Annotated in this window: 60 protein-coding genes (2 of these 60 only partly in view); 34 read left to right on the top strand and 26 right to left on the bottom strand. The window is 49.3% G+C overall.

Annotated elements, in window-relative coordinates:
- Positions 1-3116 carry the 5' portion of an anti-phage protein ProA gene (proA, locus tag FPE01S_RS19260; RefSeq protein ID WP_046370601.1) on the bottom strand. The gene continues 2773 nt to the left of window position 1, outside the view, so only the first 3116 of its 5889 coding nucleotides appear in the window; it begins with the start codon at positions 3114-3116; its stop codon lies off the left edge, out of view.
- 389 nt (positions 3117-3505) lie between these two features.
- On the opposite strand from proA, the gene FPE01S_RS26460 reads away from it, so the two are divergent.
- The 22 genes from FPE01S_RS26460 (at position 3506) to FPE01S_RS19140 (ending at position 20423) form a co-directional block, all read left to right on the top strand.
- Positions 3506-3712, top strand: a complete 207-nt coding sequence (locus FPE01S_RS26460) for an energy transducer TonB (RefSeq protein WP_369403734.1) — start codon at positions 3506-3508, stop codon at positions 3710-3712.
- Positions 3709-4932 (top strand): hypothetical protein, encoded by a 1224-nt coding sequence (locus FPE01S_RS19250; RefSeq protein WP_046370599.1) that lies wholly within the window; start codon positions 3709-3711, stop codon positions 4930-4932. Before FPE01S_RS26460 ends, FPE01S_RS19250 begins: the two co-directional genes overlap by 4 nt.
- Positions 4933-4990: 58 nt before the next feature.
- Positions 4991-5611, top strand: coding sequence for a hypothetical protein (locus FPE01S_RS19245; RefSeq protein WP_157474097.1), 621 nt, complete (start codon positions 4991-4993; stop codon positions 5609-5611).
- A gap of 145 nt (positions 5612-5756) precedes the next feature.
- On the top strand, positions 5757-6464 hold the full coding sequence (locus FPE01S_RS19240; protein ID WP_046370597.1) for a class I SAM-dependent methyltransferase: 708 nt from the start codon (positions 5757-5759) through the stop codon (positions 6462-6464).
- A gap of 20 nt (positions 6465-6484) precedes the next feature.
- Entirely contained in the window at positions 6485-7204 is a 720-nt protein-coding gene (locus FPE01S_RS19235) for a hypothetical protein (protein ID WP_046370596.1), read from the top strand.
- 27 nt (positions 7205-7231) lie between these two features.
- Positions 7232-7759, top strand: a complete 528-nt coding sequence (locus tag FPE01S_RS19230; protein WP_046370595.1) for a hypothetical protein — start codon at positions 7232-7234, stop codon at positions 7757-7759.
- A gap of 462 nt (positions 7760-8221) precedes the next feature.
- A complete protein-coding gene (locus FPE01S_RS19220; protein WP_217998237.1) occupies positions 8222-8728 on the top strand; it encodes a DUF5990 family protein in 507 nt (168 codons plus the stop codon).
- 17 nt (positions 8729-8745) lie between these two features.
- Positions 8746-9696, top strand: a complete 951-nt coding sequence (locus FPE01S_RS19215; protein WP_046370593.1) for an alpha/beta hydrolase — start codon at positions 8746-8748, stop codon at positions 9694-9696.
- Positions 9697-9895: 199 nt separating this feature from the next.
- Complete coding sequence (locus tag FPE01S_RS19210) at positions 9896-10384, top strand: hypothetical protein (RefSeq protein WP_157474096.1); 489 nt, start codon at positions 9896-9898, stop codon at positions 10382-10384.
- A gap of 18 nt (positions 10385-10402) precedes the next feature.
- Positions 10403-10918 (top strand): hypothetical protein, encoded by a 516-nt coding sequence (locus tag FPE01S_RS25955; protein WP_157474095.1) that lies wholly within the window; start codon positions 10403-10405, stop codon positions 10916-10918.
- Positions 10919-11330: 412 nt separating this feature from the next.
- Complete coding sequence (locus tag FPE01S_RS25125; protein WP_052956021.1) at positions 11331-11915, top strand: helix-turn-helix domain-containing protein; 585 nt, start codon at positions 11331-11333, stop codon at positions 11913-11915.
- Positions 11916-12025: 110 nt separating this feature from the next.
- Complete coding sequence (locus tag FPE01S_RS19190; RefSeq protein WP_157474094.1) at positions 12026-12988, top strand: hypothetical protein; 963 nt, start codon at positions 12026-12028, stop codon at positions 12986-12988.
- A gap of 101 nt (positions 12989-13089) precedes the next feature.
- Positions 13090-13749, top strand: coding sequence for a hypothetical protein (locus FPE01S_RS19185; protein ID WP_046370588.1), 660 nt, complete (start codon positions 13090-13092; stop codon positions 13747-13749).
- An 81-nt stretch (positions 13750-13830) separates the two neighbouring features.
- A complete protein-coding gene (locus FPE01S_RS19180) occupies positions 13831-14841 on the top strand; it encodes a hypothetical protein (protein ID WP_157474093.1) in 1011 nt (336 codons plus the stop codon).
- 262 nt (positions 14842-15103) lie between these two features.
- Positions 15104-15466 carry a VOC family protein gene (locus FPE01S_RS19175; protein ID WP_046370586.1) on the top strand — a complete coding sequence of 121 codons (363 nt, stop codon included), beginning with the start codon at positions 15104-15106 and terminating at the stop codon, positions 15464-15466.
- A 25-nt stretch (positions 15467-15491) separates the two neighbouring features.
- On the top strand, positions 15492-16190 hold the full coding sequence (locus tag FPE01S_RS19170; RefSeq protein WP_046370585.1) for a hypothetical protein: 699 nt from the start codon (positions 15492-15494) through the stop codon (positions 16188-16190).
- A gap of 73 nt (positions 16191-16263) precedes the next feature.
- Positions 16264-16542, top strand: coding sequence for a hypothetical protein (locus FPE01S_RS26260; RefSeq protein WP_245624028.1), 279 nt, complete (start codon positions 16264-16266; stop codon positions 16540-16542).
- 236 nt (positions 16543-16778) lie between these two features.
- Complete coding sequence (locus FPE01S_RS19160) at positions 16779-17234, top strand: DUF3192 domain-containing protein (protein WP_083990332.1); 456 nt, start codon at positions 16779-16781, stop codon at positions 17232-17234.
- 53 nt (positions 17235-17287) lie between these two features.
- Positions 17288-18592, top strand: coding sequence for a BamA/TamA family outer membrane protein (locus FPE01S_RS19155; RefSeq protein WP_052956020.1), 1305 nt, complete (start codon positions 17288-17290; stop codon positions 18590-18592).
- 77 nt (positions 18593-18669) lie between these two features.
- Positions 18670-19155, top strand: a complete 486-nt coding sequence (locus FPE01S_RS19150) for a Panacea domain-containing protein (protein ID WP_046370583.1) — start codon at positions 18670-18672, stop codon at positions 19153-19155.
- The gene (locus FPE01S_RS25570; RefSeq protein WP_046370582.1) at positions 19148-19579 is read left to right on the top strand and encodes a hypothetical protein; all 432 of its coding nucleotides are present in this window, start codon (positions 19148-19150) and stop codon (positions 19577-19579) included. The genes FPE01S_RS19150 and FPE01S_RS25570 overlap by 8 nt, the downstream gene beginning before the upstream one ends.
- A 316-nt stretch (positions 19580-19895) precedes the next feature.
- Positions 19896-20423: a GNAT family N-acetyltransferase gene (locus FPE01S_RS19140; protein WP_052956019.1), complete on the top strand. Its 528-nt coding sequence runs from the start codon at positions 19896-19898 to the stop codon at positions 20421-20423.
- Positions 20424-20481: 58 nt separating this feature from the next.
- On the opposite strand, the gene FPE01S_RS19135 is transcribed toward FPE01S_RS19140, so the two are convergent.
- From FPE01S_RS19135 to FPE01S_RS19125, 3 genes are all read right to left on the bottom strand, one after another.
- On the bottom strand, positions 20482-20850 hold the full coding sequence (locus tag FPE01S_RS19135) for a plastocyanin/azurin family copper-binding protein (protein ID WP_083990331.1): 369 nt from the start codon (positions 20848-20850) through the stop codon (positions 20482-20484).
- Positions 20851-20932: 82 nt separating this feature from the next.
- Complete coding sequence (locus FPE01S_RS19130) at positions 20933-22270, bottom strand: MFS transporter (protein ID WP_245624027.1); 1338 nt, start codon at positions 22268-22270, stop codon at positions 20933-20935.
- A 285-nt stretch (positions 22271-22555) separates the two neighbouring features.
- A complete protein-coding gene (locus FPE01S_RS19125; RefSeq protein WP_046370581.1) occupies positions 22556-23479 on the bottom strand; it encodes an NAD-dependent epimerase/dehydratase family protein in 924 nt (307 codons plus the stop codon).
- 115 nt (positions 23480-23594) lie between these two features.
- Here FPE01S_RS19125 and FPE01S_RS19120 point away from each other — a divergent pair, with 115 nt between their 5' ends.
- Positions 23595-24500 (top strand): DMT family transporter, encoded by a 906-nt coding sequence (locus FPE01S_RS19120; RefSeq protein WP_046370580.1) that lies wholly within the window; start codon positions 23595-23597, stop codon positions 24498-24500.
- 2 nt (positions 24501-24502) lie between these two features.
- Here the strand turns inward: FPE01S_RS19120 and FPE01S_RS19115 are convergent, their stop codons facing one another.
- On the bottom strand, positions 24503-25096 hold the full coding sequence (locus FPE01S_RS19115; RefSeq protein ID WP_046370579.1) for a Crp/Fnr family transcriptional regulator: 594 nt from the start codon (positions 25094-25096) through the stop codon (positions 24503-24505).
- A gap of 31 nt (positions 25097-25127) precedes the next feature.
- A complete protein-coding gene (locus FPE01S_RS19110) occupies positions 25128-25589 on the bottom strand; it encodes a hypothetical protein (RefSeq protein ID WP_046370761.1) in 462 nt (153 codons plus the stop codon).
- A gap of 252 nt (positions 25590-25841) precedes the next feature.
- On the opposite strand from FPE01S_RS19110, the gene FPE01S_RS19105 reads away from it, so the two are divergent.
- Positions 25842-26093 carry a type II toxin-antitoxin system ParD family antitoxin gene (locus FPE01S_RS19105; protein WP_046370578.1) on the top strand — a complete coding sequence of 84 codons (252 nt, stop codon included), beginning with the start codon at positions 25842-25844 and terminating at the stop codon, positions 26091-26093.
- Positions 26086-26385, top strand: a complete 300-nt coding sequence (locus tag FPE01S_RS19100; RefSeq protein WP_046370577.1) for a type II toxin-antitoxin system RelE/ParE family toxin — start codon at positions 26086-26088, stop codon at positions 26383-26385. Before FPE01S_RS19105 ends, FPE01S_RS19100 begins: the two co-directional genes overlap by 8 nt.
- 8 nt (positions 26386-26393) lie before the next feature.
- Here FPE01S_RS19100 and FPE01S_RS19095 read toward each other — a convergent pair whose 3' ends face one another.
- From FPE01S_RS19095 to FPE01S_RS19075, 5 genes are all read right to left on the bottom strand, one after another.
- Positions 26394-26777 (bottom strand): DUF2750 domain-containing protein, encoded by a 384-nt coding sequence (locus FPE01S_RS19095; RefSeq protein WP_046370576.1) that lies wholly within the window; start codon positions 26775-26777, stop codon positions 26394-26396.
- Between the two features lie 62 nt (positions 26778-26839).
- Entirely contained in the window at positions 26840-28606 is a 1767-nt protein-coding gene (locus FPE01S_RS19090) for an amidohydrolase (protein ID WP_245624026.1), read from the bottom strand.
- Positions 28607-28616: 10 nt separating this feature from the next.
- Complete coding sequence (locus FPE01S_RS19085) at positions 28617-29315, bottom strand: hydrolase (RefSeq protein ID WP_046370575.1); 699 nt, start codon at positions 29313-29315, stop codon at positions 28617-28619.
- 44 nt (positions 29316-29359) lie between these two features.
- Positions 29360-30451, bottom strand: a complete 1092-nt coding sequence (locus FPE01S_RS19080; protein ID WP_245624025.1) for an alpha/beta hydrolase — start codon at positions 30449-30451, stop codon at positions 29360-29362.
- 12 nt (positions 30452-30463) lie between these two features.
- Complete coding sequence (locus tag FPE01S_RS19075; RefSeq protein WP_046370574.1) at positions 30464-31243, bottom strand: alpha/beta hydrolase; 780 nt, start codon at positions 31241-31243, stop codon at positions 30464-30466.
- Between the two features lie 178 nt (positions 31244-31421).
- On the opposite strand from FPE01S_RS19075, the gene FPE01S_RS19070 reads away from it, so the two are divergent.
- Both FPE01S_RS19070 and FPE01S_RS19065 read left to right on the top strand, forming a co-directional pair.
- Positions 31422-32360, top strand: coding sequence for an alpha/beta fold hydrolase (locus FPE01S_RS19070; RefSeq protein ID WP_217998236.1), 939 nt, complete (start codon positions 31422-31424; stop codon positions 32358-32360).
- A complete protein-coding gene (locus FPE01S_RS19065; RefSeq protein WP_046370757.1) occupies positions 32341-32877 on the top strand; it encodes a hypothetical protein in 537 nt (178 codons plus the stop codon). Before FPE01S_RS19070 ends, FPE01S_RS19065 begins: the two co-directional genes overlap by 20 nt.
- Positions 32878-32884: 7 nt before the next feature.
- Here FPE01S_RS19065 and FPE01S_RS19060 read toward each other — a convergent pair whose 3' ends face one another.
- The 3 genes from FPE01S_RS19060 to FPE01S_RS19050 all read right to left on the bottom strand — a co-directional run bounded on the left by FPE01S_RS19060 (position 32885) and on the right by FPE01S_RS19050 (position 37465).
- Positions 32885-34273: a sigma-54-dependent transcriptional regulator gene (locus FPE01S_RS19060; protein ID WP_046370573.1), complete on the bottom strand. Its 1389-nt coding sequence runs from the start codon at positions 34271-34273 to the stop codon at positions 32885-32887.
- 15 nt (positions 34274-34288) lie between these two features.
- Positions 34289-35113 (bottom strand): helix-turn-helix domain-containing protein, encoded by an 825-nt coding sequence (locus FPE01S_RS19055; protein ID WP_046370572.1) that lies wholly within the window; start codon positions 35111-35113, stop codon positions 34289-34291.
- A gap of 120 nt (positions 35114-35233) precedes the next feature.
- Complete coding sequence (locus FPE01S_RS19050) at positions 35234-37465, bottom strand: tetratricopeptide repeat-containing sensor histidine kinase (RefSeq protein ID WP_046370571.1); 2232 nt, start codon at positions 37463-37465, stop codon at positions 35234-35236.
- 165 nt (positions 37466-37630) lie between these two features.
- Here FPE01S_RS19050 and FPE01S_RS19045 point away from each other — a divergent pair, with 165 nt between their 5' ends.
- On the top strand, positions 37631-38995 hold the full coding sequence (locus FPE01S_RS19045) for an alginate export family protein (protein WP_046370756.1): 1365 nt from the start codon (positions 37631-37633) through the stop codon (positions 38993-38995).
- A 6-nt stretch (positions 38996-39001) separates the two neighbouring features.
- Here FPE01S_RS19045 and FPE01S_RS19040 read toward each other — a convergent pair whose 3' ends face one another.
- Complete coding sequence (locus FPE01S_RS19040; RefSeq protein WP_046370570.1) at positions 39002-39841, bottom strand: alpha/beta hydrolase; 840 nt, start codon at positions 39839-39841, stop codon at positions 39002-39004.
- Positions 39842-39995: 154 nt separating this feature from the next.
- Here FPE01S_RS19040 and FPE01S_RS19035 point away from each other — a divergent pair, with 154 nt between their 5' ends.
- Together FPE01S_RS19035 and FPE01S_RS25115 are read left to right on the top strand one after the other, a co-directional pair.
- A complete protein-coding gene (locus tag FPE01S_RS19035) occupies positions 39996-40646 on the top strand; it encodes a DUF6436 domain-containing protein (protein WP_046370569.1) in 651 nt (216 codons plus the stop codon).
- Complete coding sequence (locus tag FPE01S_RS25115) at positions 40643-42235, top strand: sensor histidine kinase (RefSeq protein WP_052956015.1); 1593 nt, start codon at positions 40643-40645, stop codon at positions 42233-42235. Before FPE01S_RS19035 ends, FPE01S_RS25115 begins: the two co-directional genes overlap by 4 nt.
- Positions 42236-42395: 160 nt before the next feature.
- On the opposite strand, the gene FPE01S_RS19025 is transcribed toward FPE01S_RS25115, so the two are convergent.
- Both FPE01S_RS19025 and FPE01S_RS19020 read right to left on the bottom strand, forming a co-directional pair.
- Entirely contained in the window at positions 42396-43382 is a 987-nt protein-coding gene (locus FPE01S_RS19025) for an aldo/keto reductase (RefSeq protein ID WP_046370568.1), read from the bottom strand.
- 33 nt (positions 43383-43415) lie between these two features.
- Positions 43416-44042, bottom strand: a complete 627-nt coding sequence (locus FPE01S_RS19020; protein ID WP_046370567.1) for a class I SAM-dependent methyltransferase — start codon at positions 44040-44042, stop codon at positions 43416-43418.
- 77 nt (positions 44043-44119) lie between these two features.
- Between FPE01S_RS19020 and FPE01S_RS19015 the strand changes: the two genes are divergently transcribed.
- From FPE01S_RS19015 to FPE01S_RS19000, 4 genes are all read left to right on the top strand, one after another.
- Positions 44120-44875: a hypothetical protein gene (locus tag FPE01S_RS19015; RefSeq protein ID WP_046370566.1), complete on the top strand. Its 756-nt coding sequence runs from the start codon at positions 44120-44122 to the stop codon at positions 44873-44875.
- A 94-nt stretch (positions 44876-44969) separates the two neighbouring features.
- Positions 44970-45368 (top strand): hypothetical protein, encoded by a 399-nt coding sequence (locus FPE01S_RS19010; protein ID WP_046370565.1) that lies wholly within the window; start codon positions 44970-44972, stop codon positions 45366-45368.
- 152 nt (positions 45369-45520) lie between these two features.
- Entirely contained in the window at positions 45521-46915 is a 1395-nt protein-coding gene (locus tag FPE01S_RS19005) for a TolC family protein (protein ID WP_046370564.1), read from the top strand.
- A gap of 4 nt (positions 46916-46919) precedes the next feature.
- A complete protein-coding gene (locus tag FPE01S_RS19000) occupies positions 46920-51254 on the top strand; it encodes an efflux RND transporter permease subunit (RefSeq protein WP_046370563.1) in 4335 nt (1444 codons plus the stop codon).
- Here the strand turns inward: FPE01S_RS19000 and FPE01S_RS18995 are convergent.
- The 9 genes from FPE01S_RS18995 to FPE01S_RS18955 all read right to left on the bottom strand — a co-directional run.
- Positions 51244-51882 carry an NAD(P)H-binding protein gene (locus FPE01S_RS18995; RefSeq protein ID WP_046370562.1) on the bottom strand — a complete coding sequence of 213 codons (639 nt, stop codon included), beginning with the start codon at positions 51880-51882 and terminating at the stop codon, positions 51244-51246. The genes FPE01S_RS19000 and FPE01S_RS18995 overlap by 11 nt on opposite strands.
- A gap of 32 nt (positions 51883-51914) precedes the next feature.
- Positions 51915-52730: a DJ-1/PfpI/YhbO family deglycase/protease gene (locus FPE01S_RS18990; RefSeq protein WP_052956014.1), complete on the bottom strand. Its 816-nt coding sequence runs from the start codon at positions 52728-52730 to the stop codon at positions 51915-51917.
- Between the two features lie 6 nt (positions 52731-52736).
- Positions 52737-53471 carry a putative quinol monooxygenase gene (locus FPE01S_RS18985; protein WP_083990330.1) on the bottom strand — a complete coding sequence of 245 codons (735 nt, stop codon included), beginning with the start codon at positions 53469-53471 and terminating at the stop codon, positions 52737-52739.
- Positions 53472-53487: 16 nt separating this feature from the next.
- Positions 53488-54297, bottom strand: coding sequence for an alpha/beta fold hydrolase (locus FPE01S_RS18980; RefSeq protein WP_046370560.1), 810 nt, complete (start codon positions 54295-54297; stop codon positions 53488-53490).
- Between the two features lie 45 nt (positions 54298-54342).
- On the bottom strand, positions 54343-54780 hold the full coding sequence (locus tag FPE01S_RS18975; protein ID WP_169749193.1) for a cupin domain-containing protein: 438 nt from the start codon (positions 54778-54780) through the stop codon (positions 54343-54345).
- Positions 54781-54802: 22 nt separating this feature from the next.
- Positions 54803-55372 (bottom strand): carboxymuconolactone decarboxylase family protein, encoded by a 570-nt coding sequence (locus FPE01S_RS18970; RefSeq protein WP_046370752.1) that lies wholly within the window; start codon positions 55370-55372, stop codon positions 54803-54805.
- Between the two features lie 13 nt (positions 55373-55385).
- Positions 55386-55961 carry a cupin domain-containing protein gene (locus FPE01S_RS18965; RefSeq protein WP_046370559.1) on the bottom strand — a complete coding sequence of 192 codons (576 nt, stop codon included), beginning with the start codon at positions 55959-55961 and terminating at the stop codon, positions 55386-55388.
- A gap of 9 nt (positions 55962-55970) precedes the next feature.
- On the bottom strand, positions 55971-56195 hold the full coding sequence (locus FPE01S_RS18960; protein WP_046370558.1) for a 2TM domain-containing protein: 225 nt from the start codon (positions 56193-56195) through the stop codon (positions 55971-55973).
- Positions 56196-56401: 206 nt separating this feature from the next.
- Positions 56402-57671, bottom strand: the 3' portion of a protein-coding gene (locus FPE01S_RS18955; RefSeq protein ID WP_046370557.1) for a sigma-54-dependent transcriptional regulator. 650 nt of this gene lie beyond the right edge of the window; only the last 1270 of its 1920 coding nucleotides appear in the window; the start codon falls outside the window, past its right edge — the gene reads right to left on this strand; the stop codon is at positions 56402-56404.

Here is a 57671-nt window from a genome sequence, read left to right as displayed (position 1 = left end):
CCCAGCACACCGTGCAGACCGGTGGCCTGATCCAGGTGTTCCTGCTCCTGCTGGAAATCAATGATGCGTTGTAAGATCGCGGGGCTTTCGGCTTTCTCCACCACCCCTGCTTTGCTGTATGCTTTAAGGTTTTTGGCCAGCGAACGCTGTTTCAGCCAGCGGGGCAGCCACCATTTGCCAACGGCAAGATTCCATTCCCCGAGCCATTGTGCTGCAGGAACGGCCAACACTTCCTTCCGGAAATTGTCCAGCAACTGCGACTGCAGCAAGTCTCTTAACAACCCATGCTGTGCCAGTACAGTCACCTGGGCCATGGTGTGCTCCGGGCTATCCACCCTGAAGATGCTTGCCGGGGCATCGTCCATCATCAGCAACAAACGGGACAACTTCACCAGGCTGTCCTCCTGTGCCCGGTTTACCACGGCACCGGTTAATTTGAGTATGCCCGCAACAGTGTCGGACTGCTCCCTGAACCGGGACAACCCCTGCTGGTAGGCTTCCAGCGCTGTCGCCGCCCGTTGCCGGATATCATTGCTGTAGGCCGGGGGCTTCAATGCCGCCAGGGGATGGTTGTTAGCGTGTTGAATGATCGTCCCCGCAGCCTGCAGGTCAGCAGCCAGGTCATCCCAACGGGAAAGGTCAGCCGAAGTCAGCGATGCGATAGCTGCCGCGTTAAACCAGACTTTATCTTCTCCCCCCGGCAGGTGACTGTATTTTTCAAACAACTCAAACAGCGAGTAACCGAAAGGATACTTTTTGTGCAGGGCTTCCACGTAAACATTCAATTCGTTCCTGAGGTCAGCAAGCCGCTGGGCCTCCTGCTGGTAGTTTTCCGGGGGCCTTCTCGTCGCCACCTGTGCCGCTTCTTTCAATTGTTCGAGCACGGCAGACTTCCTCGATTTATTGGAATGTAGTTCAAGACAGAATGGCCCGATCCCGATCGACTCCAGCCGGCTTTCCACCACATCCAGCGCCGCCTTCTTAGCCGCCACAAACAATACCCGCTTGCCCTCATACAGCGCGTTGGCGATCATATTGGTGATGGTCTGGGATTTCCCCGTGCCCGGCGGACCGTGCAACACAAAACTCCTTCCCTTGCTTGCGCTGACGATGGCCTGCAACTGCGACGAATCGGTGCTGATGGGCAGGGCAACATTCGCAGGATGCAGGTGGTGGTCCATTACCTCGTCCACCGATACGGTTTCTTCGGCGGGCCATTCCAGCTTCCCGGAAAGCAGGCTGGCCACTACCTTGTTCTTTGCCAGCTCTTCGGCATTATTATGGATATCGTTCCAAAGGATAAACTTGCTGAAAGAGAAAGTGCCGAGCAGGGCCTGCTCCTCTACATCCCAGCGTTTCTTCGCCATCACGGCCTGCCGGATGATACTGAACACCGTTCTGACATCCACGCCGTTCCCGTCCCTGGGCAGCGTTTCCAGTCCGCCGATCGTGATCCCAAAATCATGACGGATCATTTCCAGCAGGGTAATGTTCATGATCGTCTCTTCTTCCCTGCCCCGGATAACATATCCCCGCAGGGCAGTCTTCCGGATGATCTCCACCGGGATCAGCAGGATCGGCGCATACCGCGCTTTTTCGCTCAGGTCTGTTTCAAACCATTTCAGCAATCCCAGTCCCACGTACAGCGTATTGGCGCCATTCTCCTCCATGGACAACCGCGAAGACCTGTAAACATTGGTCAACGCGATATTCAGTTCAGCATCGGGCAGGTAACTCCGGATGCGTTGGTGCGAAAGTTCATGTTTGACGAGTTCAGCGACGGGATCGGAAAAATGAACCGCCTGGTAGAGCCCGGAATCCCTTTCGCCTTTTTCCCAGTCCGTTGGCCGGCCCAGCACCTGGAATTCCTCCCCGTTGGCCAGCGCATCTTCCAGCGCGGCCACATTGGTGGTCATGAATTGGATAACGCTTTTGGTCAGCCGGGTATTCAGCAGGCTGTTCCGGAGGGTAAGGTCCAGCAGTTTCCGCTCCCACAGCCGTTGTTTGGTCACATCGATCCGCGATACATTGACCACGCCGGGGCCGGCAACGATTTCTTCCGGCAGCTTGTTTTCGCGGATCGTTACTTCCGGTTCCTGGATCTGCCAGCCCGTTGGCGTGAGCATGCGCAGGGGAATGGGCCGGATGCCACTGAACCGCGCGCGCTTTAGGTCTATAAAGAAGATGAAATTTTCAGTATCGGCCATTTTCGCATCAGCAGACCTTACTGCTTCATCAAAGCTGACCTGGTGGCCCGCAATCATGCAGGTAGCTTCCACCACCACGATCTCATTGATGCCATCGGCCGATCGTTTGGAAATCAGCGATGGATCGTCATTGACGGTATCAGCAAAAGTTTCGTTGATGAGCCAGGCGCCGGCAAATGCGTGTTCTTTGACCATTACGATAAAAGCATGCAGTCCTACCGCTTCAAGACAGGCTGCATACAGCAGGGAGAGATCCAGGCAGTTGGCCAGGCGTTGGGAGAAGATGGCGTCTGCCAGGCGGATCCGCTGGCCGCTTTGCTCGAAGCTGGCGGGCACGGAGCAGTAGACCAGTTGCAGTTCGGCGATCGCTTCGTAGATGGCCGCCATTTGTAGCCGCACCCGGTTAGGGTTGCGGGTCTGGTATTCATCAAAAGACGGGCTGCCCGTCCATTGCTGTAAAATTGCTGAGGCCCTCAGGATTACTTTGGGGATCTCCGGGTGATTGGGCGTGATGAAAGCTGCCAGCATTTCCGGCATCAGTGATATGCCTGACCATTGATCGTAGGCCAGGATCTCAACCGGGTAAGCCTGCCGGAATATGGTTTCCTCACCCCGATTCAGCGAAACGATGAAATTGCCTGCCACTTTCTCGGTCAGGGATGCCAGGTAGTTACCTGAAATATTCAGCGGAATGGTTTTGACCTCATGGGTCTGGCGTTTGGCCAGAAAAGCAACGGATTGCGTCCACGAAGCGGCAAACTCAGCATCAGCAGCAACTTCAACAGTGATGTTGTGCCAGTCCTGTTCAGTATTATTGGTAATACTGATAAGGCGAATAACCGGTACATGATTCTGGTGTAATGCAAAGTTGATCGCCGGGATTGCGGAGAAAATGACGTTATCTGGCATAAGGCTTTTTCAGCGGTATGGAAAGTATCACTAAAATAGCCTGTTTCCCCGGAAATATTCCCTGCTGTCGCGGCAAATTAACTTTCCCTTGCCTTCAGTATACCTTGACTTGTATGGAAGAAAGTCCTATTATTATGGCCGAAAGTCACAACATCACCAACCTTATCACATGACTAAACGCTTCCTGGCTATTTTCATGACATTTTGCTTTTACAACGCCTTTTCCCAGAAACTATTGACTTCCTGGAGTCAACGAAATATTGAAAACTATACCAGGGAAATGTACGACGCTGCACGCTGTCTGTTCTGTACCTGATTCAACCATTGAAAGCCGGCTTAATAACGAAGTAGATTTCATAAAAGATAAACCGAAATATAAGGACAAGGGAATGATCAACATTATTATCAACTGTAAAGGTGAAGCCGTACAATGTAAGGTTGTCAACAAATCAAAAAGCCCCATTCTGGATGAACAAGTTCTAAATGTATTTAAATCCCTTACTTCCTGGAAACCTGGCAGGCTAAACGATAACGATGTTGATAGTATGAAGCTTTGGAGCTACGAAGTTAAGGACGGGAAAATAACCTTGCGATGAAATCAACCCTGCTGACCATCTTGTTATTTTCTTTCTGTTTATGCTGTAAATCCCAGGCAAAATCAGATTTACCACGACTGGTAAAATGGTCAAGCGAATCCTGCGATCCTACTTTTGATCCATATCGCCTGAGAAACAGGATCAGCAGTATTGAACACACTGATTCCACAACCATCTTCACCATTCATTTCTCCGAAAATTGCTGTGTATCTTTTGCACCACTCATCAGTTTTCAGAAAAACAAATTGACCCTGTTGCCATACCCGGAATATCAAGGAGACTATTGCTCCTGCAATTGTTGCTTTTCCATCCGTTATGAAATTTCCGGGTTGGATAACAGGAAATACCAGGTTTATTTCAATGAGGCAGAAGTAGTACTAACGGAGGACTATTACAAAACGGTTCCTCCATCTGCCAGGCTGTATAACGGCAGATCCATTAACAGGTCAAATAAATTTGGCTTCAGGGAAGGTTTATGGATTGAATTCTTTAAAGATGGTCATGAAAAGTCTGTCACGCAATATCCGGATCAGTCATTGTTTTTCGATCCAGACCCCCTTTGGTCAAAAACATACTATCCTTCCGGGCAACTTTCCGGGTATATCAGAACAGACACTTCAGAGTCCTGGTTCGACAACGGGCAACCTGAGTCGCAGTTTATTACCCGCAAAGGAGGAGATACAAGCTTTTATAGCGGATACCGAAAATATAATGCCCAACAGCTGGCGCAGGAATTTTCAGAAAAGTCCTATCCGACAATTTTTACCAGTGAATTCGATCCGCAGTATAAGCAGGAGGGTTCGATTACTGAAATAGTTTTTAAAAAGGAATACTTCCAAAACGGAAATCCCAAATTCGTGTATGGGAAAGATACCAGCGTTTCCTGGTTCGAAACGGGTCAGATTGAATCTAAAAGGTACCGGAACGGGAAAAAGCAGTTTAACCAGAAAGGCAATTTGACCGAACAATCCTTCTCCTGGCTGGAAAAAGGACCTGAGCACTGGCGAAATCTGGAGAACACCTTGTATGTTCAGTTTTATCCAAATGGGAAAATCAGAGAAATTGAATTGGTCAGAGATGAACCTACCGAAGATGGTATCGCCCCGGGCGTTCGCTACACCTGGGCCTGGGATAAAAAAATGCATTTGACAGAATCTCCAGAAAATTGGACAGAACCACTTCCTTGGACCAGGTTTCCAGCGCTACGGGTAAGGCCCTGAAAGCTGACAATAAAACTCTAAATAGCACGATATTCATATTCACCAATCGATTCGAATCATGAAAAAATTTGCAGTCCTATTGATGACCATTATCTCTGCCAGCTGTTGCTTTAGCCAAACTTCAAATTCGTATAACGAATACTTAGGAAAATTATGCCAATGTTACCCAAAAGACACCACCAAATTCAATACCATGGAGGATATGTCAACTGCCCTCGGCAAATGCATGGATCAAATGGATACTGTGTTACGCAACAAGGCAATGAGGGAAAAAGGCATCACCGGGACAGCTGTAGAGCACCTGATACAGTTTGAACGCGTATTTTCTGTGGATCTGATTAAGACATGTCCGGGATTTACAGCCTCAGTTGAAAAAGTTTCTGCTAAACAAAAAAAAGCCGTCCCTCACCTGCCAATTGTTGACACACTATCAGAAAAGGTGTGCAGTTGCCTGCAATCGAAAGGTGTGCCATCCTCAAAAAGTATCGCGACGGAAAATATCACAGCGTGTTATACACAATCCATCCTACAATATTTTGACGAAATTCTCAGGCAGTACAAAATTGATGCAGATACTGAAGTCATGTTGTCAGGTATTGGAGAACTGACCAGCAAGTTGGTTATGGAGAACTGCAAATTCTATAAGGAAAAGCTTAACCCCATTCTGACGAAAGAATAATGCCAATTGGCAAACGTCACCACAATTTTGCCAATAAATCAGGATACATATGCCATTTGACAAATATTTGGAGCTGGTTGGCTAAATCATGCCAGAACTTCCGCAAATGTTTGACCTTAGCATCAAAATGAAATAACTACAGGAAATGAATAAGTCAACAGTAGAAGAAATAAAAGAAAGGTTTGACAATGATGTAGAAAGATTTTCCAACCTTGATACAGGACAGTTATCAACAATAGATGCTAAAATCTCGCTGGAACTTATCACAGAAGCCGCAAAAAGAATTGTTCCGCATGCTGAATACCTGCTGGATGTTGGTTGTGGGGCAGGAAACTATTCACTCATGATGCTCACAAAAATTCCTGATCTGCATTGCACGCTGGTAGATTTGAGCAAACCCATGCTTGACAAAGCATTTGAAAGAGTATCTCTGCACACAAAAAACAATGTGACCACATTACAGGGAGACATCAGGGAAGTTCAGCTGGATGAAAACAAGTATGATATTATCCTGGCAGGCGCTGTTTTGCATCATTTAAGGGATGACCAGGATTGGGTAATGACGTTTACCAAACTTTTCAAATTGCTCAAACGCGGCGGTTGCCTGATGATTTCTGACTTAATCACACAAGACACAGAAATATTGAACGAGTACACCTGGGAGCGATATGGCGATTACCTGGAAGGGTTGAATGGAAAGGAATATCGTCAAAAAGTACTGGACTATGTGGCTAAAGAGGATTCTCCCAGGTCAATGAATTATCAGCTGGACCTTATGAAACAAGTTGGTTTTAGTAAAGTTGAAATCCTGCACAAGAACATGTGCTTCGGAGCATTTGGCGGAATTAAGTAATATCACCCGGGAAAATCAGCATGCTTAAGTTCGTGACCTTATCCATCGTACTGGCAACTTCGCTGTCGGGCTGTAAAGAAAAGCCGGACAAAAACAGTGCCCCCGAACAAGTATTGACTTTGATGACTTACTTTGACAGCAGCAGGTTAGCTGAATTTGACACAGTAAGTTTTACAAAAAATATACCCAGGGGAAGTAACTTCTGGATGGTTACTGATGGAGAAACATACAGCTATACTTACCAGCATAGCTTTCCAGGTTCCTTTTTTGAGGACTATACCTTCCCTGTGGCAGATAGCATGGAAAGGATCTGGATTTCAAACCATGCTCTATTCGTTAAATCGTTTCCGTTGAAAGTAGAATTGCCGGACAAAAACCTTGAAATGATTATGAATGGTAATGGCCTAATTGACATAAGTGTTTCACTGTACAGTATGGATTGCGAAGAGAAGGCTCCCCTGCTATACAGTGCAATGGATCCTAAAGCTCTTTTTGCGGAAACCAATCCTTTCGGGTATTTCAGAAAAAGGTCCAAAACCATGGATAGTCTTGGAGTGGAAGATATTGGCGGTCCGCCTTCCAGTATGGGAAATTACATTACACTTCAGGTAAAGGGGCAGCCGGGGTACTTTGATTATCTGCCAGGCAAACTGGTGATGAAAGACAGCTACCGTCACTATTTTGACAGTGTGGTCGCAACTGCCAAAAGGATAAATGAGCATTGGATATGGCGAAAGTAATGTTTCACCAGGCGAAACTCAACACCTATGATAGTAAACGCAGAAATAACAGACCAACCAAAATCGGGGCAATACCCTGAAAAAATATATGACTTTCAAAGTGCGTGGAATTCTCAGGCATGGACGTTTGTTAGGTTCACAAAAGAAGATTGTTCTGAGTGGTGTGGGCACTTTCGCGGCGCGCCACGACACGTGGCAATTTCAAAAAAATCAAATACCATTCTTGTGCTGACATCTCATTATTTATTTCAACTTGGTAGTAAAGCGGGTGAACTGATTAATTTGGAAAATCATTCAATATATCAAAATTTAACTGTTGACCCGGAGGGAAACTTTGTTCTTGCCGACTACTTTGAAATCGAAATAATCAGAGACAGCATTAAATACAAGGAAAAAGTCGCTAGCCCAATTGCAATGGACATGATACAATTCGAAAAGTGGATAAATGAAAAACTGGAATTTACTTGTGATGCGTTTCTAAATTGGCACAGACACCTGACAATGACTTACAATAGTCAAACTGGTAAAATAGAAATTCAGGAAGAAAGCTATTAATTGCTTTCAATGTTAAAATCCGCTGACTATCAAAGACAACCAACCTGAACGAAAAAAACCTTGTTGAGCAAGCCGGTGGTGACTTGGGAATCCGAGATATAATAGCCATGATCCTTCGCAATCCGTAAGCGTTTCCTTCGGGTTTCGTTCGTTAATTTAACGAAGCACTCCTCTGAAATGCCGAAGCACAGCCGAAGGCAACCCGAAGAAAGCTGCTGTAAACGGAATAATCTGGGGTGTAAATGGCTTAATAATACCATTCACTACATTTTCTGAAACAAACCGCAGGGCGAATGTATTTTTGGGTTGCGTGTAAATAAATTCGTTCAAACCATTTTCATGAACGGCCAGATGCCAGCTATTCGCTGAGTTCCCTGCAAAGTGCATCCTGCATGGCGCTCACTGATCCGGCATATCGTGACAATTATCTTTCCTGGCTGCCGGTAGCCTTGCCACTGTCGGATGGATAAAGAAGTGTTCAAAAAACACTTTATTGAACTGAATATTCATTATATTGGAATACCGGCAATGGAATCGAAAATTACACTTCAGGTCATTCTTATCAAACCTACGCGCGGAGTGGTTTTTGGAGTGCAGTCAGGCTCAGGTAATGATTACGAAACAGTTCAAAAACAAATCCCTGCTTCCGGGGATTTGTCGTTTACGTTTACGGTTACCGTGAAGGGTGACCCAATCAAGGATACGCTTCCTGACTTTTCAGGCAGCTATGTCCAGGGAACCCGGGGCGGCAGGTTTGTATATATAGACATCGGAACGTATGCAGGTCAATCCGGCTCCCCCTGGGCGAGGCGATTGAAAATTCCGTTGACCGGAATTACCTGGAACGACATTGACGCCTTATCCGGAAATGCAATGCTGCAGGCAAAGGTTCCCGGTACGGACAAAGACGGCGGACCAAATTGTGCGACCCTTAAGCCATTTGACGGCTGGCATCTCAGGCAGGCATAAACGAAAAACCGCTCCATATGACATGTAATTTTAAAAGTCTGGCCAAATCCTCCATCATCGGGTTTGCCGTATGGGTTTTGTCTGCATCCGCGATGGCCCAGGATGGCACCATCTATCCCCTAAAAACCCCTGCCGAACCAAACGCCATCCTGCTCGGTACCGGCGGTGTTGCGAATCAGCCGGCCACGGAAACCTGGTTCCGCCAGTGGGGCGACCCTATGGCGCGGAACATTACCACGGCTACCCTTACGCCCTTTCTTCCTAAACCGGGCAAAGCAACTGGAACAGCCGTGATCGTGGCGCCGGGCGGCGGATTCCGGTGGCTATCGATGGGCAACGAAGGCTGGGAAGTGGCACAGGCACTGGCTGACAAAGGAATTGCGGCTTTTGTGCTCAAGTACAGACTCTATCCTACCCAGGAATCGCTGGATGAGTTCGCCGCATGGATGAACCGCCCGCGACCGACGCCTCCTCCTTCCACCGATTCCTCCAAAAGCGTGACGCCCCCCGGTCCGCCTAAAATGGATCTGTCCAACCAGCTGGCGGATGCCGAAGCCGCCTATGCCATGATCATCAAACGTGCCAAAGAGTGGGGCGTAGATACCGCCAGGATCGGCATGATCGGGTTTTCGGCCGGCGCCGGCCTTACCATGCATTCAACGCTTAACTCCAAGACAATGAAACTGGCTTTCATCGGCCCGATCTATGGCGGCATGGGACCAGTGGAGGTGCCAAAAAATGCGCCTCCCATGTTCAGCGTGATCGCTACAGATGATTTTCTTTTCAACGGACATTTTGGAGTAGTAGAATCCTGGTTCAAAGCGGGTATACCCGTGGAGTTTCACCTTTACCAGAACGGCGGCCACGGTTTCGGGTTGGGAAATCCCGACAAAACCAGCAACCGGTGGTTTGATGCATTCCTGTACTGGCTGGAAGTCAACCGTTTTCTCAAACCGAAATCCAGCTAAAGCATTAAATTAGCAGCGCTCCCTGGTAAACTACTTAATCCTTCCCATGAAATTGGTTTCAATTTTCGCCTTATTCAATTTCCTTTTATTGACATCATGCAGTGACCATTATGTTCAAAAAAAGGAAACAGGCTTAAAGGCTCAGCCAACGGGAGTAACTGCTTTCCATAATTTTTTGAAGAAGTTTAAAATTGTCCAATTGCCGTTTTACTACAAGGGCTGGACAGATGAAACAATTGACATTTCCAAACTGGCTACATTGGATCAGCACTCTGGTGACACGGCATTTTATGACATCAGTGATGAAAATATCAAATGCTATGGAATACTATCTGACACAACAAACTTCTATAGCCTGATCTACTTCAGGATTGGAGATGCACCGGTACCAGTTTTGGCAACCTATTCAAAAAAAGGTAAAATGCTCGACAACCAGGATCTGCTTTGCTATGGCTGCGGAAGTGATTTCGGCCTGGAATATTGTAGTTACACTGCCCAGATAAAAAAGACATTAGACATCTATATTGCTGACACGTCAGTTTATTCCGGCCAAAACGATAGCCTGGATCTGGATAATGTCAAAAAATCTGATTCAACATTTATCAATTACAAGACAGGCAAAATCGAATTAAATGGAAAAATTTCTATCGGCCAATTGCAAAGTGTAAAGAAAGAAAACAGTGAATAACTACAAAACCGTCACTCCATGAAGTTAAGGATCACCTGGCAGTTTGTGGTTGCATTTTTCGCCCTCAACATGATCATGGGTGAACTCCATGAACAGGTGCATATTATTACTGGCTACCTGGTTTGTGGCTGTTATGGTCCGCGGGATATTTCTTCCTGGAGCACCTGTTCCAGCTGCACGCATCCTTCATGGGCTTTTTTAGCCACTCTAACCGGCCCGTTGTTTTCTTGCGCACTGATGTGGCTGGGTGCATGGCTGTTCACCCATAGCAGCAACGCCTCAAAACAATCCTTTGGCTTTTCGTTGTTATTTGCCAACCTACCCTTCGCCCGGATTTTTACTGCACTGGTTGGCGGAGGCGATGAAAAAGTCGTCATCCATCATCTCCTGGGGGAAAACACCCCAATACTTTTCGCCAGGATACTCGCCGCTTTGCTTGTTCTAATAATCTGTTTGCCACCAGTTATTCATTGCAGGGTTTCTTGTGCTTCCGCTCATTTATGGAATGATCTACCAACGGATGTTCCTCAATAAACTCCTGTATAGCGGCATTGGCAACAATACCGCGATGCTTGGAACCCCTGCTTTAATCCTGTTTCATGTAGGGATCATGGCACTCCTTCTTTTCCTTTTCCGAAAAAGCCTGTTGAATGCCTTTGGTTTTCCAGGTGCGACATTCTCAAACATACCATGAGCGACAAATCCTGAGATTTACTGTATAATACCTGGTACGTAAATGACACGCCCGAAAAACCGCGCACCAATTACGGGAACGCAATCCACATAAAAACGTTCATGGGTGCAAAACCGACAATGAGCTGGTTCACCTCCATGACTAGCTGCTGACATTAAAGTCAGCAGATAACGTGCGGATAGTCGAAAAACGGTATTGGCGATCTCGTAAAGAATAGGCTAAAGGGACTAATTTCGCCTCTAACCAGGAGCGATGGAATTATCCAGAAAAATAGCGCAGATCAGAAAACAGAAGGGCCTCACACAGGAACAACTAGCCGACCGCGCCAACCTCACCGTCCGTACGATTCAGCGGATCGAAAGCGGCGCAAGCGCCCCGAGAGCCTTTACCCTGAAGACCCTTGCCACAGCACTTGAGGTCAATTTTGACGAACTGATTGATCCCGCACCAGCTGACAATCAAATTCAAACCGACCCGGACAAAGACATTGATTTCCTGAAAACCCTGTGCCTTTCCTGCTTCTCTTACCTTATTATTCCTTTCATACATTTCCTTATTCCGCTGGCGCTGCTCCATAAAACAGGAAACCTGAACAGGGAAATCACTGCCTTTGCCCGGAAGATTATCCGGCAGCAGATCTTCTGGAAAGTTATTACCTGTCTCACGCTCCTGCTTACTCTGGCGTATAACCTGCTATCGGCTTATTATATCGGCAAAGGCTACCAGGTGCATTATTTATGGCCCTTCTTCATTATGTATTTTCTCAACGGCTTCCTTATCCTGCAGCGATGGCGCCAGATCAACGGGATGCGCCCCGACCTCCAACGGCTGGCATAAAGCCTTGAAAACCAGAATATGTCGTCTAAAATGTCGGGTATTTGTCGGGTAAATGGCGGCTGATGGCCTGATCAGCCACTATAGGTTTGCGTACATAAAAACGCAACCCAATGTTTAGATTGTCGACACTAATTATTGCTTCCTGTTTCCATTTTTCGGGTATCGTTGTTGCCCAATCCCCCTCGCCGGGCCAACTGATACTTCCGGCCAAAACCTGCACGCTCTCGTTTCAATGGCTGGCAGATACTACTACTTCCCCGGCAGAGCCCCATGCTGCCATGCTCATACCCGTACGATTGAAACACTGTCCGCGGACCTTCTACCTGCAGTTTGACCTTGGGGCACCGGCCTCCCTGCTCTACAGGAATAAGATTGATGCGATCAGGAAAAAATACCCGTCTGCTATTCCGCAGCAGGCTGCTGACGGAATACTGCAATACATTTCCCTTAAAGCCGGTAAAACGATGGTCAACGTCCGGGAAATATCCGTGAAACAATTTGACAGCACGGCCATCAACTGGAACCGGAAATCCGCCATAGAGATAATTGGTACATTCGGCGCTGACCTGATCGACGGCCGGGTCGTTGCCATCGACTATCCCAATTGCACGATCACGCTTTCAGACAGCCTTTCCCCGCGACAAAAAGAGAATTTAACCCTTGTGAATTTCATGTACACCAACCGGCGGGTATTGCTGCCGGCTATTGTCAACGGCAAAGCGACCATCCTGTATTTTGATACGGGCTCCAGCATGTTCAGCTTACTGACCAGTAAGGAAACCAGTCAGCAACTCGCCATCCCCGGCGCGCTGCCCGTTAGGCAGGAAGTAAACTCCTGGGGCAAATTACTCACAGCCTATACCCTTTCCACCAATGCCGGCATCGACCTGGCCAATACATCCCTGCCACTGCAGGCAACGACATGGATCGAAGGCGTCAGCGATGCCCAGGTGGCCCAGATGCTGCGCATGGGCATCGGCGGTATGACAGGAAACAAACTGTTCCTGGATCATGTACTGGTGCTGGATACAAAAAATCATTTGTTTGGCCTAAAACTGTCTTCGCCGCATTAAAAAAGGAAGCTTACCAGAACTTCCACCAGGGCTTGACCTTTCCACCCCCACAAATTATCTTTATCGGCAAGTACCCTAACACCTACACAAGAAACCTTATCATGCAACTTCAATTTGCCACGAGAAAGCTCTATCCGGATGAACTGCGCTTGCTGAAATTCCTGTTCAGTAAAAAAGAAAAACAAAGTGCCAGTAAAATCAGGTTCAAACACTACATCATAGCAGGCATCGTAGGAGGAGTGTGTACTTATATAGCCGCAAATATCCCGGACAGTTTCTGGACATTTTTTTTCGGTACTACCGCTGTCATTTCCTTTGGATTTATCGTTTTTACGCCATACGAAATTTATAAGGATAAAGTCAGGCATAAGGAATTCATGCAGCAATTAAATACAATTATTAACAGAGGGACTGTTGACACTTGTACGATACTTGCCAAAAGGATTGCCGTTGCGAAGGAGTTTGAAGATGAAGGGGATCTTTATATCATTGAGTATGAAACAGACAAGCTTCTCTACCTGTGGGACAACTTCAATATGCCACGTAAATTCCCTTGCCTTGAGTTTGAGCTTTATGAAGAAAATTTCATCAATACATTTGGCAGGCAGGTCTATCCGCTGAGTGGGCGTATCGAACCGGTGATCATCGACAGAAAAGCCAAATGGAACTACATGAAGAAGATCGGCGCTCCGGGGCATTTAGAAACCGAAACTAATAATTTCGATAGCTTGGTTAAAGTGTATAATAGTTATGGCGGATAATCATCTCACCTAAATCTCCAACAGGCCATTGTAAATCTATCGGGAAACGCGTTAACCTATTGAATATAACAAGACCTTATCATGAACATTCAAATCAATAAAGAACAATTCCATACTCCAGTCTTTTCAATACTATCAAGCAATTACATTACTTGGATCCTGCTTTTCATTACGATGTCCGCTACCATAACAGCTCATGGCCAGACTTCAGCCCCCATCAATACAGCAATCAACAACACATTAACCAGGACGCACATTAATATACCATTTACCCGGCTATACATTATTCCCCCTGAAAATTTCATTATTTCAAAATCCCTTAACGGACTTGACAAAGGTAATACTGCAACGATTAAAGTAGTCGACAATTTAGAGGGGAACTACTATTGGGAAGCAGAAAGATTTACGAAATTAAAAATTGAAAAAAAAGGTATAAGCGTTATTGATCTCAATAAAATTAAGGTTAACGGATATCCCGCAAAAATCGTCTCCATGCTGGAAGACCAAACGATAAAGCACTTAACTATCCTGTTTGGTGATTCAACCTTTGCAACAACTATCACGGCTACATATTCCTTAAACGATGAGGAAACTGAAAAAGAAATTATCACATCGTTGAATACAATATCGTATAAAAAAAATAAAGAAATAGACCCTTTCGAATCAGCCTACTTTTCCTTTGAAGAAAGCAACTCAAAATTCAAGTTCAGTGAATTCAGACCAAATGCATACATGTATACTATTAATGGAAAGAAACTCAAAAACACCGGCGATCCTTTGATAGCCATTTACCAATACCCGGTGGACAAATCCGTGACACCAGGAAGTATTACAGATGGAATTATTAGACAATTCAAACACCCTGGAACGAAGTATACAATCAAAAATTCATCTTCTGAGTCAATAAGCGGATATGACGCTTACACGGTGGAGGTATACCCCCAGGTGCAGGGAAAAAACAACGGCGTACTCTATTTCTGCGTGATAATCAAAGACGAAAAGGCGATTGATGTAAAGGGAATCGCAAATCATGATATTGAAAACAACCTGAAAGAGTTTAGAAAACTTGTAGCCGCCATTAAAATGAAATAAATACTCGATATTGACCTCTTTACCTGAGGCATGAACCTCCCAATTTCTTTCAGCACAACTTCCCGGTCCGGAAACACTCCAAAAAGCAGCAGCTGAATAGGGAAGGATGAACTGGGTAAGGTCGTCCATATGGGTCGCAGGATTAGTTTGTACTTTCTCGGCTTTGGACAAAGCCAGCGCAGGTACACAAAAACCGGCTTAACACCTGAAAAAATCCCCTGACGGATTACTATATTCGTACCATATCCAATCACGAACTGACATGACTTTTGAACAACTTGTTCCGAATGTTTACTATGTGAATATCAGGGACGGATTGAAAATGTTTTCCGACTGTTTGGGATTTGTGATCGGACATAGTGAGCTGGAAGCTGAAGAACCGTTTTGCGTATTGAATAAAGATGGATTAAGCATTTACCTTTTTGAACATGTTGCTCTTGCCAAAGAACACAATCCTGAGTTCAGACTGGTCACGAAAAACATTGAGATGATTTATGAAAAGGTCTCCCTATCCCATCCGGAATTTCTTCATCCCAATCTAAAACAGGTAACCATTCGGCCATGGGGTGCCAAAGAATTTGCATTAAGGGATGAACAGGTTTGTATCATCATCCAGCAGTGGTAGTCATCATCTAATATACTGTCGCGCTATGCGGTTAAGGATCACCTGGCAGTTTGTTGTCGCATTTTTCGCCCTCAACATGATTATGGGCGAACTCCATGAACAAGTGCATATTATCACAGGGTACCTGATCTGTGGTTGCTATGGTCCCCGGGATATTTCTTCCTGGAGCACCTGCCCCAACTGCGCGCATCCTTCCTGGGCTTTCCTGGCCACCTTAACCGGGCCCCTGTTTTCCTGTGCACTGATGTGGATCGGCGCATGGATGTTCACCCGCAGCAACAATGCCTCAAAACAATCCTTTGGCTTTTCGATGTTATTTGCCAACCTGCCCTTTGCCAGGATTTTTACCGCCCTGGTTGGCGGCGGGGATGAGAAAGTCGTGATCCATCATCTCCTCGGGGAAAACACACCCATCCAATACGCAAGGGTCCTGGCTGCGATACTTGTATTACTCATTTGTCTGCCTCCCGTTATCCTAACAGGAAAGAAAATGACCAATCAACACCGGTGGCTGATCATTGCGGGATTTCTTGTCGTTCCACTAATCTATGGAATAGTGTATCAACGGATGTTCCTCAATACCCTCCTGGGTCGTGGCATCGGCGACTATATACCAGCGTTGGGAACCCCTGCTTTGATCCTGTTTCATGTCGGACTGATGGTGCTGCTGCTGCTTCTTTTCAGGAAAAGCCTGCAGAATGCTTTCGGTAAACCGGCATTATAGTTTTTGACTTTCAGCAGATCAGCTGGGAAAAGCACAAATAATTCTTCCTGAATGGAAATACCTTTACTGCCTGATGAACTTACGAAAAGCCACCAAAGCAGATCAACCCACCATCTGGCGCATCCTGCAGCAAGCCATCGAACAGCGCCGCCTGGACGGCAGCCAGCAATGGCAGCAGGGCTATCCCAATGAACTGACGGTGGCTGATGATATCGCACAGGGGTATGCGTACGTGCTCGAAGACAACGCGCAGACCGTGGCCTATGCCGCCATCATTTTCGGCATCGAACCGGCTTATAACGACATCCAGGGAAAATGGCTGACCCGCCACGCTCCTATTCAAATTGATTGAGGACCTGTGCTTCAAAAAGGGCGTATTCAGCATCAAGGTGGATACCAATTTCGATAATATTCCCATGATGAAAATCCTCGATAATCTGGCGTATACCTATTGCGGTGAGGTCTTCTTTCACGGTGCTCCCCGCAGGGCCTACGAAAAAGTGCTGTCCTGATCCCATTTTGCTTTGTTGGTTTATTGCATTAATTTAATATTGAATATCAAGTGATTCATCCTAAACCAAAAGTGATATGAGACCAGTAGCCGTCCTGTTATTTGCGTTAATGCTTACCGGTACCAATATTTTCGCCCAGACCCAGGCTATTCCTAAAAAGCCCTCCAGGAATGAAGTGGGATCCTATAACCAGGCTAATTTATTGAAAGTAGACCTCGGGGTTACCAAAACCAAAGTGCTGGAAGTAATGGGCGGCGTTCAGAAAATACAAACCTATACCTCCAGCAGCATCGTGACCAAGAAAGAAGACGTTATCATCAACAATCCGTATAACAGGGAATTCAAAACTGATTCCGCCGGTAATACACTGGAAGTTCTCTGGTACTACACCAATGTCAAAAAAGCCGAGGGCGATATTACCAAAGAACAGCTCACCCCCATTATCCTGGATAAAAATGCTGTAGTCGGCCTGGGCTGGGATTTTTATGAAGGTTATGCCAAACGCAGGGGCATCACTCTTGAACAGCGGTGAACTTCGGGTTGAATACCTTAACTTTCAACTGGCTTTCACATTTAAATCCGCTCATGGCATTTATTAAAGGCTCACGAAATACCCAAAAATTCTGGTATGCCTGCGCCTTGCTGCTTCTACCCGCCTGCCTTGCAGCACAAGACACGTTGAAAACTGCCGGCACCATAACTGACACCAGCACCTTTGAACAGCAGGACATCAAGGACTGGTTCCAGCACAAAGGCTGGACCAAACCCAAGCCGCCTAAGAACACCTTCATATTGATCATCCCCGTAGTGGCTTCTAACCCCACGGCCGGTTTTATTTTCGGCGCGGGACTGACCACAGCGTTCAAGGCTGATGCACGTTCCAGGTTTTCTTCCATGAGCGCCAATGCCACGTATTCCACCAAAGGATTCCTGAACCTGAATGTCAAAAGCAATATTTTCCTGTCTGATGACCGCCTGGTGATCAACAACGACTGGCGCTACCAGATCAGTTCTGAAACGACCTATGGGTTGGGTTCCAACCGCGTGATCTCCTCAAAAACAGGACTGAACGGTTATGAGATCTCCAGGGATTCCATCGGGCAGCCCTTAACGTATGACCTCGTCCGGTTGCACACGACCGGTTCCTGGAAAGTCTGGCAAAACCTTTTTGCCGGCATCGGCTTCCAGTACGATTATTACTTCAATATCAAGGACGAAGTAGCGGACGCAGGAGATAGCCTGAGGTCCTTCCATTACCTGTACAGCCGTTACAACGGGTTCAACCCTGAAAAATACACCACCTCTGGCTTCACCCTGAACCTGCTGTTCGACAGCCGCGACAACCAGGTGAATGCCTACAAGGGCTACTATGGCAATGTCAATTTCCTGGTGAACGCCGCCGGACTGGGCAGCACCCAGAACAGTACGATGCTGTTGCTGGAATACCGCTCGTTTCATAACCTGAGTAAAAACTCAAAGCCGAAGATCCTTGCTTTCTGGTTCTACGGCGACCTGGTGACCAGCGGCGAGGCACCCTATATCGCGCTTCCTGCCCTGGGATACGATCAGCGGCAACGCTCGGGAAGAGGTTATTCCTTCGGTGCCTTCCGGGGAGAAAAAATGCTTTACGCAGAAACGGAATACCGGTTTCCCATCTCCCAGCACACCGGCATCCTGGGCGGCGTACTCTTCGCGAATGCCACCACAGCATCCAATGTCGCCAATACCCAGGCAGAGGAAAAGGTCAATCTCATGGAGAATGTACGACCCGCTTTTGGCGGCGGCCTGCGCATCATGCTCGACAAAAAAACCAGGACGCGCCTGCAGGTGGACCTCGGGTACGCCAACAAATCGCTGGGGATCTACTTCGGCGCCCAGGAGACATTCTAAGGAAGTGATATCACCCATTACCTGACAAAAAACGTTTGCTAACTTTTTGAGGAATTAAGTAATTCTATATTTGCAACGTGACTTTGCCTTTGCCACATACTATTATCGCTGATTATTTCATTGGATTGTCCAATGAAACGCAAACACTCATCACCAATTTAAAACTTCAAAAGTTGGTCTATTATGCCCAGTCGTGGTTTTTGGCGCTTAACAAAACTGAGCTTATCCACGAAGATTTTCAGGCCTGGGTACATGGCCCTGTAATCCCACAGCTGTTTAATGACTATAAAATCTGGAGTTGGAAACCGATTATCCGGGAAGATTTGAATAAAGAAAAATTCGACGCTATCAAAGCAGTTTTGCCGCCGGAAGTCAAAGCGCTGTTAGCGGATGTTGAATACGAATATTTTGGTTTAACCGCTTATGAACTTGAAAAGCTAACGCATAACGAGGCCCCCTGGGTAATCACACGGAATGGTTTACCTAACGATGCTCCTTCCAACAGGGTAATTCCGAAATCTTTAATAAGCGATTATTACTCGAAGTTTGTGGTGAATGAGTAAGTTTAAAAAGCCGAATGCTTCCGGTGAAAATCCTGCAATATCACTTGCAAAACAGTTAGCCGAACAGCAAGCAAAAGAACTCATTAATTTCTCCTTTAAGTACTTAAACGGTGATCATGAGAAGTTCTGCTATTATCCACATGAAGGGAACTACTTTGCTGAATTGATTGCAAGGTTAAAAGCACTTTCCTCGATAACCAAACAGGAATTTCTTTCAAACAGAAGCAGTGCTTTAAGAGCTCATCCAATTGATTGGAATGGGACAACGGAATCATGTTTCGGGTTTCCCAGGGAAGAGGAAATTGTGGACATCCCCTATCAATTTTCAATCAACAGTAATGAAGCTGGCAGGGTTCACGGATTCTTTATTTACAATACTTTCTACTCGGTTTGGCTCGACAAAAGCCACCTTCTTTATTCCTGACAAAGCTTTCTGACTAATGTCCGACCTCTTTGGTAAGTCTGTTCAACCTCAATGGGACCTCAAATTTACTACGCCGGGTACTCGGGGTTACCTCTAAAACCGAGGCAAACACCTCGGATGGGTCCCAGATTTTGTGCCCAGGTCTTTGAAATTTATGTATACTTTTGCTCCCACAATAAACGCCTCTGCTACAGTTCGTTTTTACCAGGCAACGTCTTACGCCTGGAAGGGTATAACAAAGCCGGCCAACCTAATGGCCGGAAATCGCTAACCAGCGAAACGATCAACTATTGTTTTATCCTTTCAATTTTCACCAATGTTTTTTATCGAATCAGAACGGTTACGACTCGTTCCATTGAACCATACACAATTGTTATTGCTGCGGGAAAGCCGTGCCAAAATGGAGATCGCTATGGGATTACAACCTTCCTTTATGGTGATCGATCCCTTTTACCAGGCGGAACTGGATGATGCGCTGGACAACTTCTGGCTACCCAATATCCAGCTACATCCCGGCCACTATGAATGGTTTACCAACTGGGAGATCATCCTGAAAGACGGGCAGGTGAGTGTGGGCGGCATCGGTTTCGGCGGCCTACCGAAAGAGGACGGCACCGCGATGATCGGCTACTGTATCGACCAGCAGCAACAGGGCCGCGGCTATGGAACCGAAGCGCTGGGCGCCATCACCCAATGGGCATTTGAAAACCCTGCTGTTACTGCTGTTTGTGCCGAAACCGGCAGTTCCAACCACCCTTCCATCAAAATGCTGGAGAAAAACGGGTTCGTCCGCACCGGCCATGTGGAAGACAGGCTTGTTTTCAGGCGCAGCCGGCAACAGTGAATATCAGGGCCGTCTCGACCCAACGAGGCGGCCTTGCTGTTTCAAAGACCGCGTCCCATTAATTCACCACCACAGTCGCTTTCATCGTAGCGTGATGCGTGCAGTGATAGGGAAAAGTACCGCTGGCATCAAATTTCCTGGAATAAGAATACCCCGCAATGATATCTCCGCTATTAAAGCTGTTGTCATCTGCGGTAACATTATGCGTGGTATAGTCATTATTCTTCCACGTAACCGTAGAACCCTTTTTGATGGTCAGGCTGGCTTTGGAGTAATTGTTGTTTTCCATCAACACGGTGGAAGTGTTGTTGTTGCCATTGTTATTGTTGGAGCCGGATGAACCATAAGAGTCTCCCTTGCTGCAACCTGCCAAAGAAACGAACACCATTACCACACTACACCATGGCAGGTAATATCGGCTTTTCATACACACTCGTTTCTTGTTTAAACGAATAATGCAGTACCGGGGTTGCTTGCAGGTAGTTTGCTGGCAGTTTGCCGGTGGCCCCTCAACCACCCTGGCCTGGTGATTTTTGCTGCTCCGGAATGAGCACCACCAAGAAGTAAATCCAGACACCCATCACACCTGCTGTCGTCACCGCAAAGACCGTATTGGCACCCTGCCTGTACCAAATCCAGCCAGCAAGGGAACTGGCCAGCATGGTGCAGATGCTCTGGAACCCGGTATAAGTACCAATCGCAGTTGCTGTGTCAGCCTTATCGGTAATGTTGCTGATCCACGCTTTGGATATACCTTCTGTAGCGGCCGCATACAGGCCATAGAGAAAAAACAACAGGCCATACCAGGCCCCGCCGCCATCAACGGTCATCCCGGCATAGACCACAGCAAAAATCAATAGTCCCCCGGTAAATACCTTTCTTACGCCCAGTCGATCCGCCAGGATCCCCAAAGGATACGCTGCCAATGCATATACGAGGTTGTAAAAAATATAAATACCGATCATGGCCGTATCCGTCAGGCCGGCCTGCTTCACTTTCAACAGCAGGAATACATCGGAACTGTTGCACAGCGTGAACAGCAACAGTCCCGTCAACAGTTTGCGGTAAGCGGGGGGACTATCTTTCCAGTAATGCAGAAAAGAAAAGAGTGCCGGCAGCTGCCGCTTTCCGGATGGTTTGGGCTGCCTGTCTTTCAAAGACAGTGACAGCAGGATTGCCAGCACACCTGGAATAAAGGCCAGCAGGAATAAAGGCCTGTAGGCGCCGGGATGGGCATACAAATACCACAATGCCAGCAGCGGCCCGATCGCCGCTCCCGCGGTATCCATCGAGCGATGGAAGCCAAACACGCGGCCCTTCGTGGCATGTGTGGCTTCATCCGACAGCAAGGCATCCCGGGCACCGGTCCGGATCCCTTTCCCCAGGCGGTCAATGGTTCTTGCAAAGAAAATCCAAAGGGGATAGACCATCATCGCCATCATGGGTTTTGACAACGCACTCAGGCTATACCCCAGGCGGATAAAGGGTGCCCGGCGACCCGAGTGATCTGAAAACTTTCCAAAATATCCCTTGCTTAATCCCGCCACCGCTTCTGCCACCCCCTCGAGTATACCGATCAATACCACTGAAAAACCTATGCTCTTCAGGTAAAGTGGCATCACGGGATACAACATTTCACTGGCGATATCCGTCAGCAGACTGATTACAGACAATACCCAAACCGTTTTTGTCAGATATGGCTTTAAACCCATTGCCGAATGTTTTGTCCGCGGAAAATTCACCTTTAAGGAAATGGCATCAGAAGCTTTAGCGAAGGCAGAAGTTGCTTCTTCGAAATTATGCAATTTATAAAACTCAGTGAAATGAGCCACCACACTACGTTTCACAAACTTAAACGTTTTTTTCCCATAATGGTTTTCCAGCCCTGGACATACAAGTATCGCGTTTATCAATTTAGCCGTTTAAAAATCGCCATTGGAAACGTTTAATACCCATACGGTTATAAAACACAGCGTGGTGGCTCATTTCACTGAGTTTTACAAATTACGATATTCTGAAAAATTGACACCTGTAGCCCAGGTATAGAATCGATACAACCGATTAACATCCGGATAAAACTTTCCGGACCACACCAGTTGCAAACACCGGGCACATCGCCAATGGCATGGGTTTCATGGGTGCTGCAGCACCTCCCTCATCCCCTCCTCATAACTGGTCGGCGTAAAATCAAAAGCCTTGCAGAACTTCTGGCTGTCAAAAAAATAATCCTGGTTGTTCTGGTACTGCATTTCCACCAGCTCCCGGATCGTCCGGTTGAACAACCCGGCCAACCTTAACAGAAATGGCGTAAGCAAGGTGTAGGAGGGCTTGACGCCCCTGATGGCTGCTGCTTTTTCTATAAACTCCTTACCTGTCCACCGCTGTGGCGATGTCGGAAGATGCCAGACCTGTCCATAGGCACTGTCCGTATTGCCCAACATTGCAGTTGCCTTTGCAGCATCCGGCGTGTAGGTAAAGGAATGGATTTTCCTGACATCAGATTGCCAGCTGGCCTTCTTTCCTTTTAAATAGGGATCAAGCACCAGCACATTCAGGATGCCGTTCTTTGCGCCGGGACCATAAAAATCTGCGCTCCTGGCGATCAGCGCTTTCAGTCCCCGTTGCGACATCGCGTCCATGATCATGCGCACAATCGCCAGCCGCACTTTCCCTTTCCTGGATGGCGGGTTCAGCGGACTCGCCTCCGTCATATGAGGAACAGCCTTCTGATCATACATATAGATATTGTCAAAGAAAACCAGCTTAACACTATGTTTCACACAGGCATCGATCACGTTCTCCATAATCACCGGCCAGCTCTTTTCCCATACCCGCAGGTCATATTTCAGTCCCGCTACCAGGTACGCCACGGTTGATCCCGCAACTGCCCGGTCAACCTGCTCCGCCGACAACAGGTCTGCCGCGATCAGTTCATCATTGTCATTCACGCGTTGCGGATGGCGGGAAACCAGTACTACGCGATCTGTATATTGCCTGAGTTCTTTGGCCAGCAGCCTGCCGATATCACCGCCAGCGCCAAGAATTGCTTGTGTCATATTTTTGTCTGTTGATTCAGGTACAAAGCTAGTTGCCCGCAATGCGAAAAAAGATGACGATGGTTAAGATCTGGCCATAACTGGAAATAAAGCTATTTTCGGACGACAGCAAACAATGTCGAACAACAGTAATGCCAGAATCAAATGGCTGGCAGCAGGAATAATATTTGCCGCATTATGGGCGTCGGCCGCCACGGCTACCAAAATGGGGCTAACGTCGGCACAACCCCTGGTGATTGCAGTAGTTCGTTTTGGCATGGCGGCGGCGATCATGCTGTTTTTTGCCCATGTAGTGAAGCGGTACCGTCTCCCTCATCAACAGGAATGGAAGCAGATCGCCCTGTACGGATTGCTGAATATCACGATCTACCTGGGCCTATACGTCATTGCCATGCAAACCGTGTCAGCCGGAATCGGGGCCCTGGCGATTGCCACCAACCCGGTGTATATTAGTTTCCTCTCTGTATTCTTCCTGAAAAAGAAACTGACCGGGCCGGTCCTCCTGTCCATTGTCATTTGCATGGCGGGTGTTGTCTGCGCAGCGTGGCCATTGTTCGCCAATGCTTCCGTCACCACCAGCGGTTTACTACTCCTGCTTCTTTGCATGCTCTCCTATTCCGCTGCCGCCATTTATTTTTCAGCAAGGAACTGGAATGATCTCCAGCTGCTGACGATCAATGGATGGCAGACGCTGTTGGGTGGCTTGTTTTTATTGCCCTTTACGCTGTTTTTATATAAAGGGGAAGCCAACCATTTTGATCAGACCTTCTGGTGGTCTGTAGCATGGCTGGCCATACCGGTTTCCATTGCTGCGGTGCAGCTGTGGTTGTGGTTATTGCAAACCAACCCGGTGCGTGCCGGATTATGGCTGTTCCTTTGCCCTTTATTCGGTTTTGTATTTGCGGCATTATGGATGCATGAACCCATCAGCAGTTATACCGTTGCCGGCGTGGTGCTGGTGAATATCGGGCTCTTCCTGTCGAAAATCAATACAAAGAAAAGTGCCGTGGTATTTGACTAGCCTTACCGGGTATCCCTGGCGGCGCCCACCAGCATCCTTCTCCGGATCCGGCTCAGGCTTTCGGGCGCGATGCCCAGGTACTGCGCGATATACCGCTGCGGTACGCGTTGCAGGATCTCCGGCTGGTGCTGCAGCAATGCTTCAAACTGCTGCTCGGGCGACTGGGACAACAGCGATTGGATCCGCCTGATATTGGCAGTGGCAACATTCTCTACAATCACATTAAAAAACGCCGCCACGGCAGGCGATGCCTTCATACAGGCCACTACCTCTTTGCAGGTGGTCACCAGGCACTCCGCCGGCTCCAGCGTAATAATATTGGTCGTGGCTTTAGTCTGCCGGGAGAAACTTTCGAGGTCGGTCAGGAATTCCCTTTCAAACACGAAGTTGCAGGTCTTCTCAACGCCGCTTTCGTTGAAGAAAAACTGGCGCAGGGCACCTTTCTCCACGAAGAATACTTCATGTGCAACCTTTCCCTCCTCAAGGATAACCGTATTCTTTTTGAACTTCACCCTCCGGAAGTGAGCATAAAAAAACTCCCCTTCTTCATCACTGAACGGAGCATATGTACGGATGGTGGAAAGAAACGATTCCATAGGTCAAAGTAACGGCATAACAGCCAATAAACTAAAAGGCAATACCAAACTGGAAGCCTATGGATACCGATGTGGGCTGTTCATTGCCGAAGCGTACCGGAACCGGCAGTGCGAGATAGTAACTGCTGTTTGCCCTTTTGACCACCGTTTTATTGAGCACCGGTGTGAAGCCATAACGGCCGGAAGTTTCAAAAGCTGCCCTGGTAGCGAGTACAAAACCATGGCCCAGCCGGAACAGGGCGCCGGGATGGAAAATGAAATTGTTCATTTTGCTGGCGCCCCCGGAAGCCTTGATCAGCGGCACGAATTCCATGGAAAATCCAACGGCATTGGATTTCCAGAGATTAATGCCGCAGGGCAGTCCCACTACATATGCGCCATCAAAATTGTAATGCGGTTCGTCCTTGCTGAAAGCCACGATAGGATGCATGATGCCCACATAGCCGGTAATTTTAGGGAAAGCCGGTGGCGCGTTGTGGATCTGCTGTGTCATTTGTTCTGGCTGTTTGACCTGTGCCCTGGCACCTGAATTCGCAAACGCAGTAAGTGCTATAACTAAAAGATAACGGTAATGCATACCGCAATGCTATCGACGGGACAATTGTTGAAATAGAACAAAAATGACCTGTTTGTACAAAATGTACTTTTCAGCTTGTCAGGCCACCAGCCAGATACTGCCTTCTACAAGTATTCTGATAAAGTTACCAATTATTGGTAACTTTATCGGAAACGCTATATTTGCCATATGGGACGAAATACATCCATTTCACTGGGAGACCATTTTGAAGACTTTATTGACAAACGTATCTCGACAGGTCGATTCAAGAATGCCAGCGAAGTCATTCGCGCCGGTCTTCGCCTGCTTGAGGAAGAAGAGCGTAAAATCACCACGTTAAAAAAGGCCATTGTGGAAGGTATTGAAAGTGGCACAGTTGATAATTTTGATGCGAAGCAGCACCTTTCAAAATTAAAAGCTGCCAGGCGCGAGAATGGCTAAATTTGTTTTGTCCAGAAAGGCTTTGGAAGACCTTTCAACAATCTGGAAATATTCTGTCGAAACCTGGTCAGAAATTCAGGCTGACAATTATTATTACATGCTAATCGATGCATGCCAGGAATTAGCAGCCAAAAAAGTTATCGGGAAAGTCTACCCGGAAATACAGGAAGCACTTTCAGGCTATAGGATCGGACAGCATATCATTTTTTACCGGAACATTAATAGGGACAAAATTGAAGTAGTAAGAATACTTCATATGCTCATGGATTTAAGGAACCGCCGTTATGAATAAAAACATTTCTACTTGTATTTATCCAGCTCATCATTCAGATCCTTTACCAGCTGATCAAGGGTGACCACCACCCCCGGTTTGCCTTCAACCGGAAACACGTCAATCAGGTAATCATTGTCCCGGATCAGTGGAAACAACACGTCTTCCATCTCGTTCAGGTTAAAGGAATATGCTTCATTGTCTTCCCACTCCCCTTTTCTTAAAGCCAGCGCGAATTCGGCGGCCGGCCAGATCTTAATGACGGCACGGCCGTCTGCTTCAGACAAAGCAAACTGATCGTCTTCGTCCCGCAGCACGCAGACCTGTTCAGCATCTGCAATCCGCCTGATGGCATACCGGTACCTGGCATCAGGTTCAAGCCTGCAGATCTGATCAATTTCCTGCTGGTTCATCTTGACAGATTTAAATTAACCAACGCTTTTTCTTTTCACCTGCAAACTTACATTTTCCGTTATTACCGGATTTGTGACCGGAAAAAATTAACCGGGCTCCATACGGGGATAACCGGTACCGGTTTTGGTGCCAGGTTGCTGAAGTATTCATTTCCATAAACTATTTTACCATCCATTATGGTCAGGGCTGCACGTATGAAAGGAATGCTGTCTTCGTCAATGGCGAGGTAATCACGGTCGAGGATGACGACATCTGCCAGGTAGCCTTCCCGGAGTTTGCCTTTTGCATGATCTTCGCGGATCAGCTGGTAACCCCCGGAACTAAAAAGTTTTAAGGCCCGGACCCTATCCACCTGGTTCGCTGCGGAGAGCATTGCTGTTTTTCCGGCTGTCTTGCCGGTAACGATCCAGTAAATGGACATCCAGGGATTATAACTGGATACCCGCGTACCATCTGTTCCCAGGCCTACCGGAATTCCGGCAGCCAGGATCTTATTGACGGGCGGACTGTTCTCAGCGGCTGACCTGCCATACCTGCGGACGAATAATTCTCCCTGGTAGGCCATCCTGTTTTGTATGGCAATGCCACCGCCCAGTTTTTTGATCCTGTTTATATTTTCTTCACTGATTGTTTCCGCATGATCGAAGAACCAGGGAAGCCCCTGAATCGGCGTGCGGGCATTCACTTTTTCAAGAACAGCCAGGTCGCGGCTGATACTCTCATTATACGTCGCGTGTATGCGGAAAGGCCATTTGTTTTTGACGAGTCTTTCCAGTATTACCTCGAGGTTCTTTTCCAGGGTAACCGGTAACTCAGGCCGCGGCAGCAGGAAATTTTCGAAGTCGGCTGCATCAGCAAGCAGGTTTTCTCCGGCACCCGATACCTGGTAATCCGGGCCAGTCTGGCAATCCTGCACGCCCTCTATGGTGACGAGTTCCGTCCATCGCTCATAATCCTGCAGCTCGGTGCCTCTTTTCTGTGCGAACAGGTAAAAGGGGATTCGAAGTGTCAACTGTCCCGAGTGAAACAAGGAATCAGTAACGCGGTAATCACTGGGGTAGTTCTGAAAGCCGCCACCGGCATCCATCACCCCGGTTACGCCAAGGCTGTTCAATTCCCGCATGTATTGCCGTGTTGAATTCAGTTGTTCCTGGAAAGACAACTCCGGCAGCCGGGATAACGTGGAATACAGGATGAAAGCGTTGGGCTCGGCAATCAGCATACCCGTTGGATGACCCGAAGCATCTCTTTCAATGAGGCCGCCGGGCGGGTTGGGGGTATCGGCAGTGATCTTCAGTTCCTTCAATGCCGCCTTATTCAACCATGCTTTTGCGTACAGGTATAAAACAAATGCGGGAACATCTCCGGTCGCTGCTTCTATTTCCTGCATGGTTGGTAATCTTTTCTCTTTGAACTGAAACTCATTCCAGCCACCCACAACCCTTACCCATTGTCCCTTTGGTGTTCGTGCAGCCTGCGCTTTCAGCAGTTGCAGCGCTTCTTTTAAAGAACCGACCTGGTCCCACCGGAGTTCAGCGTTATAAAAACGGCCACCCCTGATGACATGCTGGTGACTGTCAAACAGGCCGGGTATGATGGTCTTTCCTTTTGCATCGATCAGCAGCGGTCCATTTCCTGCGCTTTCCACTGCGCCCTGTGCGGAACCTACGTAAACGATCTTATTGTTCCGGATCACCATTGCCGAGGCTGACGGCTGCTCATCATCCAGTGTGATGATCTTGCCATTGATGATCAGCGTCGTGTTATTTACCTGCGCCTGTACGGGCAGAGCCATTAAAAAAGCGCAGAAAAGGAACCAGTATTTCACGATGGGCAGTTTAATGTTTACCAAATTCATGGCTGTACTGGATCCCGATACCATAACTGCCGCCATACTTCACGAACAAGTCGGTTACGGCCTGGTAGGTTTCTGACCTCGCCCAGTCCCGCTGCAACTCCAGCACATACTGGGTGGACGTCAGCATCTTTGCACCGCCCTGGATCATGCGGGTGATCGCCATATCATGCGAAGCCTTGCTCACATCACCGCAGGCATCGGTGACCACATAGACCTCATAACCGTCTGCAATAGCCGAAAGTACCGGTCCCACAATACAAACGCTGGTCCATAAACCGGCAATCACAATTTTCTTTTTGCCTTTGGCCGTGATCGCTTTGAAAGCATTTGCATCTTCCCAGGCATTCATGGTGGAACGGTCGATATACGACGACGAGGCTTTGGGATAAAATTCCATTACCTCAGGAAATACCGGTCCGCTAAAGGTTTTCTCTGCTACCGTGGTAACGATGGTGGGCACTTTGAAGATCTTTGATCCACCGGCAATCAGTGCCACATTATTCCGTAAGGCTTCCACACCGATGTTTACCACGGGGAAGGCCATCTGGCTCTGGTGATCGATCAGCACGAGCGTGTGGTTGGAAGGCGTGAGCAACTCTGGGGAAGGTTTTTGAGCCCTGGCGGTAATCGCGGCCGTGAAGAGCAACAGGGCAAGCAGGGGCATGTGCAGTTTTTTCATTTTTTCATTTTAAGTGTTGTTGGTCAATATGAAACCGATTGCAACTAGGGTTGCGATAAAACAAACTTCAATTCGGACGCTGCATAGCGGAGGGCGGATTGCACGCCCGTCAACGGCGCCAGCGGGTTGAGCAGGCCGTAATCATGGATCATTCCCTGCATCCGCACCAGCGCTACACCGACGCCTGCGGCATTCATTTTTCTTGCGTAGGCTTCGCCTTCATCGCGCAGCACATCATTTTCTGCAGTCTGTACCAGTGCCGGGGGCAGACCCGCCAATTGTTCTGTGGTAGCCTGCAACGGTGCCGCATAAATTTCCCTGCGCTGTTCCTTGTTGATATAGCTGTCCCAGAACCAGATCATCATGTTTTTCGTGAGGAACCTGTCGGTAGCATATTCATTATAAGACACCGTTTCAAAATCGGCATCCGTAACGGGCCATAGCAACAGCTGGAATTTCAACGCGGGCCCTTTCCTGTCTTTCGCCATCAGCGCTACCGCTGCCGCAAGATTACCACCGGCACTATTGCCAGCTACTGCCATCCGCTTACCGTCTACCTTTAATTCGGCAGCATGTTCCGCCACCCATTTTGTGGCTGCATAACATTCGTTCAGTGCGACTGGATATCTTACTTCCGGCGAGCGGCTGTACTCAACAAATACGCAGGTTGCGCCTGAATGCAAAACCAGGTCACGCACCAGCCGTTTGTGCGTGGGAAAGTCTCCCAGCACCCAGCCGCCCCCATGGAAAAACAGGAATACGGGCAAGACGCCGGCCTGGCCAGTGGGCCGGATGGTGTAAAGCTTAACAGATAACCCATCCTGCTGAATGGTCCGCTCTCCTATTTCAACATCGCCGTCTTCCACTTTAACCGAGGTTTGTGCGCCTTCCAGCACCTTCCTGGCATCCGCTGGCGGCAGCGTTTCCAATGGTTTACCGCCACCGCCATTCAGGGCTTTCAGAAACTCTTTTGTCTGGCTTTCGATGTTGGGATCTGTGGCATAATCCGCTACAGTTGTTGTTTTGTTCATGTTAACATTGTCTTTAGGTTGATCGTTTTCCGGCTTTGATGCATTTCCATCTGAGCATGCGGTAAAGGCGGACAGTGCTATCAGTAGTATGATACTGTGTTTCATAACATCAATTGTTTATTGGCGCCGGATCCAGTTGAGGATATAATTCGCATCCTCCTTCCAGGTGGGCTGTCCCAGCACGAAATGATTCCTGTCTTGTTCGACGTATTCCGTTACGGAATTTTTGTTCTGATAACTGAGGTAAACTCTTTTGCACAAATGTGCAGGGATACAGTTGTCCTGCCGGCCGGCAAGTAATAGTAACGGCGGATGTTCTTTTTTGAAGTCGACATGCGCTGTGCTGGTCAGTCCGCCCCGGGCCGCTCTTTTGGATTCCGGTATAACCAGGTCATAGTAACTGTTTTTCTGAACCTCCAGCGGCATACCGTTGGTAAAAACATACTGCCATTTTTTAAATGGCATCAGGTAGGGTTCATCCAGCGAGGAGAAGAAGCCCAGTGTGGCTGCATTGGATTTCAGGAAAGAAAATTCATACGGAAATATTCCCTGCGGCGGAACGGCGTGAATGGCAACTGCGGCAGCGCCATATCCCCTGTTCAGCAGCACCTGGGCAAATAGGCCACCAAAAGAATGACCCATCAGGATCGGTTTTTCGGAAAGACCATTGATCACGTCAATATAACTGTCGATCGTCTGCTGCATGGTCAGTGAAGCGAGTTCCCTGTCAGGATGATTTAACCGCAGTGTTGCTGCGTCGGCCTCTTTATGGGGCCACGGCGGGGTAATGACCGTATAACCATACCCTTCAAAAAAATGTCTCCAGTCATTCCAGCAGGCATGACTCACATAAGCGCCGGTAATCATTACGATGGTCTTTGATCTGATCTTTGACATGATGGCTGAGTTTCCGACAAAACTATTTTCACCAGCGAGGCGGGTCAATAGACAAAAGACATCAACTGCTGTACAGAGGAGACCTCCTTTTTATACATCAATGCGCCTTGTCTGACCATTGACCCTACAGGAAGCTGCCGGTAGTTTTACACTATCAGCATTAAAAAAGCTAATTTGTATGAGAAGGATATTATTGATCACACTGCTGTTCCTGCAGGCACAACTGATGGCGCAAAAAACATCCACCATGTTCAATCCAGCTGCATCACCGACACTCGCTGCCCAAACAACCTTTGCCACCCTGCCCGGAAGAAACCTGGCGTACCGCACGGTCGGAAATGGGGAACCATTCATCCTCTGCAACCGTTTCCGGGGTATACTGGATTCCTGGGATCCAATATTCATCGACCAGTTGTCTGCCCATTACAAAGTGATTCTTTTTGATTATTCCGGCGTGGGATTATCCACCGGGGAACTCCCGCTGGAAATTGCGTCAGTGGCAAACGACGTCCGCGACCTGGCAAAACACCTGAAGCTATCGCGATTTATACTGGGCGGATGGTCCTTCGGTGGCGCCGTTGCGCAAACCTTCGCCGTTCACCACCCCGATATGGTGACGCAACTTATCCTCATCGGAACCGGTCCCGCCGGTGCCAATGAGCACAAACTCGATCCCCTGTTCATTGAGACAGCATCTCATGTTGTCAATGACCTTAAGGATTTTGAGATTCTCTTTTACGAGCCGGCATCTGCCACCAGCCGGGAAAAGGCCCGTGAAAGTTTCGACCGGATCGCCCTGCGGAAAACGGACCTGGATAAACCAGTACCACCGGAGGTATGGCCAAGGTATTTCAAAGCAGCTGCGGATTACAGGGCTGATCAGAATAATACCCGCGAAAAACTGGGAAAGCTGAACATACCGGTACTGGCGCTTTGCGGCGATCATGATATCTCCTTCCCGGTCCAGAACTGGTACGCGATGACGGGAAGCATGCCGAATCTTTTTATCAGCGTGTACCCGTCGGCGGGGCATGCCCCACAGGATCAGTATCCTTTGCTGTCGTTCCGGCTTATCCATGGATTCATACAGCAGCACCATGACTACCGGTCAAAATAACCTGATCATAGACGAGCTGCTCGCAAAGTATCAGCCTGTTATCGGTAAGGATTTTTACCGCTACCGGAATCATGTTACCCGGGTATACAGGAATTGCCTGCTGCTGGATCAGCAACCCGGCAACCAGGACAAATATGCCTATGCTGCGGTGTTTCATGATATCGGTATCTGGACCAATAACACCATTGATTACCTGCAACCTTCTATCGCGGTGGCCTGCGAATACCTTGCCGGTATTGGCAAAAAAGACTGGATAGCGGAGATTACCCTGATGATCTACTGGCATCACAAGATCACCCGGTACAATCGCCTGTATAAAGAAACAGTGGAGGTATTCCGAAAGGCGGACTGGATAGATGTTTCACTGGGTGTGCTGGCATTCGGGGCTACAAGAAGCAGGATCCGTGAAAACAGGGAACAATTGCCTAACCTGGGATTTCATATGTTCCTGCTGAGAAAACTGGGCAAAAACCTGCTGAAACATCCATTGAATCCATTGCCGATGTTCACGCGGTAAACGGCGCTCAGGAGATGCCCCGGTTTTTTTCGATCCCCAGTTTTCTGATCCTGGAGTTCAGGGTCGACGCATTCATACCCAGCAATTCAGCAGCTCCGCCGGAACCGAAGACTTTTCCATTGCATTTTTTCAGCACGGCAACAATGTGATCCCGCTCATTTTCCTCCATTGTTTTGACTCTTTCCGCATTATCGTTTTGCATACGCGAATGCTGGGAGAGATAAATATCCTTAATCACATTGCCCCTCGTGAGCAGGACTGCCCGTTCAATGGTATGTTCCAGTTCGCGGATATTGCCGGGCCAATCGTGGGCAGCCAGGGTACTGAGCACGCCCGCGGACACTTCCGGAACATTTCTGCCTGCTTTCCGGGAGTACAGGCCGACGAAATAATTTACGAGGGCAGGAATATCTTCCCTGCGTTCCCGGAGCGGCGGCAATGTTAACGGGAATACATGCAGGCGATAATACAGGTCCATCCGGAAGCGGCCTTCTGACATCTCCTTTAAAAGATTCCTGTTGGTCGCGGCGATTATGCGGATATCTACGGGTATTGGTTTAATACCGCCTACCCTTTCTATTTCTTTTTCCTGTAAAGCGCGGAGGATCTTTGATTGCAGGTCGACCGGCAGTTCACCGATCTCATCCAGGAACAGTGTTCCGCCAGACGCCTGCTCAAATTTCCCGATCCGTTTCTCTGTTGCCCCGGTAAATGCACCTTTTTCATGGCCGAAGAGGGTGGATTCAATAAGAGAAGCAGGTAAAGCGGCGCAATTGACTTTAATGAGCGGCCGGAGTTTCCTTGCGGAAAGCGCATGAATGCTTTCTGCAATTTTCTCTTTGCCTGTGCCACTTTCACCCAATATCAAAACGGAGGTATCTGCCGGTGCGACGATGCGCAGGTCTGCCAGGAGGTCCAGCAATTTAGGGCTGGAACCGATGATCTCTTCCAAAACGGAAGGGTAAGGTTCCTCCTTTTTTCCTTTAGCCAGGCCAGCTGTATTCCGGAGGAAAGATGCTGTGCTGTTCTCGTGCAGGTAGCGGGCTATCTCCAGTGTTACCAGTACATCTTTTTCGCGAAATGGTTTAACGAGGAACCCATACGGATGGGTTGCCTTGGCCGCTTCGAGGGTTTCCCTGTTGGAATTGGCGGATAAAAAAACGAAAGCAATTTTCCTGGCCTGCAGGATCCTGGCCAGGTCGATACCTGTCTGCTGACCAGTAAGAAAAATATCCAGCAATACGATATCCGGCGTTTCCTTTTCAATAAGCCCGAGCGCCGAAGTAACACTCCTTGCGATGCCGCACACGGTGTATCCTGCGCGTACCAGGATCATCTGCAGGTTGTTGGCTTCAATAAACTGGTCTTCTACTATTAATAGTTTGGTGCTGGTCATTGCTGGTCTGTAATCTTAACGGAAAACTTCAAGTTCCTTTTTATAGTCGGTAAAGCTCATTCCGCAATTGGATTTAAAAAACTTGCTGAAGTGTGCGCAGTCGTCGAAACCCAGGCTGTAGGCTATCTGTTTCAAACTGCTACCGGACCTGATCGCTTCCTTTTTAGCTTCCTGGATGATCCGCTGCTGAATAATTTCACTTGCTGTGCTACCGGAAACTTTTTTCACGATCTTATTGAGATAGCTTCTTGTCACACAAAGCTCTTGTGCATACTCGGCGACCATTTTTTTTCTAATGTAATGATTATTTACCAGCTGGATAAAGGATCTGACGATGCGCTGGTCATTAGTCGTGTTGTGCCAGTCGCGGCCAACCACCGTCAGCCTGGACAAATACAATACCAGTGTCCGGAAGAACGCCTGTAACATTTCGAGTTGCAGGTGGTGAACAGTTTTCGTTTCCTGCTCAATCTTAAGCAACAGTTCTTCAATCTCCTTATCGTTGTCGGCACCAGCTTGCATGGTCATGGCGTTTCCCAATCTGCTGCATTGTTCCAGCATGCTCACAAACACCAGTTTGCTGTCAGCCGCATGAAACAACTGCGGCGATACCGATAAATGATACCCTGTGGAACCAGCATAAAGGTCGATCATCCTTAATTGCCCGGGGCTGACAACATAAACGAGCCCGTTACCAAGAACATTCCGGTTGCGGTTGACCGTCAGATGGCCAGCGCCCTGGCTGAGCCAGATGATTTCATAGCGACTGGCAATGTCTTCCCTTATAACCCGCAGTGCTGAGATCCCAATATGTTCCGGGGCAGAAAGTGTTGGTAGCATGGTGATTGTTTTAGCTGGGTAAAATTTGTTACCCTACCGGATTCCAATTCGCATGCCCAAAAACAATTAACTGAAATTCAAATATTTGCAATAAAATCTCTGCCACATCAATTTGCATATTTAGCTAATTGGTGAAATATCGCTGTTGCGTAAAGTTTCCACCGGCAGGAAACTGACAGTCACGGTAGTGCCGTGATCGGATCGTAAGTCAAAATTTCCCATAATATCTCCGGTAAGTCCTTTCATCAGTCGCATGCCGAGCCCGGCGGGATTACCGGATTCCACACCCGGGGGCAGGCCGATACCGTTATCCTGTACGGTCAGGCAGAGCTCGCCCGATGGTTGCAGCTGCATGCCGATGGTGATCGCCTGACCGGATGCTTTAACCGGGAAGGCATACTTGATGGCATTGGTGATCGCTTCATTCAGGATCAGACCAATGGGAATAGCCTGTGATACGTCAAGTTTGACCGGCTGGAGCTGCAGCCGGAAAAGGATGTGGCCATCGCCCATGCTATCGCGGAGATGGATTACCAGCTCTGACAGGTAAGTATCCATCTGGATCGAGGCAATATTTTCTGATTGGTACAGTTTCTGGTGCACCAGCGACATGGCATACACGCGGTTGCGGCTATCCTGGTTGGCCTGGAGGGCTTTTTCATCGAGGTAAACGGATTGTGATTCCAGCAGGCTTACTACTGTTTGCAGGTTATTTTTTACCCGGTGATGTACTTCTTTCAACAACCAGTCTTTTTCTTCCAGCAGGCCTTCTTTCTCCCGGACGAGTCCCTCCAATACTTCATTCTTTTTACCTATGATCCTGGTGGCGGCCTGTTTTGACCGGTATTGCCAGAAAAGCAGTACTGCGATCAACGCCAGGAGGCCAACAAAAACGAAGGTAATGTTCCGGGTAAAGTTGGCTTCTTCCAGGCGGGCTTTACGATTGTCGATATCCGTTTTCAGTTGTGTAATGTTTTGCTGGCTCAGCAGCAGGTTCTTATCTTTTACCGCGGCGGCCGCATTCAGTGTCAGGAGTTCATTCTCTTTGTTTTTATTATCAAGCAGGAATTGCAGCCTGTTCTCTTCATACTCCCTGGATTGCAGTGCCTGGCTGTTTTGAAGCAGCAGGATAGTCTGCTGTTTCAATTTTACATCCTGCGTCATTTTCTCCGTTTCATACTGGAGCTGCAGTTCCTCGGCCTGCCGGAGCTTCGACACGGCATTCAGGGAGTCATTGATGGTTTTGCTTTTTTGAAGGTGCAGCATCGCCGACCGGAAATCACCCAGCGCCGAATCTGCACGGAAAGCCACCAGGTGCGCATCGGCAATTCCCTGTGTGGTCAGGTGGGCGTTTGTTTCCAGCACCCTGTTGATAAAAGTCCGGGCACTGGTCCAGTTACCACGGTCAATATACAGGTCGGCCAGGTTCCGGTTGATCGTAGTCTGGTAGGGCGTCTGGTACCGTTCGTGGTGGCTGGTTAATTCAAGCGCCTTTAAAAACGTTTCCTCCGCCAGTGCATAGTCTTTGAGGCCAGCGTACACCCTGGCCTGCGCAATGGTAGCAGTGGTCAGCGCAAACGGTGTTGGCGGTGGATAGCGACGCAAGGCTGTTTTTATTTCAGTTGACGCTTCGGCGGCCATACCCAGTTTCATCATGGCAATGATCTTGTAATGGTAGTTGAACCAGAAATTCTCCGCATCATCCCCCGCCCGCTTTTCCGCTTCATCTGCAGCACGGGTGTAAAACTGGTAACATTTTTCATTGTTTCCCAGGAGTTTATACAAAGTGCCCAGCAGGTTATAAATATCGATCGCATACTCGTCGCCGCCGGCGCTTTCCAGGTAACGCAGGGCATCCATTCCATACTGGGTCGCCCTGTTATAATGTCCCCTGTTCAGCAATTTTATTAACAGGTGATTATAGGCAAATCCTACATTCGCTGCCCCGGGCTTCGCTCCCAGGCGGGTGACCTGCACCAGGTACGGTTCGGCCTCATCCACCAGGTTTTCCACCATGAGGACGTAAGCGACCTGGTTATTGGCATTGATCTGCCGGTTCAGGTCACCCAGGGCCGTGCTGATCTCCAGCGTTACGAGGGCATATTCTTTGGCCTTTTTAAAATTTCTCGGCACCAAATTTCCGTCGTTATAATAGCGGCTGATATACCTGGCCACATCTGCTTTCAGCGAATCGGAAGACGACCCGTACAACTTTTCCATCTCCCTGATATTGCCTGCATCAAAGTCTTTATCCAGCTTATTCCGGTTCGCCTTAAACGACAGGGTGCCTGTGCCCTGCGCGGCCGCGGAGGTGCTAACCAGGAAAATCAATATGCAGATCAGGATTCTCATCGTGCAGGTAGCGTTTTGGAACAATCACAATTTACTGCAATACACTTTTATGGTTAGAGGGATATCGGCCGTAGCTTCTTCTGTACATCAATTGTCGCCTTTACTGCATTGTGCCCGATGGGCGGCGGCGCTATTTTTGAACCGATGGATACTGCACCCAGAATCATGTTACTGCTGCTGTTGTGCAGTATCCGTACCGGCGTTTATGGCCAGGCGATACCGTCATTCCAGCCCCTGCGTTTTGATGAAGATTACGCCGGGCTTAACAGAGACTCCACCGGCGGCTGGTATCGCCGGCTGAAATATACCCCACTGAATGCCGATAGCAGTGCATGGCTCAGTGTTGGTGGTGAAATGCGCTGCCAGTATTTCTATTTCCGGAATGAGAACTGGGGCAATACCGCCAAAGACAAAGATGGTTATTTGTTTTCCCGTGCGTTGTTGCATGCTGATTTGCATGCAGGAAAATACTTCAGGACATTTGTGCAATTGCAAAGCAGTGTTGCCATCGGAAAAAACGGTGATCGTTCTGCAGTAGAAAAAAACCCACTAGACCTCCACCAGGTTTTTTGCGAAGGCATTTTACCCATTGGATCACAGCAAAAGTTACTGTTAAGGGCCGGCCGCCAGGAATTGCTCTATGGGTCACAAAGACTGGTTGCTGTAAGGGATGGACCAAACAGCCGGCAGGCATTCGATGCCGTGCAGGTGAATTATATGACGAGGAACTTCCGGGCGGATGCATTTGTTTCGTGCTATGTAATACCCGGTAAACAAATTTTCGATGACGTCTTCAGCACCGATATTAAATTATGGGGCCTGTATTCGGTCGCCAATAAGGTACCGATATTGGGCAATATCGATTGCTATTACCTGGGGTTGTCGCGGCTGGCTGCAAACTTTGACGATGGGAAAGGGACGGAACGCCGTCATTCTGCCGGGTGCCGGATCTGGAAAAAAACCGGGAAATGGCAATATGATATCGAAGGTTTATACCAGTGGGGGCGATTTGGCAGTAAAAGCATTACTGCGTGGACTATCTCCTCAAATACTTTTTACCAGTTCGGCAGGACGCCCTTCGGCCCAGTGGTGGCCTTAAAAGCCGAACTGATCAGCGGGGACAGGAGCCCTGGCGATTCCCATCTAAATACGTTTAACCCTATGTTTCCCCGGGGTGGCTATCTCGGACTGGCAGCCCTGGTCGGACCATCCAACCTGGTGGATCTTCATCCCTCCCTGACTTTTACATTTTCCCGGGAGATCAATTTGTATATTGACTATGCCGCATTCTGGCGATTCAGTTCACATGATGGCATCTATGCTCCCAATATGGTTTTGATCTATTCCGGGCGGGGAACCTCCGAAACCTTTATTGGCCACCAATACGCCTCAGAACTGGCATTTAATCCTAATCCCTTTCTGTATTTCAGGTTGGAATTCACCTGGTTCAATACGGGGGCATATCTCAATGCAGCCGGACCGGGGAAAGACATCATTGTCACCGGGATAACAGGGCAGCTGAAATTCTGACCCGGGTTACACCCGCTTCTTCAGCCAGTCAATAATATCCTTCATTACGACCTCCCTGTCCAGGTCGTTGAGCAGGTCATGGTAATGCCCCTGGTACAATTTGAGTGTCTTGTCTGGTGAGGATGCCGTGTCATAAAAATACTGGCTGCCACTGGGTTTCGTGGCTTTATCCTCCGTACCATGCAAAATCAGCAGCGGCAGGGTAACCGAAGCCATTTCAGCTTTCAGCCTTTCATCTGCCAGCACCAGTTGCTGCACTGTTTTGGTGGGCTGCACTTCATTGGCGATCAGTGTGTCGTTGTTCATCTGGCTGACCACTGCCGGGTCACGGGAGAAATCCTCATTTTTTAATTTGAGTACATGCGCATGAGGGAATACATGGCTCAGCCCTTTCAATACGGCCAGCGCGAAATCCGGCGCCGGTACCTGGAAAGCAAAGCTCTCACAGATAAAGCCGGCCAGTTTTTCCTGGTGATCCAAAACATAAATGGAAGACAACACGCCGCCTGCACTATGTCCCAGCAAAAAGGTTGCTTTGCCGGGATGCGCGTCCTGCGCGATGCTCACCAGCTTGCCGAGTTCCAGTGCGAACTGGCGGTAATCGCTGATATAATACCGTTCGCCGTCAGAATAACCACGGCCGGGAAAATCGATGGCAAATACTTCAAATCCCTGTGCAGTCAGCTGTTCAGCCGCCCATTGAAAATAGCCGCTGTGAGAATTGAAGCCATGGGCGAAAACTACCAGCGCTACCGGCGGTGCTGCAGTTGTCCAGCGCTTATAGGCAACATTGCCTTCATCTTCAGACAAAAAAGTATCGGTTACAAATTGTTCAGTCACAGACATTGCGGAGAAATTACAGGAAGAAAACTGGTTTACCCATTAAATATAATCCAAATACGGGCTCACAAATTCCCTTTTGCGTGTTACCATTTTCTGATCCTTTTCATTAACTTCCATGTCACAACGTTATTCGTTGCCCTGAACCTTAAACACCCGGATGCGCACCATTATCCTGATCAGCTGGCTCACCCTTATTGCCGGAGGCATTTGCAGGTTATTCTGGCAGCAGGAATGGAAATACCGCTTACCCACACCCGTCCCCGCCAATTATCACGCCGTTGCACAGGGAAGCCAGCTTAGTAATCAGGCGCTCTTACCGCAAACCCCAAACGATCAAACCCCCACCTACGCTGAAGCTTCGGTGGGCAAAGCAAACAGCAAACCTGTTTTCCTCCATTTCTTCAACCCTGACTGTCCCTGCTCCCGGTTCAATATGCCGCAGGTAAAGGAACTGATCCGGGAATATGGCGACCAGGTGAATTTCATTGTGGTGGCGCTGGCTAAAGAAAATTGGACACCTGAAGCGATTCAATCAAAGTTTGACCTTTCCGTACCTGTCGTAACGGACAGTGCCCTCGCAGCAACCTGCGGGGTATATTCCACACCGCAGGCTGCTATCATTGACGCCGAAAAAAAATTATTCTACCGCGGTAATTACAACAGGACCCGTTACTGCACTGATCCAAAAACCAATTTCGCACAGATAGCCCTCGAAGCCCTGCTGGCACGCCAGCCCATGCCTTTATTCGGCGATGCCGCCTTCAAAAGTTATGGCTGCGAACTGCCGGTAACCCACAATCCCCTATGAACGCAATCACACATGAACTGAAAGAACTCAACCAACGGCTTACCAGGAAGGCAGACCGGCAGATCAACTATTTCCTGGCCTGCTATTTCGGATGCGGTTTGCTGTTAGCCATCCCTTACGACACCTGGGTCATCGCCACCGGTGTCGGCGCGCTTTGCCTGGTTGCCTACTATTCGGCCAAACTGCTCCTGCCCCATTCCAACGTGTACCAATACGTGCTCTCCACCATCATGGGTGTCTTTATGGCCCAATACATCTACCAGATGCACGGACTTTTCGAAATGCACTTCCTCGCCTTTATCGGCAGTGCCATCCTCATTACTTACCGCAACTGGAAGCTGCAGATCCCCCTGGCACTCGTCGTCATCATTCACCATGCCGCCTTCGGTTACCTCCAGTATATCGGGTACGACAAAATCTATTTCACACAGCTCGGGTACATGTCGCTGGAAACCTTCCTGATCCATGGTTTCCTGGCCACCGTTATTTTCTTTCTCTGCGGCCTCTGGGCATATAACTTTAAAGTGGCCGCTGAACAGCAGGCTGCCCAGGCCAGCGAAATTGAAACCATCTTCCACCGTGTGGATGAGGCGCTGTTTTCCTACGATCCCGTCATCAGGAAAGTATTGAAGATCTCCGCCGCCAGCGAGCGCATTTTTGGCTACACGCCATCGGAAATCATGCACGACGACTTCGACTGGGAAAAAATCATCTACCCCGACGACCGCTATATTGTTGCGGAAAATGAAGCCCGGCTGCAATCGGGCAACAGCCTGCAATTCCATTACCGCATCATTCACCGTGACCGCAGCGTCCGCTGGGTGGAGGTGAAACTGATTCCCACCCTCAGTCCGTTCGGCACCGTGGTGCGGGCAGACGGCATCTGTAAAGACATCACGGAAAAAGTAGATCTCGAAAAGAAATTGTCCGGGGAAAGAAAACTGAAACAGCAGCAGATCACTGCTGCGGTGATCACCGCACAGGAAAATGAACGCGCTTTCCTGGGACAGGAACTGCACGACAACATCAATCCTACCCTCGCCACTGCGATGCTTTACATCGATTCCGCATTGGCAGACGGCGACAACAGGATTGAGCGGTTGAAAGAAAGCAAAGGCTTCATCAATTCCGCACTCAATGAGATCCGCGATCTGTCGAAATCACTCGTTCCACACCCGGTAAAAGCCATCAGCCTGAAAGATACAATCCGCGATATGCTCTATCATGTGAACCAGATGAGCAGGATTAACGTGGAAATGGAATTCGATGGCATCGACGAATCCATTTTGCCCGACAAACTGAAACTGACCCTCTACCGGATCCTGCAGGAACAGGTGAACAATATCCTGAAACACGCGCAGGCGCAGACGATCATCGTTCAACTGAGTGAGGAAGATGGCACCCTTCAGCTGACGATCAAAGACGATGGTATCGGCTTCGACGTGACACAGGCCCGCGATGGCGTTGGCCTGCAGAATATTACCAGTCGCACGGATCTTTTCAACGGTAATGTGATCATCAATTCCTCACCGGGGGAAGGGTGTGAGCTGATCGTGCGTTTCAATAACAGTAGTCTTCGGACCGTTTAACTTCGGTTGCTGCTGCAGAAGAGGGGGTGTCCTTTTCAGAATTGAGGTAATTTATAAAATTCTCTGAAACGAGCCACCAGGCTGCATTCTGTGAAAATAAACGTTTACCAACCAGTTATTCGCGATAACGCTTTCTACCCACAACTATCAAACCGGTGGGCTATAGTCCTGTGCGTTTTTCCATTGCCTCAGGATACCGCTCACCCACCACTTCAATCTTTTCCAGCGCGAACTGAATCTTAACGAGATCAGCAGCCGATAGCGTGACAGACGCCGCGCCGAGGTTTTCTTCAAGGCGGTGGAGTTTGGTAGTGCCTGGGATGGGAACGATCCAGGGCTTTTGTGCGAGTACCCAGGCCAGGGCGACCTGTGCAGGAGTGGATTTCTTTTCAGCAGCTACGGCACTAAGGAGGTCAATGAGCGATTGATTGGCGGCCAGGGCCTCCGGGCTGAAGCGCGGAAGCATCTTCCGGAAATCGTCGTCGGCAATAGCGGACTGCGCGGTGAGTTTCCCGGTCAGGAACCCCCGCCCCAATGGGCTATAGGCTACGAGCCCAATGCCCAGTTCCTGCAGCGTTGGTATAATTTCTTTTTCTGGGGTTCTGGTCCAAAGCGAATATTCATTCTGCAGCACACTCACCGGCTGTATGGTATGCGCGCGGCGGATCGTCTGTGCCCCTGCTTCCGATAGTCCGAAGTATTTTACTTTCCCTTCCAGTATCAGGTCTTTTACAGCACCGGCAACATCCTCGATGGGAACGTCAGGGTCGACGCGATGCTGGTATAACAAGTCAATGGTGTCGATCTTCAGTCGCTTCAGGGAAGCTTCGGCAACTGCACGGATATGCTCCGGACGGCTGTTGACGCCTACCTGCTGTCCATCCCTGATATCGAATCCGAACTTGGTGGCAATGATCACCTTATTGCGAATAGGCGCCAGCGCCTCTCCCACGATCTCTTCATTGGTGAAGGGACCATACACTTCAGCAGTGTCGAATAGTGTGACGCCGCGGTCCGCAGCATTTCTTACCAATGAGATGGCGGCCTCTTTGCCGATATTGCTGTTGTAGGCATAGTTCAGGCCCATACAGCCGTACCCGATGGCTGCTACTTCAAGTCCCTGTTGACCTAATTTTCTCTTTTCCATATGAACGGAATAACAACCTGAACGCGAAAGGGTTTAGTGGTCCGCCGCAGGTGCTTCCTTTTTGCAAATGATAAGGTAGAAGGGAAATTGTTCGTCCACCTCCTGGATAGTGGAGAGACCGTAGGCGCGGAACTCTTTTCCGATGGCCTCGCGGTTGTAGAAGTAAAGCCTGGCACCTTCAAAGATCTCGTAGCGGTCTTTGCTGATCAGCTTGCCCTTGCCATAGTTCTTTGCAGTTTTGGAGATCACACTGAATACCATATACCCGGGAGTTGCCAGTTGTTGCCAGCAATCGCTGATCAGTTTTTCCCTTTCGGACTGATCGAACAGGTGAATCAGGGCATAACAGAAGATCCCGTCGTATTGACGGTGATTAAAAGGCATTTCGGTTACTGATCCATGGTAGATGGTCAGGCTGTCGCCGTAATGTTTGCGCGCAAGGTCGATGGCGGTCTGGGAAATTTCAATGCCGGTGACGGACATATTATTGCTCCGGAAGATCTGTGCATTCCTGCCGTAACCAATGCCGGGGATGAGTACATCGCGTACCCCTTTCTCTACAAAAAGATCTTTCGCGATGACTGCAGATTTTGCCGGCTCAAAGCCCCACATTTCCTGCTTGTCGCTGAAGGCAGCTTCCCAGAATTCAGGTTGTTCCATTTCAGCCTAACAATAATTATTGCAAATAGGTTGCAGCAAAACTGCCGCTACAGTAATTTAGGAGCCATCCGAACGCTGTGAAAATAAAAAAAACCATCAGGCTGATCGAATATGCCCAAGGGATACCACACCTGCTTTTCCTTACTTCCATTATAATTACTGGCTGGAATTTAGGCTGGCATTATTTAACGCTGGTAATTCCGGTGACGCTATCATTGTTGTCGGCCTTGCTGCTCCGTTATATAATCACGCCACGCTTCATCCGGAAAAGTGCCGATCCGGCATTGGTCCTTGCAGTTTTGCGCCAGTTGCACATCGACGTAAAAAAAACAACGGGACCCGGAAAGGTAAAGTCCGGCGATAATTTTCAGCTAACCGATCCAACAGAATTATTTCTCCTGGAAAATAATCTACCGGCCAGCATCAATACCAACAACCTGTCCCTCCTTCCGGTTATCCTGGCAAGCTCGTTCGTGCTACCCGGGTTTCTGCTCGGTATTGGCCTTATTTTTGTTATTTGCCTGGGAATTTTTGGAGTCCTCCTGGCGTTTCTGATAAAAACTACCTGGTCATCCCGGATGGAATCTCCTGTTATTTTCTTTGAAGAAGAAGGACTGATTTATCACCAGTTACGAATCCCCTGGACTGCTCTACTCGATTGGAGATTACAATGGAATAGCCGGTATATCAAAAATCATATTTTCCTGATATATTATGACAATAGTCAGCGGCAACAGGAAATCGCCATTTCCACTTCCAATATCAATTGCGATAGAATTGATTTCCTAATGCTGTTGAATTATTATAAGGAAAAGTATAGGCGTCATGAATAATTTTCATGCGGTATTTTGCATTTAACTATTTTTTCTTGATTTATTTTCCTTCCATCCTTAGCTTCGTCACCCCGACCCATCCGCGACTATTGAGATGAAAGGCAAAATAACCATTGTGCTGTTGTTGTTATCGCTGGTAACCTTCTTCGTTATCAGGCCTTTTATTGTCGACGGCAGAAATGGACTACCGGGTATGATCACAGCGGTGCTCCGCGTACCACATGCACCAGCTCCACAGCAATCTGTACTGAAAAAAGATGAAGCCGCCCACCAGCATGCCCTGCACATGAGTGCCTGCGATGACACGAACTTCCGGAAAGTTGCTTCTCCCACCCTTTTCAAATTATTCCGCCCAGTCTTTCATACGCCGCTGTTGCTCCTGCTTGGGCTGGCAATTATACCGGCGCTGATAGCCGTAATCCAACCGCGCGGCCTCTTTGAGATCCTTCCCCAACACAGGCATTTCGACGCCCTGTGCCTGCTGCGCATCTGATACGTTGGTCTTTACACTGGCAATCCTTCCGGATTACACCTTAAATCATTGAACATCCGCCCGGAGTGGCAGGACTTCCGCTGCACCATTTCCACACCGGAGATGATCAGCCATTACAATATACCCCAACCCCGTTCGCATAACCCCGTTTCATGATGAAAAGACTATTCTTGTGGCTCGGCCTCGCCGGCAGCAGCCAAGGTTTCGCCCAGCAGTCACCCGCTCAGCCGGCGTTGCCGCTTCAGCGTTTACTACAACAGGTGGAAGCCGGTTACCCCTCTATCAAAGCCCGCCAGGAAATGGCAAAGGCAGGCAGTTACTATGTAGCTGCTGCTGAAAAGAATTTCCTGCCGGAACTGACCGCCGGCCAGCAGTTCACCTATTCCACCAACAACGGACTGGTCGGTTCCTTCTACAACAATGAAGGCACCACGATCTCCACGTCGGGCGGTGTTCGCCCGGAAAATATCTATGAAGGCGTGTTCGGCAGCTTTACCACGCTGTCGGTCAACTGGCGCATTTTTACTTTCGGCCGCCTGCAACAGGAGGTAAACTATGCCCGCTCCCAGGAACAACTCGCCAAAGATGATATCAGCAAAGAGATCTTCCGGCAGCAAATCACCGCCGCCGACGCCTATCTCCGCCTGGCCCTGCTTCAGCGCCTTCAGTGGGTGCAGCAGCAAAACCTGAGCAGGGCCGCTACTTTTCAGCAATATGTATTAAGCCGGGCCAAAGCGGGACTCTTACCCGGTGCAGATTCCTCCTTTGCCAATGCTGAAGTTGCGAAAGCCCGGATTGCCCTGCTGCAAAGCAACCAGGCCACCCGGCAGCAACGCATTTTCCTGCAACGGCTCACCGGCATTGCAGCCGACAGCATCATCGCAGATACGACCTTCTTTTCCCGGCGGCTTCCCGCCACAACAGCAGCCGATTCGCTGGCCATTGCGCAACACCCCTTCCTGCAATACGCAACACAACAGGTAAAGGTGGCCAACGAAAAACAACTGGCAGTGAAAAAAAGCATATTGCCTTCAGTGAACCTGCTGGGCATGGGCTGGGCCCGCGGCTCCGGTATCGACCGCGAAACCAATGCCTACAGCAGCAAACTCTCTGACGGCATCCCCTGGCAGACCTACAACTATATGGGCGCCCTCGCCATCAAATGGAATATTCTATCCCTCGCCAAAAACAAACAGGAAGTGCACGCTGCGCAGGCAGTAGCCGCTGCGGCCAACGCCCGGCGCACCGAACAACAGCTGGCGCTCAATGCCCAGCTCGATGATGCCCGCCTGCAATACCAGCTCGCCTGGGAACAGACAAAACTGGCGCCTGTTCAGTACCAATCCGCCAGCGACGCCTGGCAGCAATCGAATGCACGCTACCAGGCTGGCCTCGCCACACTGACCGAGCTCGTTCAAACGCTCTATGCACTGAACCGGGCTGATGTAGATAAAACCATCGCCACGAACAATGTCTGGCGGGGATTGCTCCTCGAAGCAGCGGCTACCGGCAACATCAACCTATTTACGAACCAGGTTCAACCATAATTTTATGAACTTACTTTCCGCAGCATTGAAAAGACCCATTACGGTGGTGGTCCTCGTCGGAAGCCTGTTGTTCTTTTCCCTCCTGGCACTGAGAAAGATCCCCATCGATATCTTTCCCTCCCTGAACCTGCCCACCATCTACGTCATCGAGTCCTATGGCGGGATGTCGCCGCAACAGATGGAAGGCTTCTTCGCCACCCGCATGCAGGACCAGTTCCTGTACGTGAATGGTGTGAAAAATATTGAAAGCAAAAGCATACAGGGACTCACGCTACTCAAGCTCAGTTTTTATGAAAACACTGATATGGCTGAAGCCGCCGCACAGGTGGCGCTCCAGGTGAACCGTGCGATGAAATTCTTTCCGCCCGGTGCCCTGCCGCCACAGGTCATCCGCTTTGATGCCTCATCACTTCCCGTGGGGCAGCTCGTGTTTGCCAGTGACACAAAATCGCTGAAAGAAATCTATGATCTCGCGGCAACACGTGTGCGGCCAATGTTTGCCGCCGTGCCCGGATTATCGGCGCCGCCACCTTTTGGTGCCAACTCGAGAACCATCACCATCAACGTAGATCCCGACAAAATGCGGAGCTACAATATTTCTCCGGATGAGATCGTCGAAAAGATCTCCAAAGCCAACGTAATGTCGCCGTCCGGTAACCTGCGTTCGGGCAACACCATGTATGTGACCACCATCAACACGCTGGAGAAAACAGTGGAGGAATTCGCGCGCATCCCGCTCCGTACGCAGGATGGCAGCGCCGTATTCATCAGTGATATCGCCAAAGTTTCCGATGCCTCGGATATCACGGTCGACTATGCCCTGATCAATGGCAAACGATCGGTCTATATCCCTGTTGTGAAAACAGCTGATGCCTCCACCTGGGACGTGGTGCAGCAACTTAAGGCCACGCTGCCCGAAATGCAGTCGCTGCTTCCCGATGATGTACAGGTAAGCTATGCCTTTGACCAGTCCGTCTTCGTGATCAACGCCGTGAAAAGCCTCATCACGGAAGGTGCGCTCGGTGCACTGCTGACCGGGCTCATGGTGCTGCTGTTCCTGCGGGACTGGCGGAGCAGTGTGGTGGTGATCATTACTATACCTGTTTCTATTATTTGTACAGTTCTGCTGTTGCACCTCGCAGGGCAAACGATCAATATCATGACCCTGAGCGGGCTCGCGTTGGCAGTTGGTATTCTTGTGGACCAGGCAACCGTCACGATTGAAAATATTCACCAGCACCTGGAAATGGGAAAGCCCATGCGCAGTGCCGTATTTGATGCCTGCCAGGAGATCAGCTTTCCGCTGCTGCTGATCTTACTTTGTATCCTTGCCGTATTTGCACCGGCCTTTCTCATGAATGGTGTGCCGAGGGCCATGTTCCTGCCGTTGTCGCTCTCCATCGGCTTTGCCATGATCATTTCCTTTTTTCTTGCACAGACACTTGTTCCAATCCTCTCCAACTGGCTGCTGCAGGAAAGCAGGTTCCGCCTGCATGCCGGTGAAACACCTGAACATGCCTCTGAAACTTTTGACCGCGATGAACTGGCACAGGTGAAAGCGGCGGCGCACCAGGAGCGCCACAGCGCCCACGAAAGCGGCTTCTTCGGCCGTTTTAAAAGTCACTTTACAGGTTTGCTGGGCAGGATGATGCAGCAACACAAGCTCGTGGTACTGTTGTATGGCGCGCTGGTCGTTAGCCTGGTGGCGCTGGGAATGGAATGGATCGGACAAGACCTGATGCCACGCACCAACAGCGGTCAATTCCAGGTGCGCATCAAAGAACCCGACGGCACGCGGCTCGAAAAAACTGAAACGACACTGAAACAGATCCTCGCGATTATTGATACGACCGTCAGTCATCATGTTGAATTGAGCTCTGCCTACGTGGGACTCATCCCCAGCAGTTATGGCACGAGTAATCTGTATGTTTTCAACAGTGGCACACATGAGGCGGTGCTGCAGGTACTGCTGGACGATCATTACAAAGTGAATGCAGATGAGCTGAAAGATGCTCTGCGTAAAAACATTTCGGCAAAACTTCCCGGTACACGGATCAGTTTTGAGCCGGTGGACCTGACCGATAAGATCATGAGCCAGGGCGCCGCTACCCCGATTGAAGTAAGGGTTGCCGGGAAAGATTTTGACCAGGTAAGAAATTATGCCGACAGCCTGGTGGATAAACTGAAACGGATTGGCTACCTGCGTGATGTGCAGATACAGCAGCCGCTGGCATTTCCCACCATCCAGGTCAGTGTCGACCGGTTGAAGGCCGCACAATTTGGCTTGTCGGTGCAGGAGATCGGTCGATCGGTAACCGCAAGTACTTCCAGCAGCCGGTTTACGGAGAAAATACAATGGCTCGATGAGAAATCCGCCTATACGTACCAGGTGCAGGTGCAGGTGCCAGAATACCGGATGGATGACCTGAATGCCATGAAAGAGATCCCGCTGATCAGGGGAAAGAACCGGCCCGTGCTGGCGGATGTAGCCGATTTCAGGATCGTCACCGCACCTGGCGAATATGACCGGAGCGGGCCAAGGCGGTTCTTAACGATAAGTGCCAATATCCATCAGCAAGACCTCGGCACGGCGAGCCGGGCGGTGCAGGACGCGATCGGCAGTTTTGGCAAGCCCCCGAAAGGCATCACGATCGCGCAGAAAGGAATGAGCAACCTGCTGACGGAAACGCTGGACAGCCTGCAGACCGGGCTCCTGTTCGCTGTGGTCGTGATCTTCCTGCTGCTCGCTGCCAATTACCAGTCGTTCCGGCTGGCGTTTGCAGTGCTGGTCACCGTGCCTGCCGTGGTATTGGGCGCCCTGGCCTTGTTACTGTTGACAGGCTCAACGCTGAACCTGCAATCGTACATGGGCATGATCATGTCCATCGGTGTATCGGTTGCCAACGCGATCCTGATTGTTACCAATGCAGAGAACCTGCGGCTGGAATACCGTGATGCAAAAAAGGCAGCTATAACGGCGGCGGGTATACGCCTGAGGCCGATCCTGATGACGAGCCTTGCGATGATCGCCGGCATGATCCCCATGGCCTCGGGCATGGGCGAGGCCGGTGAACAGACCGCACCACTTGGCCGGGCTGTGATCGGCGGACTCATTGCGTCAACTTTTGCAGCACTGTATATCCTGCCCCTGGCTTTTGCCTGGATCCAGCAGAAAGCTTCTTACAAAACCCCTTCATTACTCCCTAAACTATCGCATATGACATCCCGCCTGGTAAACCAACTCCCGGTCATTATTCTTGCCGTTACCGGCGCATTGCTGATCACCGGTTGTACCGGAAAAAACAAACCCGTCGACATGACCGCAACCGCTGCAACAGCGCCTGCGGCAGCAGAAAAGACAGCTGCACTCAGCAAAGTGGTGCAGCATCCCGCGTCTACCACCCTGCAGCTGCCGGGAGAACTGAAACCCTTCGCTTACGTTGACCTGTACCCGAAGGTGAATGGTTTCGTGAAAGATGTGCGGGTGGATCGCGGTAGCCTGGTGAAGAAGGGCCAGGTGCTGGTGATCCTGGATGCAAAAGAGATCAACCAGCAGGCGATCACCGGCAAAGCGGAAGCAGCCAAAGCCCGGGAGATCTGGCTCAACAGCAAAGATCGTTATGAGCGCCTGCTGCAGGCAGCGAATACGCCGGGTGCAGTATCACCCTTCGAATTGCAGAGCGCCCGTTCGAAAATGGAATCGGATTCCGCCGGTTTTGCCGCGCAGCAATCCAGCCTGGCGGCGCTGAATGTTTCCGAAGATTACCTCGTGGTACGCGCCCCTTTCGATGGCGTGATCACCCAGCGGAATATCCACCCCGGCGCATTGGTTGGTCCGGCTGCGAAGAATGCCGGTGAACCGATGCTGGTGCTGCAGCAGGAACAGCAGTTGCGCCTTGTGGTACATGTTCCGGAAGCGGTTGCCGCCATGGTGAAAGCCGATGGCATGGTCACGTTTACGGTCACTTCCATGCCGGGGAAGGAATTTCATTGCAGCCTCAGCCGGCGGTCAGGTGCCATAGCCAATACCATGCGTTCCGAAGCCATCGAAATGGATGTGACCAGCGAAGGCGGCGTGCTGAAACCAGGCATGTTCGCCGAAGTAAATATGCCCCTCCTGTCTTCTTCGGAAAGCTTTGTGCTGCCTGCCACGGCCGTGGTGCACGCCACTACCGGCAACTACGTAGTGGCTGTGGATGAAAGCAATAACCGGAAATTTATTCCCGTGCTGGAAGGCATCAATTTCAGGGATAGCACTGAAGTATTTGGTGCGCTGAAAGAAATAAAGCAGGTGCTGACAAAACCGACACCGGAAACAACGGAAACGGCTACAAACTAACAATCCGGTCCAGGCTCACCACATGCCTTCCGGCACCCAAAGCCCGCGGTGCTTTTGCCATTTTTGCAGCGAGCACTTCCGTTGGAACCGGCCTGAACTTTTTAAACAACCCGATGCTGTTCAAAAAGTTCAGGATGCCGGCGCTGATGCGTTCACCGGCACGGTCGGAGTTGCGGCGCTGTAGTAAACCCGGCCGGAAAATAATGTATTGATCAAAAGCCAGGCTTTCAATTTTATCTTCCAGCGCGCCCTTCATCCGTGAATAAAAAATATTACTGGTTGAAGAAGCTCCGTAGGCAGACAACAGCACAGCAGCACGTACGCCGTTACGTTTGGCTACTTCAGCAAACTTCGCCGGGATCTCATAGTCCACCTGCCATTGTTTATCCCGGGAACCGGCAAGTTTACGCGTTGTGCCCAGGCATGAAAACCAGGCATCCCCCCGGATCTGTTCAGCTACAGCTTCGATATTATCAAAGTCAGTGACGATCTCAGTTACCCCGGCCCGGGTTAAACCGCTTGCCCGGCGAACAAAAATGACCACCTCCCCGTACGCTGCATCCTGCAACAACATACGCAGCAGATCCCTGCCGGTAGCCCCCGTCGCACCGATGATTAATGCTTTCATACCCCTATGCTTTTACGCCTATGCGTTCGTCACTATTTCTTTACCAGCCAGGCTTCCACCGCTCTTGAAAAATCAGCAACGTCAATCGGATGCCTGCTGGTAATAAGGTTCCCATCGGTTACGACAGGTTCGTCAGAAACAATACCACCTGCATTTTTTAAATCTGTCTGAATATTCCAGTAACCGGTAAGCTTCCTCCCTTTCAGGATGTCTGCCGAAGCCAGTACCACCGGCGCATGACATATCGCCGCGATCAGTTTGCCGGATTGATTAAAATCACGGATAAACCGGATCACATCTTTGTCATAGCGCAGGTTATCAGGATTCCACGCGCCACCCGGGATGAATACTGCATCATAGTCACTTACTTTGATCTGGTCTGCCGTCCGGTCAAATTTTATCCATCCGACCGGCTGCAGGTATTGAATGGCCATAATGTGCGTCTTCGACATTTCGGGATACATCAGGCCATACCGCTCGGGTGCAGGATTGAATTTCGGCGCAACGATATCAATAGTAGCACCCAGCTGTTTAAAATACCAGACGGGCCCTAACAGCTCGATCTCTTCAAACCCATCGGCAGCGATCACTGCGATTTTCTTTCCTTTTAATACCGTGGGATCTTTTACAGGCGTAAAAAAGAAGGCCCTAAGGGCTTCATTACCCGGCGCATTCAACAACTGCGACACTGGCATATTCACCACCACGGCCGGGGAACCCAACTGGTTCACTACGGAAAGTTCATAACTGTTCATTGCTTTGGTTTTTATCGTTACCTGGCTTCGGGCATCTGATACAGCAAGGCTGCAGACGATTCCTGCCAGGATAAGATGACTGATCTTTTTCATGGAGTTTTATTTATGTTTTTCAGGAGCAAATTCTATCAGCCGGTGCAGTCCGGCCTGGAAAGGTTGTTTTTTGATACTGGTATTCAGGTAGTCAATTACGGGCTGTATCGGGGGAAACCGGAGATGATACTGAAACGTCTCCTCGTTCCTGAATTTCTCATAAGTGACAAACTGTGTATTATCCGATTGCAGCTGCGACAACTGGTAATTGATGACACCAGCTTCACTGCGGAATTCCGGCATGGCCTTATGATAGGTCTCCCTGAACTGGTTCTCTGTGCCAGTCTTTGCATCCACAAACAACATAATGGTCATTGGCTTGTCTTCCTTACCCGGCTGCCTGCGCCATTGTTCTTTGGTAAGCGGTTCCAGGTCCTGCACGAACAGGATCTTCGCCGGCTGCACCAGGGCATTCCCTGCTACATTCTGAATGGCTTTGAATGCAATACCTGCGGCAGCAATATCTAAAGCCCCCTGATCCTTCCACCTTTCGATGAGCCATAAGACACCCGCAGTATCCTGTTCCTGATACGCTTCAGACATGATGTTGTTTTCACTGCTGAGTGACTGCAGCACATACGACCGCAATGCTTCCCGAAACGCTGATTCATTGGCTGGCTTCACTTCGTACCGGGTCAGCCTGGCAACCTGCTGTGCAATGGCCTGCTGATGAAGCATGAGTATCCCGATAACTGACAGGAAGAATATTCCGGAGCGTTGAATAACCTGTTGCTTTGACATGGTTTAATCTTTAGCGTTATTCACCGATCTTCAGCAGAAAATCAGACACTGCGTGCGGCTGGGCCAGGAAAGGTGAATGGCTGGTGTTCACCTCATACACTTTTGTAATTCCTGCTTTCTGAATCATGCGGTCCTGCAGGGCGGGACTGATCACAATATCCTGCAGGGTTTTAATGTAGACTTTGCTAACCGAACCGAAGTTTTCGCCGGATAGGGCAACCTTGTTACCAAAGGGAATAGCGGGTTCCGCACGATAATGATCCAGCACGCTTTTTTTGCCTTCTTCAGTACCGTCGTTAATGAAGAGATAAGTGAGGCTGTCCTGTTTTACATCGAGTGTAAGGTGATCAGGTGCCTCTATCAGTTTCGGTCCCAGTTGTGACGCCGGATCAGAAAAGGCCAGGTCGGCCAGGGATTGCCCGTTCTCCGGGAGAAATGCGCCGATATATACGAGCTTTTTGATCCGGGACGGAAGTCTCTCTGCGGTATTGCTGATCACCATGCCGCCCATACTGTGGCCGACTAGTATCACCGTATCGCTGGTGGCTGAAATGGCGTCAGTTACTTTGGCGGTGTACGCGTCCAGACTGAGGGTATGGGCGGGCGTGGAATCCGATCCGTGGCCCGGCAGTTCGACGGTGATCACCTTGTTGCCTTTAGCTGTCAGGTCTGCCGCAACGGCATCCCACACATAGGGAGCCTGCCAGGCGCCATGCACCAATACATAAGTATTGCCAACAGTCGGCTTTTCTTCATCATCAGTACAGGCCGACAATGCGGCAAAGGTTACTGCTGCTGACAGCAGAAGGGTGACAGTTCTTTTCATTTTTGCATTTTTAAAGTGTTTGAAAGTTTATACAGGCGATGTGGCTTACTGCCGTTTGAAATAGTCAGCAGTGCCATTGATCCAGTCTTCCCGGCGGGGAGCAAAAAAATCCAGGTCGATGGTATTGTCTTCGAGGCTGGTAAAACTATGCGGCACGTTGGCGGGGATCAGCACCATTTCGCCTGCACGGATGATGAGCACAGTGTCACCGATAATAGCCCTGACACTGCCTTTCAGAATAAAAGAATATTGTTCGTTGATATGGCTGTGTAATGGAACGGTCACACCCTTCTGCAGGGTAAAGTACCCGAAGGTTCCGTTGGAACCTGATGCAGACCGGAGCATAACGCCCGGCATCATTTCTTTAGCTGAAATTTTATCAATAACATAATGCTCCATCTTCTGGGCAAACATGAGCTTCGGAAAAGCCACCGATGCAATTGAAATGCAACCGGTGTACAGGATAAATAAAATAACTTTCATGATGTTGGGATTAATCCGGGTTTCAGGCCGGTAGCTCCGGCGCAGGCATATCGAATCCATTTAAAATGACGGCGATCAGGCAATAGCCGGCGACCAGGAAGAATAATTCTGCGACGCCATCTTTTCCCAGGATTGCTGTTGCCTGGTTATAAGTTGAATCATGAATGGTGTGACCTCGCACCAGGGCGTTGGTGATGATGTGGGCAATATGCTCCTGTTCGTTTAATTCCTGCGGATGCCCGCCTGCTGCAAGTGTGGCAATAGTACCCGCAGCGAGGCCAACAGCGGCCCCGGTGATCTGGTGCGCATACAATTCAAAGCGGGCGTCAAAAGCAGCACCAACTGTAAGTATCACTACCTCCCGTACCCGCCTGTCCAATGTTGCCTGTGCATCGATTGCCCTCAGGAAGCTTAATGCCGGAATGCCGAATTGCGGGTAGTGCAGCATTGGGGCGAATGGCCCCAGCAGTGCACCGTGCTCATCTGTCATTTTCACCTGGCTTTGACGGTGACCGGTAAGGTTCGCGATGGCTTCATGCACGTTCCGGAGCTCTTCATTCAACTGTTCCGGCGGAATTGGTTTAATACGCATGATGTTTTTAAATTCAGGCGTGATCAAATTCATTGGAAAAGCTGCCATCGATCAATACGAAAGCCATGCGGCAGGGTCTGCCCGAGCGGTTTGCCCACGCATGATTGGTACCGCTCTGGATCACGATATCACCCGCATAGATCGTCGTTTCGCCGCGATCCAGTACCAGGGTAATCTCACCTTCGAGCACAATACCATAATCAACGGTTTTGGTACGATGCATCAGCGGGTGCGGTGCAGCTTCACCTGTGGAGGCTGTCTTTTCGCTGCCCATTGATTTGAATTCGGCTGCAGTATCAGCAGCCATCAGTTTTCTGAAAGCTTCACCTTCCGGCGGAAACTCAATGATTCGCAGCCTTGTACCGTTCTTTGGAGGTGGCAAAACCAGCCCGTTCTCTTCCGGTTCGGCAGGCTGCAACGCAATGCTGGCAGGCGTTTCCAGGGTATGCCATACTTCAAAAAAAGTTGGTCCCCCCGGGCCGCCCACCAGCTGGGTGTGTGCAGGCGGTGCATCTGCAATGATGACGGCTTTGCCATCTGCATCATGCCCCGTTACAACGCGCCTGAAAGTTTTATTTTCCTGTTGCATAAATAATGTTTAAGCGTTCTTGTTCTTTTGAAAAACATAAACACCCAGGTAGTGAAACAACACGCCGACGCCCCAGGCAAGTGTTGACCAGAGGGCCCAGGGATAGGTCCTGTCGGTGAGATACCAGGTCAGCCAGATGGCAGGTGTTGCTAGCAGGAAAACGAGCAGGTGGATCCTAAAGCCCTTTCGCGGGTTAACAGGCGTGCGTGTGCCCCATTTGGTGTCATAAGTCATACCATAAGTTTCAATGGCTGTATCTATTAAGATGCCATTGTGCTGCAGGCACGCACATTAATTTGCAATGACGTGAGGTACAGCCAGTTGGGCTGCGGCGGTGAAAGAAAACAAACACAGGTGAAGATAACAGACTCTGAAATTTTCAGAGTTTCTCCGGGAGAAGCACGAAATTTTCGGGGGAATTAAACGCCGGGCACTTGCTGTCAGACATCAAGTCCTTCCTTCCTTATACCCAGCTTCGCCATTTTTGATTCCAGTGTACTGGGATTGATATTCAGAATTTCGGCAGCACCGCTGGCTCCCCGGATACGGCCCTTTGTCTGTTTGAGAACGGAAATAATATAGTCCCTTTCCGTCTGCCGCTGAATATACTTTACATCTTCCAGCGTTTGTATGCTTTGCCTTTCCGGTGCCGGCGACTGGGCTAGTTTTCTTTTCAGTTCGAGCGGATCCTTACCGTTATTCAATACGACAGATTGCTCCAGCACATTCTCCATTTCACGGATATTTCCCGGCCAGTCATAGCTGAGCATGGCATCTGCCATCGGGCCGGAAATGCCCTGAAAGGGCTTGTTGAATTCCTTACAGAACTTTTCAGCAAAATATAAAGCCAGTAATTCAATGTCGCTTCTCCGCTCGCGCAAGGGTGGCAGCGTGATGGGAAAAACATTTAGGCGATAATACAGGTCGAGCCGGAAATTCCCCTGGGCTACTTCATTTTCCAGGTTGCGGTTGGTTGCCGCTATGATACGAACGTCTACTTTGATGGTGGCACTACCGCCAACATGTTCGATCTCCTTTTCCTGCAATACCCGCAACAGCTTCACCTGCATGGACAGTGGCAGTTCACCGATTTCATCCAGGAAAATAGTGCCGCCATCAGCCAGCTCAAATTTGCCTTTCCGCTTTTCAACTGCACCGGTAAAAGCACCTTTTTCGTGACCAAACAATTCTGATTCGATCAGGGTGGGTGGAATAGCCGCACAGTTGATCTTAACCAGGGGTTTATGTTTCCGGGGTGACAATTCATGAATGCATATCGCCACCTTTTCCTTACCTGTTCCGCTTTCACCGAGAATCAGGATGGAAGTATTGTACGGCGCGGCTTGTGCGGCAAGGTCCAGCGCCGACAACAATAAATGATGATTGCCGATAATGCCCTTAAATACAGGAGCAACCGCCTCATGATGCGCTGCAACTGCTGGTGCAGCCAGGAAAACAGGATTCCCTGCCAGTTCCTGCAAGGGCATTGTCAGGCGGTTCAGCAAGGCAATATGATCGTTGTTGTACGCCCCGTTTTTGCTGCTGTAGAAGCAATACTGAGCGGTTAATCCATACCCCAGGGAAACGGGAAATAAAAGGCACGACTGAAAGCGCAAACTGTTCATCATAACATCCTGCAGGGATAATTCCCTGTTCCTCCCGGCAGCATCGCTGTTACAGACAGCAGGCTTACTGATGGGAGCACTGCTT

The organism is Flavihumibacter petaseus NBRC 106054 (genome assembly GCF_000974785.1).
GTDB lineage: Bacteria > Bacteroidota > Bacteroidia > Chitinophagales > Chitinophagaceae > Flavihumibacter > Flavihumibacter petaseus.
The sequence above is the reverse complement of the archived record's forward strand: the minus strand, read 5'-3'. Positions and strand labels throughout refer to the sequence as shown.

What these genes read in the sequence shown, in the direction of transcription:
- FPE01S_RS19100 (WP_046370577.1), top strand. Translation starts at nt 26,086, where the DNA reads ATGGCTAAATTTGTTTTGTCCAGAAAGGCTTTGGAAGACCTTTCAACA.
- FPE01S_RS19080 (WP_245624025.1), bottom strand. Translation starts at nt 30,451, where the DNA reads ATGAAACACAGTATCATACTACTGATAGCACTGTCCGCCTTTACCGCA.
- FPE01S_RS19120 (WP_046370580.1), top strand. Translation starts at nt 23,595, where the DNA reads ATGTCGAACAACAGTAATGCCAGAATCAAATGGCTGGCAGCAGGAATA.
- FPE01S_RS18960 (WP_046370558.1), bottom strand. Translation starts at nt 56,195, where the DNA reads ATGACTTATGACACCAAATGGGGCACACGCACGCCTGTTAACCCGCGA.
- FPE01S_RS19045 (WP_046370756.1), top strand. Translation starts at nt 37,631, where the DNA reads ATGTTACTGCTGCTGTTGTGCAGTATCCGTACCGGCGTTTATGGCCAG.
- FPE01S_RS19020 (WP_046370567.1), bottom strand. Translation starts at nt 44,042, where the DNA reads ATGGAACAACCTGAATTCTGGGAAGCTGCCTTCAGCGACAAGCAGGAA.
- FPE01S_RS19155 (WP_052956020.1), top strand. Translation starts at nt 17,288, where the DNA reads ATGGCATTTATTAAAGGCTCACGAAATACCCAAAAATTCTGGTATGCC.
- FPE01S_RS25570 (WP_046370582.1), top strand. Translation starts at nt 19,148, where the DNA reads ATGAGTAAGTTTAAAAAGCCGAATGCTTCCGGTGAAAATCCTGCAATA.
- FPE01S_RS19055 (WP_046370572.1), bottom strand. Translation starts at nt 35,113, where the DNA reads ATGCTACCAACACTTTCTGCCCCGGAACATATTGGGATCTCAGCACTG.
- FPE01S_RS19240 (WP_046370597.1), top strand. Translation starts at nt 5,757, where the DNA reads ATGAATAAGTCAACAGTAGAAGAAATAAAAGAAAGGTTTGACAATGAT.
- FPE01S_RS18995 (WP_046370562.1), bottom strand. Translation starts at nt 51,882, where the DNA reads ATGAAAGCATTAATCATCGGTGCGACGGGGGCTACCGGCAGGGATCTG.
- FPE01S_RS19235 (WP_046370596.1), top strand. Translation starts at nt 6,485, where the DNA reads ATGCTTAAGTTCGTGACCTTATCCATCGTACTGGCAACTTCGCTGTCG.
- FPE01S_RS19125 (WP_046370581.1), bottom strand. Translation starts at nt 23,479, where the DNA reads ATGACACAAGCAATTCTTGGCGCTGGCGGTGATATCGGCAGGCTGCTG.
- FPE01S_RS18970 (WP_046370752.1), bottom strand. Translation starts at nt 55,372, where the DNA reads ATGCGTATTAAACCAATTCCGCCGGAACAGTTGAATGAAGAGCTCCGG.
- FPE01S_RS18965 (WP_046370559.1), bottom strand. Translation starts at nt 55,961, where the DNA reads ATGCAACAGGAAAATAAAACTTTCAGGCGCGTTGTAACGGGGCATGAT.
- FPE01S_RS19040 (WP_046370570.1), bottom strand. Translation starts at nt 39,841, where the DNA reads ATGTCTGTGACTGAACAATTTGTAACCGATACTTTTTTGTCTGAAGAT.
- FPE01S_RS19245 (WP_157474097.1), top strand. Translation starts at nt 4,991, where the DNA reads ATGAAAAAATTTGCAGTCCTATTGATGACCATTATCTCTGCCAGCTGT.
- FPE01S_RS19190 (WP_157474094.1), top strand. Translation starts at nt 12,026, where the DNA reads ATGTTTAGATTGTCGACACTAATTATTGCTTCCTGTTTCCATTTTTCG.
- FPE01S_RS19175 (WP_046370586.1), top strand. Translation starts at nt 15,104, where the DNA reads ATGACTTTTGAACAACTTGTTCCGAATGTTTACTATGTGAATATCAGG.
- FPE01S_RS18985 (WP_083990330.1), bottom strand. Translation starts at nt 53,471, where the DNA reads ATGTCAAAGCAACAGGTTATTCAACGCTCCGGAATATTCTTCCTGTCA.
- FPE01S_RS19085 (WP_046370575.1), bottom strand. Translation starts at nt 29,315, where the DNA reads ATGAAAAAACTGCACATGCCCCTGCTTGCCCTGTTGCTCTTCACGGCC.
- FPE01S_RS19215 (WP_046370593.1), top strand. Translation starts at nt 8,746, where the DNA reads ATGACATGTAATTTTAAAAGTCTGGCCAAATCCTCCATCATCGGGTTT.
- FPE01S_RS19135 (WP_083990331.1), bottom strand. Translation starts at nt 20,850, where the DNA reads ATGAAAAGCCGATATTACCTGCCATGGTGTAGTGTGGTAATGGTGTTC.
- FPE01S_RS19095 (WP_046370576.1), bottom strand. Translation starts at nt 26,777, where the DNA reads ATGAACCAGCAGGAAATTGATCAGATCTGCAGGCTTGAACCTGATGCC.
- FPE01S_RS19060 (WP_046370573.1), bottom strand. Translation starts at nt 34,273, where the DNA reads ATGACCAGCACCAAACTATTAATAGTAGAAGACCAGTTTATTGAAGCC.
- FPE01S_RS19010 (WP_046370565.1), top strand. Translation starts at nt 44,970, where the DNA reads ATGAAAGGCAAAATAACCATTGTGCTGTTGTTGTTATCGCTGGTAACC.
- FPE01S_RS19025 (WP_046370568.1), bottom strand. Translation starts at nt 43,382, where the DNA reads ATGGAAAAGAGAAAATTAGGTCAACAGGGACTTGAAGTAGCAGCCATC.
- FPE01S_RS19005 (WP_046370564.1), top strand. Translation starts at nt 45,521, where the DNA reads ATGATGAAAAGACTATTCTTGTGGCTCGGCCTCGCCGGCAGCAGCCAA.
- FPE01S_RS19075 (WP_046370574.1), bottom strand. Translation starts at nt 31,243, where the DNA reads ATGTCAAAGATCAGATCAAAGACCATCGTAATGATTACCGGCGCTTAT.
- FPE01S_RS18975 (WP_169749193.1), bottom strand. Translation starts at nt 54,780, where the DNA reads ATGAAAGTTATTTTATTTATCCTGTACACCGGTTGCATTTCAATTGCA.
- FPE01S_RS19185 (WP_046370588.1), top strand. Translation starts at nt 13,090, where the DNA reads ATGCAACTTCAATTTGCCACGAGAAAGCTCTATCCGGATGAACTGCGC.
- FPE01S_RS19050 (WP_046370571.1), bottom strand. Translation starts at nt 37,465, where the DNA reads ATGAGAATCCTGATCTGCATATTGATTTTCCTGGTTAGCACCTCCGCG.
- FPE01S_RS19140 (WP_052956019.1), top strand. Translation starts at nt 19,896, where the DNA reads ATGTTTTTTATCGAATCAGAACGGTTACGACTCGTTCCATTGAACCAT.
- FPE01S_RS19070 (WP_217998236.1), top strand. Translation starts at nt 31,422, where the DNA reads ATGAGAAGGATATTATTGATCACACTGCTGTTCCTGCAGGCACAACTG.
- FPE01S_RS26260 (WP_245624028.1), top strand. Translation starts at nt 16,264, where the DNA reads ATGAACTTACGAAAAGCCACCAAAGCAGATCAACCCACCATCTGGCGC.
- FPE01S_RS19180 (WP_157474093.1), top strand. Translation starts at nt 13,831, where the DNA reads ATGAACATTCAAATCAATAAAGAACAATTCCATACTCCAGTCTTTTCA.
- FPE01S_RS19110 (WP_046370761.1), bottom strand. Translation starts at nt 25,589, where the DNA reads ATGACACAGCAGATCCACAACGCGCCACCGGCTTTCCCTAAAATTACC.
- FPE01S_RS19220 (WP_217998237.1), top strand. Translation starts at nt 8,222, where the DNA reads ATGGATAAAGAAGTGTTCAAAAAACACTTTATTGAACTGAATATTCAT.
- FPE01S_RS19230 (WP_046370595.1), top strand. Translation starts at nt 7,232, where the DNA reads ATGATAGTAAACGCAGAAATAACAGACCAACCAAAATCGGGGCAATAC.
- FPE01S_RS19115 (WP_046370579.1), bottom strand. Translation starts at nt 25,096, where the DNA reads ATGGAATCGTTTCTTTCCACCATCCGTACATATGCTCCGTTCAGTGAT.
- FPE01S_RS18980 (WP_046370560.1), bottom strand. Translation starts at nt 54,297, where the DNA reads ATGAAAAGAACTGTCACCCTTCTGCTGTCAGCAGCAGTAACCTTTGCC.
- FPE01S_RS19065 (WP_046370757.1), top strand. Translation starts at nt 32,341, where the DNA reads ATGACTACCGGTCAAAATAACCTGATCATAGACGAGCTGCTCGCAAAG.
- FPE01S_RS26460 (WP_369403734.1), top strand. Translation starts at nt 3,506, where the DNA reads ATGATCAACATTATTATCAACTGTAAAGGTGAAGCCGTACAATGTAAG.
- FPE01S_RS19250 (WP_046370599.1), top strand. Translation starts at nt 3,709, where the DNA reads ATGAAATCAACCCTGCTGACCATCTTGTTATTTTCTTTCTGTTTATGC.
- FPE01S_RS25115 (WP_052956015.1), top strand. Translation starts at nt 40,643, where the DNA reads ATGAACGCAATCACACATGAACTGAAAGAACTCAACCAACGGCTTACC.
- FPE01S_RS19035 (WP_046370569.1), top strand. Translation starts at nt 39,996, where the DNA reads ATGCGCACCATTATCCTGATCAGCTGGCTCACCCTTATTGCCGGAGGC.
- FPE01S_RS19170 (WP_046370585.1), top strand. Translation starts at nt 15,492, where the DNA reads ATGCGGTTAAGGATCACCTGGCAGTTTGTTGTCGCATTTTTCGCCCTC.
- FPE01S_RS25955 (WP_157474095.1), top strand. Translation starts at nt 10,403, where the DNA reads ATGAAGTTAAGGATCACCTGGCAGTTTGTGGTTGCATTTTTCGCCCTC.
- FPE01S_RS18990 (WP_052956014.1), bottom strand. Translation starts at nt 52,730, where the DNA reads ATGAAAAAGATCAGTCATCTTATCCTGGCAGGAATCGTCTGCAGCCTT.
- FPE01S_RS19105 (WP_046370578.1), top strand. Translation starts at nt 25,842, where the DNA reads ATGGGACGAAATACATCCATTTCACTGGGAGACCATTTTGAAGACTTT.
- FPE01S_RS19160 (WP_083990332.1), top strand. Translation starts at nt 16,779, where the DNA reads ATGAGACCAGTAGCCGTCCTGTTATTTGCGTTAATGCTTACCGGTACC.
- FPE01S_RS25125 (WP_052956021.1), top strand. Translation starts at nt 11,331, where the DNA reads ATGGAATTATCCAGAAAAATAGCGCAGATCAGAAAACAGAAGGGCCTC.
- FPE01S_RS19000 (WP_046370563.1), top strand. Translation starts at nt 46,920, where the DNA reads ATGAACTTACTTTCCGCAGCATTGAAAAGACCCATTACGGTGGTGGTC.